This window comes from Streptococcus sp. 1559, from assembly GCF_013276735.1.
GTDB lineage: Bacteria > Bacillota > Bacilli > Lactobacillales > Streptococcaceae > Streptococcus > Streptococcus pseudopneumoniae.
The window spans coordinates 1-54,349 of the sequence record NZ_VMLO01000034.1 but is presented as its reverse complement, the minus strand read 5'-3'; the positions used below and the strand labels follow the sequence as shown (position 1 = coordinate 54,349).

Sequence of the window (54,349 nt, the reverse complement as noted above, 5' to 3'; positions counted from 1 at the left end):
TAAGACTGACGAAGTCAGTTACCTATACCTACGGCAAGGTGACGTTGACGTGGTTTAAATTTGACTTTCGAAGAGTATTACTCTCTCTTGTCACTGCTTTCTATTCTACCATAAAGTCCAGCCTTTGAAGAACTTTTACTAGAATACAAGGCTTCTGTCTCTATTTACCATCTTAAGCATCAAAAAAGAGGGAAGCTCCCTCTTTTACAAATTCAATGCTGCTAGGGTATCCAAATACTGGTTGTTGATGACCGCCAAAATATAGGTATCTGCCTTCAAGAGGTCATCTGGTCCAAATTCAACATCCAATGGGGAATTTTCCTGCTCTCGGAAGCCCAAAATATTCAGATTATATTTGTCACGGAGGTCTAATTTACTCAGACTTTGACCTGCCCAAGACTGAGGAATTTTCATCTCCACAATAGAGACATTTTTATCCAACTGAAAGACACCAACACTATTATGGAAAAGAATGGTATGTGCTAGAGACTGCCCCATTTCATACTCTGGCGAGACAACCGAGTCAGCTCCAATCTTTTCTAGCACTTTCTTAGCAGTCTGACTTTTGACCTTAGCAATAACAGTCGGTACCCCCAAACTCTTACAGTGCATAACCGCAAGCACACTCGACTCCAGATTTCCACCTGTCGCGACGACAACGGTATCGCAGGTATCAATCCCTGCTGATCTCAATAATTCTTCATCTGTGATGTCACCAATCACTCCACGCGCCAAAACTGGCTCAAACTGATTGATGCGCTCTGCGTGGTCATCAATAGCGATAATATTCATATCCTGCTTGGCTAGGGCAGCTAGGACACTGCTCCCAAAAATTCCCAATCCTAAAATTCCAATCGTACGATCTGACATTCTCTTTCCTTTCTTAACCAATACTAATATCTGCTTTCATATAGTGAATCATATCTTTCTTTTCTGGATGGTAATCTGCCAAGCTAACAAACAAGGTCAAGGGACCAATTCGTCCCATAAACATAAGTGGCATGATAACACTGAGAGCCAATTTCCCAAGATCAGAAGTCAAATTTGCCGTTACACCAACTGTACTAAGAGCTGAAATGGTTTCAAATATGAGGTGGATAAAGGGAGGATTGCCTTTGGCTGTCATCCCTAGCAGAATCAATCCTACCAAGAAGCTCATCAAAAAGATAATAAAGACACTAAAGGATTTTTGAACCGTTCGCGGCGCAATCGTTCGTCTCGCAACATTGGCATGAGGCAAGCCCAAAAGCTCACTTCGCGCAAAGACCAAGAGGACAAAAAATGTCGTAATCTTGAGCCCCCCAGCCGTTCCCCCAGGTGCCCCACCTAGAAACATCTGTAAGATATAAATCAAAAGAGTCACAGGATGAGCCTGAGTATAATCTATCGTAGAAAAGCCTGCTGTTCGCATCGTCACTGTTTGAAAAAAGCTAACTAAAACCTTATCGGCAACAGGGAGATTGCCAATCGTTCCAGCATTGTTCCACTCAAGAAAGAGAGTAGTTGCCGTTCCAAATAACAACAAACCTAGAGTCAATAATAGTACAAGCTTCGTATGAAAGTGCAGGCGCCCTTTTTTCTTTCTTCCTACATGACCAGCCAAATCAAACCAGACCATAAAGCCAAAACCACCTGTAATAATTAAGCCTGCAATCACCAGATTGACCAGTAAATCGGTCTGAAAAGCAAATAAACTGGTGCTCCCCAAATTATCAAAACCTGCATTACAGAAGGCGGATATAGCTAGAAAAATGGAACTAAAAAGACCGCGCCCCCAGCCAAGTTGTGGAACAAAACGAAAACTGAGGAATAGAGCTCCCAAACCCTCAACTAGAAAAGTTGTGAGAAAAATAGAATGGACAAACTTTCTCAAAGATCGAGTTTCTCCATAACTAAAACTATCCTGAATAGTTGCACGGCTACGAAGACTAAGCTTTTGCTTGCTCTGGATATAGAAAACTCCAATAAAGGTCATGAGTCCTAGACCACCGATCTGAATCAAGAGCAAACAGATTATTTGACCCCAGATATTATATGTGTGAGCTACTGGAAGGGTTGAAAGACCTGTCACACAGACTGCAGAGACAGCAGTGAAAAGATGATCAAAATAAGTCGCTCGTGAGCTTTCAACTTGGACAAAGGGCAAGCTCAAAAGAAGAGAGCCTAGTAAAATGACCAAGGCAAAACTCAAAAAAATACGACGGGCTGGCGATAAACGAGATAAGCCTAGCTCTATTTTTTCCTTAGATAATTTGAATAACATGTTTCCATTGTACCATAAAACAAAAGAAATATCTCAAATAGGAATGGACAAAACATCGCGTACGCTTATCCTAAAAAAGAGGTTATCCAAACTCGTCCATTTCTAGAAACGTCTAAAAACTACCGACTTCCTATTTTATTCGGCAAAAAATAATCATCAATCAAGCTTTTAAAGTTCTCCTTCACTAAGATAAGAAACTGCCGAGAAAAGCGACTAAAGTTGCACAACACTTGCTAAACTCAGTTCTAACGCCTTCTCAAAAGCTTCCGATCCCCAGTCACGACTATCGTACTGGTCCAAGTCTGCTAAGGAATCAGCTGTGAACAACAATTCTCCCCAGAGAACCCCTCGCAGTTGGGCTACTGCCACAAGCGCAGAACACTCCATCTCCACAACAGCACAGCCCTCTTCCTTACGATAAGCCACCTTTTCAGCCGTTTCTCGGTAAAAACCGTCTGTCGTCCAGGTCAGGACTTCTTCATAGGGAATCCCTCTGACTTCCAAAACTTGCTCAATGGCAGCAATAGCCTCTGGCTGCATTTCCATATAACGAGAAGGTGCCACATAGTGGTAACTGGCTCCTTCATCTCGCAGAGCGCGAACAGGGACTAGAAAGGCATTTTCCTCTATATCGGCTAGCACACCACAGGTACCTGTGGAAATAATCTGCTCCACACCATAGCCAATCAACCAATCCATAAACTGGGCTGCTGGAGCTGAACCAACAGGAGCCTGAGCCAGACAAATCTCCTCGCCTTTGTAGTTCACGACATAGACTGGATAGGTCTTGGTGGCTGAAACGAATTCGCCGACACAGTCCGCCCCTACTTCCCTCGCATAGCGGTCAATCTCTTCACCTAAAAATGCATAGACACATTTCTTGGGCAAGTGCAAGTCCAGCCCCTCGTGATTGGGCATGATAACCGCCTGAGGATTATCATCAAACTCTAAAATGGGAATCGCATGTTTCTGAATCATAACCCACCTCCTCTAATTTTGTACTATTGTATCAAAAACTGACAAAGTGTCAAGGAGGAAGCTGATGAACTGAGGAAAAGCTAATACTAGAATAAAAACCACTTTCTACAATTGATGCTCTGATTTTCATCACATCCTGTCTATCGAGCTAAGCAAATACGAGTCACAATTCCATCTGAGTCTGTGATTTCCAATTGGCTCGATGTCATCCATTTGATTGGTGCGTCAACTTCTTGTGCTCGTTGGGCAATCGTTAACAGTTCTTCTTTATGTGCGACTTCGATGACATAGTAGGCTAAACCTGGTAAGCCTTGCTTACGCGAATCCAGACCTTTTCCTCCCCATTCGTTAACTGCTAAATGATGATGGTAATCTCCAGCCGCAATCCAACTAGCGCTAGGCACACTGAATTTATCCTCTAGCCCTAACACCTTTTGATAAAACTGGCTGGACTTTCGACTATCCTTGACGGAAAGATGAATATGCCCCATTCTCGTACCTTCTGTCAAGATAAAGGGCTCTACTCTTTCCCCCAACTCATAAATGTCCTGCGCCGCAAGAGCCTCCGTCACTCCGATAATGCGTCCATCTTCTCGAATATCCCATGTGGAAACCGGCTTATCTCGATAGAGTTCAATGCCATTTCCCTCCAAATCTTCCAAGTAAATAGCTTCACTGTAACCATGGTCTGCACCGCCGACAAGAGGAATCTGTAAATCTGTCAGGTGTTTCAAGACATCAGCCAAAGCCTTGCGTGTGGGCAAGAGAATGGCCAAATGGTAAAGACCACAATGTTCCCTCACTTCTCCGCTCTCTTGTGCTTGAATCAGCTGTACCAAGACTTTTCCACCAAGGCCTAGAATGGACTCTGTCTCAGTTTGAGATAAGATTTCTAAACCAATAACTTGCTGATAAAAGGCTGTTTGACTGGCCAAATCCTTTACATTTAAAACTGTCTCTGCCAAATAAATGTGACTCTTGTATTCATAGGTCATAAATGGTCCTCTTTTCTCGTTGTAATTATTACAACTATTGTATAATTTCCATCAAGAAAGTCAAGCCAGATAACTCAAAAATAACACCATTTCAGGATAATATAAAGTAAATCATTTCATAATAAAACGCATATTATCAAACTTTTCATCACCTGACAATATGCGTTATTTTAATTTTAAAGACTTTTTGACCAGCTTTTTTATTTCACAACAAGTTCATAACGTGTCTTACTGGTGAAGGTTTGACCAGCTTTAAGAATGACTTGGTCTTTGAGGTCGCTGTGAATGGCATCTGGTAAAGCTTGCGCTTCAAGGGCAATCCCATTGTGCTGCACCATTGGCTGACCAGCCACAAGTACACTCTCATCCACAAAGTTTGCTGTGTAGACCACAAAGCAAGGAGTTTCTGTCTTGAAAAGCAGGAAGCGACCTGAATTTTGGTCATAAAGGAATCCAGCATTGTCATGGCCTACAGGAAGGGCAAATGGGTGATCCAAACCTGATGCCAGCTGGATTTGCTCATCTTCTTCTGCAAAGATATCCTTCAACAAGGCACCATTGTAGATGTGTTTGACCACATCACGGTTGGCTTCTGGAGTTTTGGCAGGAACACCATCGGGAGCGATTGGGTAAATACCCTCTGTATTTAGTTGGAAGACATGACGGTCAATCGTCTGCGTGAAATCACCAGACAAGTTGAAATAGCTGTGGTTGGTTGGATTGACCAGCGTATCCTGATCGGTCGTCACCTTGTAGCTGATTTTATAGGCACCAGTTTCTTCCAAGTGATAACTGATCCAAATCTTGAGATTTCCAGGGAACCCTCCTGTCCCATCTGTACGCTCTGTGTAGAGAGTCAAGCCATGATCGCTTACTTCTTCAACTTCAAACAAGCTGGAATCCCAACCAGTTGAACCACTGTGATTACAGTTGCTAGCATTATTAACCTCAAGGTCATAGGTCTTACCATTGAGCTCAAAGGTCGCACCTGCAATACGACCCGCTACAGGACCTACACTTGCTCCATGCTTGGGACTATTGCCTACATAACTATCAAAGTCATCAAATCCCAAGATAACATTGGCAAAATTTCCAGCCTTGTCAGGTGCGACATAGCGCAAGATGGTCGCACCATAAGTCATAACCTCAAGTTGGTAGCCACCGTCTGTCTCAAATCGATAGGCCAAGACATCCTCGCCCTCAACATTTCCAAATACACGCTCTGTGTATGCTTTCATTCTGTTCTCCTTTTACTATTTCTCTCAAGCAAACAAACCATAGAAAGCGTACTGACAATCTATGGTTTATCTGATAATTTACAAATCCTCTTGTCAAGAATTCATAAACACTGTCTTACTTTTGATATTCGTGAATTATGACACCTTGTACTACACGGTTTACTGTACCTGTAGGAGACGGTGTATCTGGTTTATTTTCTACCTTGAGTGAAGTCAATAGGGCAAAGAGTTGGGCATAAACGATGTAAGGGAAGACACGGTAAATATCATTCAAGACACCGCCACAACCAAGGGCCACTTCTTTGACATTTTCAAGACCAAAAGCTTGATCACTCAAAAGCACAACACGACGAGCAATCTGGTCACCAGCAACTTCACGAACCAAGTCCAAGTCGTACTTACGAGTGTAGTCTGTCGTTGTACCAAAGACCAAAACAACTGTATTTTCGTTGATAAGAGATTTTGGACCGTGACGGAAGCCAACTGGGCTTTCATACATGGTCGCAACTTGACCAGCAGTTAATTCCAAAATCTTGAGCTGAGCTTCATGAGCAAGTCCAAAGAAAGGACCAGCGCCTAGATAGATGACACGGTTAAAGTCTAAATCAACGAGCTCTTTGACATCTTCTGCCTTGTCTAAAACTTTACGGGCAAGACTAGATACAACTTCAAAACGTTCAGACTTAACAGCAAATTCTGTAGGATCAAAGACCAAGAGAGCTGTCAACATCATAGACGTAAAGCTAGAAGTCATGGCAAATCCAGCATCATTAGAGACAGCTGGTTGCAAGAGCAAGAGATTACGGTCATCACCGTGAGCTTGAAGAGCCAATTTACCATCTGCTGCACAAGTAATCGTCACTTGATAAAGCTCATCCACCAAGGATTTGGCCAAATCAACAGTCGCCACACTTTCAGGCGAGTTCCCACTACGAGCAAAAGACACAAGGACAGTTGCCACATCTTTTTTCAAATAGGTTGCTGGATTGGCAACGATATCTGTTGTCGCAATAGCATTGAAATTCCATTTGCGTTCGTCATAGACTTCCTTAAAGTAAGGTAGCAAGGTATCTCCCACATAAGCAGAAGTCCCAGCACCTGTCAAGATAACCTTAATATAGTCATGTTTATCAGCGATTTCTTGTAGGAAGGCTGCAATTTCTTCACGTTTTGCTTGGTAAAATTCAAAAGCTTCTCTCCATACATCAGGCTGTTGGTAGATTTCACGCGTAGTGATTTCTGCACCCAATTCGAGCAAGTCTTCTTTTGTATAATGTAGCATTGAGTTCCTCTTTTTCTATTAAATATGGGAATGGGAGTAAGCTCCATTCCCATGTATATTTTATATAAAATGCTCTAACGATTTTCACGTTGTCACATGAATTGAATCGAGTTCCAACTAAAATCTGTAGGAAACTAGCCGCAGGCTGCTCAAAGCACTGCTTTGAGGTTGCCGGATAAGACTGACGAAGTCAGTAACATATACCTACGGCAAGGCGACGTTGACGTAGTTTGAAGAGATTTTCGAAGAGTATTATTCATCTTCGTCATCATCGAAGCCCGCTAACAGGTCATTAACTTTCACAATACTTTCTGCAGCACGGCTCTTGTAGTCCGCATCTGCGCCTGTAAGGCTCGCATTGATAAATTCAATCACCATTGGAAGATTCATCCCTGCGTAAAGGTCAATATCACGACCTTCCATGATCAAGCGACTCACCACATTACAAGGTGTCCCACCGAGAAGATCCGCAAAGACTAGGAAATCATCCACCCCTTCAATAACAGCTTCAAATTTAGCAGTAAATTCTTCTGGGCCATCTTCTGGAAGAAGAGCTACTGTGTAAATGTTGTCTTGTGGGCCCATAATCATTTCTGTGCTACCTCTAAGCTCCTCACAGAAGCGACCATGGCTCACCAAAATTAATGATTTAGTCATAAGGAATTACATTCCAAGTGCAAAGTGACCAAGGGCAGAAAGAGTCAAAGCAAGTACGATAATAATACCGATAGCTTTAGTAGAGTTCATACCTTTCTTACCAAGCAACCAGAAGATAAAGGCAGTAAAGATTGCTGGAAGCAAACGTGGGAAGATTTGGTTCAAGATGTCTTGGAAATCAATCATCTTTTCACCGATTGGCAACTTGTAAGAAATTTCAAAGTTAATCACTGTTGCTACAAGAGCACCCATCATGAAGACACCAAGTACAGATGCAGCGTCAATCAAAGCTGTCAAGGTACTTTGCATGTTGTTGATAAGGTTAACCCCTTCTTTGTAAGCAAATTCCAACTGTTTCCAACGGAAGATGTCATACGCTACTGCAACTGCAATCCAAAGGAAGATCCCCCAAGGTTGGCCAGCGATAGCCATAGTTGCTGCGACTGACCCCATGATAGCAGGTACAAGTGAACCAAAGATTGTATCCCCAAGAGGAGCGAATGGTCCCATCAAACCTGTCTTGATACCGTTAACGGCGTCTTTTGAACCTACACCATCTTTTTCTTCCATGGCAAGGTCAAAACCAGCGATAATAGTATGGAAGAATGGTGAAGTATTGAAGAATTGAGTATGAACTTTCATCATTTCTTTCAATTCAGGAGTTCCATCCCCATACATTTTACGCAACTGAGGCAAGATCATGTAAAGGTAACCAGAAGCTTGCATACGTTCGTAGTTCCAACCTAATTGGAAAGTAAACAAGCTACGTTTGTTGATTTGATTAAAATCTTCTTTTGTTAGTTTGTAATTAGAATTCGTCATCTTCGATTTCCCCACTTTCTGATGGTGTAGAAGGTGCTGCTACAGCTACTTTTTGGCTATTTTTGAAGTGAAGCACTGCAAGGAAAATACCTACGATAGAGATACCAATCATAGACAATCCTTTGAAGTTGTTCACGAAACCAATTTTTTCAGCAACTTCAGCAGGAAGAGTACCTACGATACCAGCAACAGCGCCACCAAGACCTGTTACATATGAGTAAAGAACAGTCAACATAGCTGTCAAACCAAATCCCATAGCAAGGTAATGAAGGTTACGTTTAACTGGAAGGTAACGAAGCAAGATTGCAAATCCAAGACCTGGAAGCATACGTCCTGCGAGTGTCAAACCATCTGCAATCCATTGGTATTTTGTAACGAAGTCTACTACGCCTTGTACAAATTCACCACCAAAAGCAAGGGCAAAGAAGACTGGAAGGGCACGAGATAAAGCCCAAGGAATCGCACCAAGCAAGTAGTTGCGTTCAATACCTTTATAGTCAAAGCGTTCGATGGCAGCATCCACACGGTGAGCGAAGAAGGTAGTAGTCATACGACCAAGAACGTCGAAGTAAGTCAAGAGAGTTGCTACTGGTACAGCGATTGTAGTAATGGCAAGCGGTGCATCAATTCCTTGTGAAACAGAGAAGGCTGTCGCAAGAACCGCACCAGAAGTTGCGTCGATACGAGAAGCACCACCGAAGGTACCAACCCCAAGAACGAACAGTTGCAAGTTACCACCGATAAGCAAACCAGTAGTCACATCTCCCATGATTAAACCAGTAATGAAACCAGCAAATACAGGGGAACCTGCAGATGAAACGATCGTCAACTCATCACAGATTTGATAAGCTGAGTACAAAGTGAGAAGTAAAATTTGCCACCATTGTATCATAACAATGACCTCCTAAAAAATTTTTTCCTATTTTAATAAGCTCAAAAAGTCTGAAATTGGATCATTTGGAACCATTTGAGCAGTAAGTTTAACACCTTTTTCTGCCAATTTGTGGAAATCTTCCACATCCTTGTCTACTACGTTGATAGAACGTGTGATAGGGCGAGTTTCTGGTGTTTGAGACATATTCCCAACATTAAGGGTTTCAAGTGGTACACCTGCTTCTACCAAACCAAGGAAGCGGTCTGGTTTACGAGCAACGATAAAGAGACGTTGGCTATCGTATTTACCAGCAAGAATATTGGCTGCCGCTTTCTCAATTGGCAAAATACTCAATTTTACACCTGGTGGTGTCGCAAGTTTCAAACCACTCTTTTCAACATCGTTGTTGACAACTTCGTCATCTACAACCATAATACGTGAAACATTTAGTTTTCCAGCCCAAAGATTGGCTACTTGTCCGTGGATCAAACGTCCATCGATACGGCATCCTACAATTGTCATAAGTTTTCCCCCTTTATGTGTTTTAGTGTAGGTTTACGAGTTAAATGAATCTCTTCTTTATATTGGCTCTCTGTTTCAAAGATGATGATGCGGTTGGCACCTTCCTTGAGATAGCTATGAGGGATATAAAGTGAGAGGGTTGGGCCGACGTTCCAAAAACGTCCTAGATTCTGCCCATTGACAAAGGCAACTCCCTTACCAAACTCAGACAAGTCTAGGTAAGTATCTTTTGGCTCTTGGACTGTAAAGTCATAAGCGTAAAAGGCTGGTTGTCCTTGAGTCCATCCTTTTGAAAAATCAATTTTCTTAGGATTGTCTAGTGGGAGTGGATAGTGTTTCCAGTTCAGTAAGAAATGCAAATCCTTACAAACCCCTGTCCGAATTCCCTTACGTTGCGTATCTGCTAAGAACTTATGCCCATAGTTGACACGCCCCATATTTTCTATCAATATGTCAATCCTAGATAACGCTTTCTTTTCACCTTGATAAAAAATATCTTCCCCAATCTCTGTCTGATATTGGGTTTTAATCCACTGACCATCGACATACAGCTGGGCCCTATCTCGACCGTCAATGATACGAAGTCTTTCTTCTTCTGCATCCCAGTTTGTTTCTGTTCGATAGAGTAAGTAACCATAGCTTTGTCCCAGCTCCTCCATCTTTTTAGGATAGAGGCTTTCTACTGGACTTGACAAGCTATCCAAGGTTTCAAACAAGGAAACTTTTTCTACTATTGGTATAGCATCCAACTCCATACTCTCTTTGTAGAGTGGTTCTAACTGCGGATACTCTGGGAAATGTGTTGCCATCATCTTCTTGACTGCCAAGTATTTGGCAGTTGGATTTCCTTCTTCATCCAGAAGAGCATCGTAATCATAAGATGTAACTTGTGGCAGGTCCAAAGTCCCTCGAGCTGAGCAACCATTCATGAAGCCAAAGTTTGTACCACCGTGGAACATGTAAAGATTGATGGAGCCTTGTTCCAAAACCTCTCGAACTGCATCTGCCAATTCCTTAGGATCCCGTGTGATAATCGGTTCTTTCCAACGATTGAACCAGCCATCCCAGAACTCCATACACATGAGCGGCCATTTCTTGCCATGCTCATCAAAGAATTCCTGCATCTGTGAAAAGTTGTAAGGTGCCTTAGAACCAAAGTTCCCTGTTACAAAGAGGTCATCTTCGATTAAGGTTCCCGCTTTCAGAGTAGCTCTCCAAGGACCATCTGATGTAAAGAGAGGACAGGTTACGCCACGCTCTTCCATCAGCTGTCGAATGGCTCTCAGGTAAGCCTTATCTTCTCCATAAGAACCATACTCATTTTCAACCTGCATCATGAGGATATTGCCACCATTGTCCAACAGATGTGGAACCAGTCGTGGCAAGAGCTGATCATAATAGCGACCGACAGCCTCAATATAGGCAGGATCTGAAGAACGAATCCTCATGTCTTTGGTTAAGAGCCAGGCTGGTAAACCACCGAATTCCCACTCCGCACAGATGAAGGGTGACGGACGAACGATAGCGTAGAGACCCAAGTCTTGCGCTGTCTGTAGAAATCGCTCCAAATCCAGAGCTCCTTCAAAATGAAACTCACCCTCACGAGGCTCGTGTAAATTCCAAGCCACATAAGTCTCTACCGTATTAAAACCAAGAGCCTTCAAGTTATAGAGCGAATGATACCAATCCTCTGGAGGAATCCTAAAATAATGAATGGCGCCGGACAAAATCTTGAACGGTTTCCCATCTAAATAGAAATCGTCTCGTATCTCAAATCGTGTCATAAAACTACCTTTTGATTGCAAAGTTTGCGCTTTCACTCGTTGTTATAGTAATTATAAACCAATCTGTTTGAATTGTCAATAGAAATTGTCGGAATATTTACTGTAATTTTACTATTATACACACGTTCAATTAGTTTCAAACATTTTCAGACCCATTTCAAACGCTCTTTACATTCGGAATAGAGAACCTAAAATAATTTTGTATAAAATACATTTATAAAATATGAGCAATGCCTATGTAACTTAATTTTTTAATCTGTTATCTAATTTTTTATTCAAAAGACTACTATTTTTTTCGCTTTTATGGTAAAATTTTCTATGGAGAAGGAAAATAGAGGTAAAAATATGGCAATTCCCAAATATCAATACATAAAAGACGAATTAAAAAATAAAATCATCTCTGGGCAGTTTAGCAGTGGAGATAAATTTTACACTGAAGCAGAACTCATTTCAATGTACGATGTCAGCTCTATCACAGTTGTTCGCGCCTTAAACGACCTTGCCAAAGATGGCTATATTGTCCGCCAACAAGGAAAAGGAACCTTCGTTTCACGTGCACGCAAACACAAGCTTGTAGAGTTTTCAGATATTGAACTCTTCAATGCTAAAGATGATAAGGTAACTGTTCTTTCAATTGAACGCGGAAACAAGCTTGTTTACTTGGAAAAATTGGGTCTACGCGGCGATCAATTCTACTACAAGATTGAACGTATCCGCGAATCAAACGGTGTCGTTTATATCTACCATACATCCTACATCCCAGAACAATATATCAACGCAAATTATCCAAACCTTGAATACTATAGTTCTATCTATAATCGTTTCAAGTTAGACTACCACATTCACATGAATGATGAACACTTTGAAGAAATCAACGAAATAGTCTTTCCAACTCCAGAACATGCGGCTTCAGTCCTCGGAGTCGATGAACAATTCCCTACTGTCCTACAAACTAAAATCACCAAACTCGAATCAACTGGCCAAGTTTTAGAATACAGTGAAACTTACAAACGATCTGATTACTACAAGATTAAATTCATCTCATGTGACCGTGATCACTAAGAAGAAAGCCTGAGCCTAATCGCTCGGGCTTTTTCTATGCTTATTATACCACACCAAAAAGGTAGCGCTTACCTATTTTTGGAAGATTCTATAATTTGTGGAATATTTTATAGAAATAGAACCAAAAATTATACTAGATATATATACGTATTTTTTCCGACTAATCTGAAATCTTAAGCTTAAATTTTATATTTTTTTATACTTATTATAGTTTTTTGTCATCTCCTCTTGACTCTCGTTAATATAAGAAATAAAATAAAGGCGTTGATTTATATAATCGCTATCAATATAACAATGCAATCAGGAGGTTTTGCAATGAAACATGAAAAACAACAGCGTTTTTCTATTCGTAAATACGCTGTAGGAGCAGCTTCTGTTCTAATTGGATTTGCCTTCCAAGCACAGACTGTTGCAGCCGATGGAGTTACTCCTACTACTACAGAAAACCAACCGACCATCCATACGGTTTCTGATTCCCCTCAATCATCCGAAAATCGGACTGAGGAAACACCTAAAGCAGAGCTTCAACCAGAAGCTCCAAAAACTGTAGAAACAGAAACTCCAGCTACTGATAAGGTAGCTAGTCTTCCAAAAACAGAAGAAAAACCACAAGAGGAAGTTAGTTCAACTCCTAGTGATAAAGCAGAGGTGGTAACTCCAACTTCTGCTGAAAAAGAAACTGCTAATAAAAAGGCAGAAGAAGCTAAAGAGATTGATTCTAAAGAGTCAAATACAGACAAGACTGACAAGGATAAACCAGCTGAAAAAGATGCTAAAAAAAATGAAGCGAAAGCAGAGGCTGACAAACCGGCAACAGAGGCAGGAAAGGAACGTGCTGCAACTGTAAGTGAAAAACTAGCGAAAAAGAAAATTGTTTCTATTGATGCTGGACGTAAATATTTCTCACCAGAACAGCTCAAGGAAATCATCGATAAAGCGAAACATTATGGCTACACTGATTTACACCTATTAGTCGGAAATGATGGACTTCGTTTCATGTTGGACGATATGAGCATCACAGCTAACGGCAAGACCTATGCCAGTGACGATGTCAAACGCGCCATTGAAAAAGGTACAAATGATTATTACAACGATCCAAACGGCAATCACTTAACAGAAAGTCAAATGACAGATCTGATTAACTATGCAAAAGATAAAGGTATCGGTCTCATTCCGACAGTAAATAGTCCTGGTCACATGGATGCGATTCTCAATGCCATGAAAGAATTGGGAATCCAAAACCCTAACTTTAGCTATTTTGGGAAGGAATCAGCCCGTACTGTCGATCTTGACAACGAACAAGCTGTCGCTTTTACAAAAGCCCTTATCGACAAGTATGCTGCTTATTTCGCGAAAAAAACTGAAATCTTCAACATCGGACTTGATGAATATGCCAATGATGCGACAGATGCTAAAGGTTGGAGTGTGCTTCAAGCTGATAAATACTATCCAAACGAAGGCTACCCTGTAAAAGGCTATGAAAAATTTATTGCCTACGCCAATGACCTCGCTCGTATTGTAAAATCGCACGGTCTCAAACCAATGGCCTTTAACGACGGTATCTACTACAATAGCGACACAAGCTTTGGTAGTTTTGACAAAGACATCATCGTTTCTATGTGGACTGGTGGTTGGGGAGGCTACGATGTCGCTTCTTCTAAACTACTAGCTGAAAAAGGTCACCAAATCCTTAATACCAATGATGCTTGGTACTACGTTCTTGGACGAAACGCTGATGACCAAGGTTGGTACAATCTCGATCAGGGGCTCAATGGTATTAAAAACACACCAATCACTTCTGTACCAAAAACAGAAGGAGCTGATGTCCCAATCATCGGTGGTATGGTAGCTGCTTGGGCCGATACCCCATCTGCACGTTATTCTCCATCTCGCCTCTTCAAACTCATGCGTCATTTTGCAAATGCCAACGCTGAATACTTCGCAGCCAACTATCAACCTGCAGAAAAAGCACTAGAAACTATTCCAAAAGACTCTAACCGTTATACTGCTGAAAGTTTTGCTGCTGTCAAAGAAGCTGAAAAAGCCATCCGTTCACTCGATAGCAACCTCAGCCGTGCTCAACAGGATACGATTGATCAAGCAATCGCAAGCCTTCAAGATGCTATTAAAAACTTGGCTTTAACTCCAGAAGCACAAAAAGAAGAGGATGCTAAACGCGAACTTGAAAAACTGAATAAGAATAAAGTCATTTCCATCGATGCAGGTCGCAAATACTTTACTCTGAACCAGCTCAAACGCATCGTAGACAAGGCCAGTGAGCTCGGATATTCTGATGTTCATCTCCTTCTAGGAAATGACGGACTTCGCTTTCTACTCGATGATATGACCATTACTGCCAACGGAAAAACCTATGCTAGTGATGACGTTAAAAAAGCTATTATCGAAGGAACTAAAGCTTACTACGACGATCCAAACGGTACTGCACTAACACAGGCAGAAGTGACAGAGCTAATTGAATACGCTAAATCTAAGGACATCGGTCTCATCCCAGCTATTAACAGTCCAGGTCACATGGATGCTATGCTGGTTGCCATGGAAAAATTAGGTACTAAAAATCCTCAAGCAAACTTTGATAAAGTTTCAAAAACAACCATGGACCTTGAAAATCAAGAAGCCCTTAACTTTACCAAAGCCCTTATCGGTAAGTATATGGATTACTTTGCTGATAAATCAAAGATATTCAACTATGGTACAGATGAATATGCCAATGATGCGACCAACGCCCAAGGTTGGTACTACCTCAAATGGTATGGACTCTATAACAAGTTTGCAGACTATTCTAACAGTCTAGCTGCTATGGCTAAGGAAAGAGGGCTACAACCAATGGCCTTCAACGATGGCTTCTATTACGAAGACAAGGATGATGCTGAATTCGATAAAGATGTCTTGATTTCTTACTGGTCTAAAGGCTGGTGGGGCTACAACCTTGCGTCACCTCAGTATCTGGCAAACAAAGGTTATAAGTTCTTGAATACCAACGGTGACTGGTACTATGTTTTAGGAAATCACAAACAAGATGAAGCTTATCCTCTTTCAAAGGCAATTGAAAATTCTGGAAAAACACCATTCAATCAACTAGCTTCTACCAAATATCCTGAAGTAGATCTTCCAACAGTCGGAAGTATGCTTTCAATCTGGGCAGATAGACCAAGCGCTGAATACAAGGAAGAGGAAATCTTTGAACTCATGACTGCCTTTGCAGACCACAACAAAGACTACTTCCGTGCTAATTATAATGCTCTCCGCGAAGAATTAGCTAAAATTCCTACAAACTTAGAAGGATATAGTAAAGAAAGTCTTGAGGCCCTTGACGCAGCTAAAACAGCTCTAAATTACAACCTCAACCGTAATAAACAAGCTGAGCTTGACACACTTGTAGCCAACCTAAAAGCCGCTCTTCAAGGCCTCAAACCAGCTGCAACTCATTCAGGAAGCCTAGATGAAAATGAAGTGGCTGCCAATGTTGAAACCAGACCAGAACTCATCACAAGAACTGAAGAAATTCCATTTGAAGTTATCAAGAAAGAAAATCCTAACCTCCCAGCTGGTCAGGAAAATATTATCACAGCAGGAGTCAAAGGTGAACGAACTCATTACATCTCTGTACTCACTGAAAATGGAAAAACAACAGAAACAGTCCTTGATAGCCAGGTAACCAAAGAAGTTATAAACCAAGTGGTTGAAGTTGGCGCTCCTGTAACTCACAAGGGTGATGAAAGTGGTCTTGCACCAACTACTGAGGTAAAACCTAGACTGGATATCCAAAAAGAAGAAATTCCATTTACCACAGTGACTCGTGAAAATCCACTCTTACTCAAAGGAAAAACACAAGTCATTACTAAGGGCGTCAATGGACATCGTAGCAACTTCTACTCTGTGAGCACTTCTGCCGATGGTAAGGAAGTGAAAACACTTGTAAATAGTGTCGTAGCACAGGAAGCCGTTACTCAAATAGTCGAAGTCGGAACTATGGTAACACATGTAGGCGATGAAAACGGACAAGCCGCTATTGCTGAAGAAAAACCAAAACTAGAAATCCCAAGCCAACCAGCTCCATCAACTGCTCCTGCTGAGGAAAGCAAAGCTCTTCCTCAAGATCCAGCTCCTGTGGTAACAGAGAAAAAACTTCCTGAAACAGGAACTCACGATTCTGCAGGACTAGTAGTCGCAGGACTCATGTCCACACTAGCAGCCTATGGACTCACTAAAAGAAAAGAAGACTAAGTCTTTTCGATAAAAAATAAACAGCGAGATTGAAGCTCGCTGTTTATTTTTTAATTAATCACCTAGTCCAAGACGTTCAAAGATATCATCCACTCGTTTGGTGTAATAAACTGGGTTGAAGATTTCATCGATTTCTTCTTGAGTGAGACGTGATGTTACTTCTGAATCTGCCTCAAGAAGTGGTTTAAAGTCTACTTGGTTGTCCCAAGAGTAGGCTGTTTTTGGTTGCACCAAGTCATAGGCTTGCTCACGGGTCATGCCTTTTTCAATCAATGTCAACATAGCCCGTTGGCTAAAGATAAGACCAAAAGTCGAGTTCATGTTTCGGATCATATTTTCTGGGAAGACTGTCAAGTTCTTGACGATATTTCCAAAACGGTTGAGCATGTAGTCAATCAAAATGGTCGTATCTGGTGTGATGATACGCTCAGCTGATGAGTGAGAAATATCGCGTTCGTGCCAGAGAGCGACGTTTTCATAAGCCGTAATCATGTGACCACGAATGACACGCGCCAGACCAGTCATATTTTCAGAACCGATTGGGTTGCGTTTGTGAGGCATTGCTGAAGACCCTTTTTGCCCTTTAGCAAAGAACTCTTCTACTTCGCGTTGCTCAGATTTTTGTAGACCACGAATCTCAGTCGCCATACGTTCGATTGAAGTCGCAATGCTGGCAAGAACCGCAAAGTACTCAGCGTGAAGGTCACGAGGAAGGACTTGTGTAGAGATTTCTTGGGCACGGATGCCAAGTTTATCGCAGACATACTCCTCTACAAATGGTGGGATATTGGCAAAGTTCCCAACCGCACCAGAAATCTTACCAGCTTCTACACCAGCAGCTGCATGCTCGAAACGCTCGATATTGCGTTTCATTTCGCTGTACCAAGTTGCCAATTTAAGACCAAAGGTTGTCGGCTCAGCGTGCACACCATGAGTACGCCCCATCATGATGGTGAACTTGTGCTCCTTGGCCTTGTCAGCGATGATATTAGTGAAGTTTTCAAGGTCACGACGGATGATGTCGTTGGCCTGCTTGTAGAGGTAACCATAAGCAGTATCCACCACGTCGGTAGAAGTTAACCCATAGTGAACCCACTTGCGCTCTTCACCAAGAGTCTCAGAAACCGCACGCGTGAAAGCCACCACATCGTGGCGCGTCTCCTGCTCAATTTCCAAAATACGGTCGATGTCAAAGTCCGCCTTCTTGCGAATCAAAGCCACATCTTCCTTAGGGATTTCCCCCAACTCAGCCCATGCCTCGTCAGAGAGGATTTCCACCTCAAGCCAAGCACGGTATTTATTTTCTTCACTCCAAATATTCGCCATCTCAGGGCGAGAGTAACGGTTGATCATGTGTTAATTTTTCCTTTCTTCTTAAGCTGTTGGGAATAAGCTATCTAGGTAAACCAAGATTTCTACTCAAACTCCTCTTTTTCAATAAACACAGACGGGTAATGATCTAGTGTATTCAAATCCGTATCCAGCGGTACATCATAGATAGCTAAATAATTTTCGGGGTATTGTGCAGCTAGTTCTTCATATTTAGCTTGTACCTTATCTTGGTCAGCACTGGCATACAACACTTCAACAACTGCTCCAGTCTTATCCTTTTCAATAAATGTATTAACGATAATTTGTATCATAGACTTGTCCTAAAAATCAATCCCTTCCCCAAGCTCATCCACACTATCCGGTACATCACTAAACAAGGTCACATGTCCCATCTTGCGGTTGTGCTTCGCTTCTATTTTACCATACATGTGGAGGTGGGCGCTTGAATTTTCTGTCACATATTGCTCAGCAGCCTCGACATGCTGACCGAGGACATTAAGCATAACGGCTGGCGCATGGAGTTTGATGACTGGTAATGGTGCTCCGAGAACACCGAGAATATGGGTGTCAAACTGAGAGAAATCACAGGCTTCAATAGAATAGTGCCCAGAGTTATGTGGTCGTGGGGCGATTTCATTGACAATAACGTCATCATCAGTCGCAAACATTTCCACACAGAGAGTTCCAGACAAGTTGAGTTGTTCTGCGATTCGCACTGCCATAGCTTTAGCCTTGTCTACTAGACTTTCAGAAATGCGGGCTGGTACGATGGTCTTAGACAGGATATTGTTGCGGTGGATATTTTCCTGAACTGGGAAAAACGTCACCTCCTTGCCATTTCCTGACACGATGACAGAAATCTCAAGGTCAAAGTTGATAAATTCTTCCAAGACGCAGTCTGCTGAGTCTGCTAGCGCATAGGCTGCTTCCAAGTCTGCTTCTGAACGAATAACCTTTTGTCCATGACCATCGTAGCCACCAGTCGCAGTCTTGAGGACATAGTTTTTCGACAAGTCGATATCTGCCAAGTCTAGGCTAGAAGTCACGACCTTGTAGGGTACCACAGTGACTTGAGCCTTGTTTGACAAAAAATCCTTTTCAAAAATACGATTTTGCGAAATGCGGAGCAGATCTGTTCCTTGAGGGAGTTGTCCATCCTTGATAACGGCATCCAAACCGTCAGCGTCGACATTTTCAAACTCGTAAGTGAGGACATCGCAACGGTCTGCCAACTGACGGAGGGCGTCCACATCGTTATAAGGTGCCACAATGATTTCCGCCACGCGAGAGGCCGGGCAATCCGCCGCAGGATCCAGCGCGATAACCTTGTGCCCCATGTAGATAGCAGAAATGGCCATCATCTGACCCAGTTGACCGCCACCGATAATTCCGATTGTTTTAGATGAGCTCATTGGTAGACTCCTCTGCGATTTTTCCTTGTTCTTCTGCAAAATCTGCCAAAGCCGTCGCGATAGCTTGATCCTCTACTGAAAGAAGACGGAGGGCGAAGAGAGCCGCATTTGTCGCACCAGCTTCACCGATAGCCATTGTCGCAACAGGCACCCCACCCGGCATCTGAACGATAGAATAGAGTGAATCCACGCCACTAAGGGCACGAGATTTGACTGGCACGCCAATGACTGGAAGGGTTGTTTTGGCAGCTACCATTCCTGGCAAGTGGGCTGCGCCACCTGCACCTGCGATAATGACCTTGATGCCACGGCTACGAGCTTCTTCGGCATGTCTGAACATGAGGTCTGGTGTGCGGTGGGCAGAGACAACCTTCTTCTCGTAGGCTACACCGAAGCGGTCTAGGACTTCTGCTGTTTTTTGCATGGTTGCCCAGTCGGATTTTGAGCCCATGATGATGGAAATAATTGGTTTAGTCATAATTTTTCCTTTTTTCTTCTTTTTTGATAATGGTCTTAGGTGGTGGGGACGGAAGCAAACCTTCGGTTTCATTCCTAAACTTTGAGCCTAAGGTCTCAAAGTTTCCCCCTGACCAGAACATTCACTGTTCTGGTCTTTTCACCACGACGACCATTATCGTGTTTGGCGACTACGGCGCGTTATTCTTATATCTTTACTTAATTGCCTTGCTTCCGATATCTGTTCGGTAGAAGAGTCCTTCTATTTTTTGTTGGGATAGTTCTTGGTAGATGCTGGCTTGGGCTTCTTTGACGGTGGCTGCTGTGGTAACGAGCATATAAACTCGTCCGCCGTTTGAGATCAGTGCTCTGCTATTTTCCGCAAACTTAGCCCCTGCATAGTAGGTGATGACATCGCCTTCTGTCTTGGCTGGCAACTCAACGCCCCTTTCATAGTCTAGCGGGTAGCCCTTGGATGCGACAACCACACCCAGAGTCACACCCTTATCCGTCCAGGTGATGTTTGGCTCCTTGCTATCCAGAATATCTGTAATATTTTGTGCAAAGTCAGATGTCAAACGAGGCAAGATAATCTGTGTTTCAGGATCTCCAAAGCGAGCATTGAACTCGATGACTTTAGGATCTTCTGCTGTCAGGATAAGCCCTGCATAGAGGATGCCAAGATACGGACGGCCTTCTTTGATCATCCCTTCAAGGATTGGCTTGACAATAGTCTCAACCGCTGTATCAACTACACTCTGTGGTAAGTGTGGAACTGGCGCATAGGCACCCATCCCACCAGTGTTAGGCCCCTTATCGCCATCATAGGCACGTTTGTGGTCTTGCGCTGTTGGCATGATGTAGAACTTGTCCCCATTGACAAAGGCAAAGAGTGAAAATTCCTCTCCTTCAAGGAATTCCTCAATAACCACACGCGCACCTGAGTCACCAAATTTATTGTCCAAAAGCATCTCGTGAGCTGCTTCGACCGCTTGCTCAACCCTCTCCGCAACGACGACACCCTTCCCAAGCGCCAGGCCATCCGCCTTGACTACGATAGGCGCACCCTGCTTTTCGATATAGGCCTTGGCTTCCTCGAAATCTGAGAATGTGCCATAGGTTGCTGTCGGAACGCCGTATTTGACCATGATTTCCTTAGCAAAATCCTTGGACCACTCCAACTCTGCCGCCAATCTTGTCGGACCAAAGGCTTTGAGACCAGCTTGGTTAAAATCATCCACGATACCAGCTGCAAGGGCGTCATCTGGCCCTATAAAGGTCCAAGCAATATCGTTGGCTTTTGCAAACTCAATCAATTTAGAATGTTCGGAAATAGAGATATTTACCAATTTCAGACCATCCAGAGTCATACCGTCATTCCCAGGAGCTACAAAGACTCTTTCAACCCCTTTTGATTCAAGTAACTTTTTAGCAATCGCATGCTCACGACCACCCGAACCGACAACAAGCAGTTTCATTTCTCAACCTCTTTTGCGAATTATTTACCAACATTATATCAAAAAAGTTCGTTTTAATCTTGTTTCAGTTAGCATTTTAAGCCAAAAAAGGAAAGAAACTGTTTTCTTCCCTTTAACGTTCTTAATGTCTAAAATGTCTCACACCTGTAAAGACCATTGTCAAGCCATATTTGTCAGCAGCTTCGATAGACTCTTGGTCACGGACGGATCCACCCGGCTGGATGATAGCCCTGATCCCTGCTTTGGCGATTTCTTCCACATTATCCGCAAATGGGAAGAAGGCATCCGAAGCAAGAACAGCGCCGTCAAGACGGTCTTTAGCTTGATCAATAGCGATGCGAACAGAAGCCACACGGTTAGTTTGACCCGGACCGACACCAAGTGTCATGTGGTCATTGGTTACGATGATACCGTTTGATTTGACGTACTTGATAGCTTTCCAAGCAAACTCAAGAGCAGTCGCTTCTGTCTCAGTTGGCTGGCGTTTGGTCACCACTTGCCAGTCAGCTGGGCTTTCTTTGACCACGTCTTGGTTTTGTACCAGAAGTCCACCGACAACACCTGTGTATTCTGCTTCCACTTCGCTAGCCTCTTGAGCATCAAATGGCAAGGCAAGGATACGCAAGTTTTTCTTTTTATTAGTCAAAATAGCTAGCGCTTCATCCGTATAACTTGGTGCGATGATGATTTCAAGGAAAACACCATGCATCTTCTCAGCTGTCGCAACATCCAACTCACGGTTGAGAACGACGATTCCACCGAAAATTGAGACTGGGTCAGACTCATAAGCATAGTCCCAAGCAGTCTCGATGTCGTCAGCTTGACCAATTCCACATGGATTCATATGTTTGAGAGCCACAACGGTTGGACGATCTTTGAAGTCACGGATGATACGAATGGCAGCATCCGCATCACGGATATTGTTAAAAGACAATTCCTTACCGTTGAGCTGTTTAGCGGATGCAATCGAGTAATCTGTCGGCAAAGCTTTTTGATAGAAATCGGCATCTTGTTGAGGATTTTCACCGTAACGCATTGGTTGCTTGAGGTCATAAGTCAAAGTGAGTTTTTCAGGCTTGCTTTCACCCACTTGAGCTGTGAAGTATTCTGCAATCAAGGCGTCATAAGCCGCTGTGTGACGAAATACTTTGGCTGCTAAACGTTGGCGAGTTTCATAAGAGGTTTCGCCGTTTGCTGCCAATTCGTCCAAAACCACAGCGTAGTCAGCAGGATCTACCACAACTGTAACACTGGCATGATTTTTCGCTGCTGAACGAAGCATAGACGGCCCACCAATATCGATATTTTCAACTGCATCAGCATAAGTCACATCTGGTTTAAGGATAGTTTCCTTAAATGGGTAAAGGTTGACCACCACAAGGTCAATGAGCTCAATCTTGTTGTCCTTAGCCGCTTCCAAGTGGCTATCCAAGTCACGACGAGCGAGAAGCCCTCCGTGGATATTTGGGTGGAGGGTCTTCACACGACCGTCCATCATTTCTGGGAAACCAGTCACATCATCGATAGCAATGGTATCCACCCCAGCATTATCAAGGGCAACCTTAGTTCCACCTGTTGAGATAATCTCCCAACCAAGTTTTTTGAGTTCTTGGGCAAATTCAACAATGCCCGCTTTGTCTGAGACGCTGATTAAGACGCGTTTAGTCATTATATTCTCCTTTTCCAAAACCATATATTTAACTTCGTATAAAATATCTATTAGATACACTTCTTTTGAAGCTTTACCCCATATGGGGTATTTAATAATATTTTTTATTCCACTATCTATGAAATTAATCAACCATACTATTATAGCTACGATTAAAATTAAACCCAAAAATGTTTCAACAGAAATAGCTGTCTCATCTGCAACAAATAATTTATTTAAAGCCAAAGTGATAAAAGCCGTTACCAAAATTATACCAACTATGCCTACCGACTTTACTAAACTTTCATACTTCTTAATTTTATTATCCTGTTTATCTGTCAAATCAGCTATTAACAACTTCACAGCATAACTAGCTTTTTCTCCATACATAAGAATCAATTCATACTTTATTTCTCTACATAGCTCTTCAAATTTATTAGGTTTTCCATCTGAAATTTTATCAAATTTTCGACTGAGATAAATAAAGCCCCCCAAAGAAAGTACAGTAAAAATAAGAGAAACTATTTTAACACACAAATCACCAAAATTCCAGAACCAAAGTACATAACTTGTCAACATTAGAATAATAAATACAATTAAGCTAACTAGAAATAAATTTCTAATTTTTATTACTTTAGGGTAAAATTGTTTTTCATACTCATTAAAAAAATATTCAAATTCTTTAACTTTATCTAGTAAAGTCTTAATAACTTTATTATTCAAAATTTACTTTCTCCTTAATTTCAAACTATCCAACACTTCCGGATACAACTTGTACTCTGCCTCATGGATGCGAGCTTCAAAGCTTTCTATGGTATCATCAGCCAGCCGTGGCACACGCACTTGTTTGATAATCTTCCCTGTATCTACACCTGAGTCCACCCAGTGAATGGTCACGCCACTCTCAGCAACACCAGCATTCCAAGCGTCCTCAATCCCATGAGCTCCTGGAAATTCTGGCAGGTAGGCTGGATGAATGTTGATGATTCGGCCTTCATAGGCTGCCAATAAGGTTGGCCCAACAATTTTCATGTAGCCTGCTAGACAAACCAAGTCAATCTGGTGCTCTTCCAAGAGTTCGACAAGGGCCGCTTCGTAGTCTGCCTTGTTCTCAAACTCCTTGAGTTCAAAAGCGTAGGATAGGACACCAAGCTTGTCTGCACGTTCGAGCACATAGGCGTCACGATGGTCTGAAAAGACAAACTCTACTGGAAATTGTTCCGCTATCACCTGAAAATTTGAGCCATTACCAGAGGCAAAAACTGCTATTTTTTTCATTTGATGATGACACTTTCGTTTTCTTTCTTGACGATACGACCAATTTCATAGACTGGTTCATTCAACAATTCCTTGATACGAGTTACATTTTCAGGGCTAACTGCCAGTATGAGCCCTACCCCCATATTGAAGATTTCAAACATTTCTTCATGTTTGATTTCACCGTATTTTTCAAGGGCTTTGAAAATTGGAAGCACTGGAACCTTGTCTTCCTCAATCTCAGCTGCTAAATCAGCTGCAAACATACGAGGGACATTCTCAATAAAGCCACCACCTGTGATATGGGCAATGCCGTTGACCAACTCTTCCTTGATGAGTGGCAAAACAGACTTGACATAGATACGAGTCGGCTCAAGCAAAACTTCCTTGAGTTGCTTGCCTTCCAATTCTGGCAGGACTTCCTCACCTGTGTAGTCTGCAAAGACACGACGGACGAGAGAGTAACCATTTGAGTGAATCCCACTTGAAGCGAGTCCGAGAAGAACATCACCTTTTGCCACCTTTGAACCGTCAATGATTTGAGATTTTTCAGCCACACCAACCGCAAATCCAGCCAAGTCGTAGTCATCTTCGCCGTACATGCCCGGCATTTCAGCCGTTTCCCCACCGATGAGGGCAGCACCAGCCTGCACACAACCTTCTGCCACACCAGCAACGACTTGCTCTAGCTTAGCTGGTTCATTCTTACCTGTCGCCACATAGTCGAGAAAATAGAGGGGTTCCGCACCTGCAGCGATGATATCGTTGACACACATGGCCACACAGTCCTGACCGATAGTATCGTGCTTGTCGTACTTGATAGCCAGCATGAGCTTGGTTCCGACACCATCCGTCCCTGAGATCAATACGGGCTCTTTGACACCTGTTTTTGAAAGATCAAACATGCCACCAAAGCCACCAAGAGCTCCAATGACACCTGCACGCTCCGTACGAGCCACGTGCTTTTTAATCCGTTCAACAACTTCATAACCCGCTTCAACATCCACACCAGATTGAGCGTACGCATTTTTATTTGCCATTTCTTTATTCCTTTTCTTTTATGGAGAATCTCAGTAACTCACTTGTAAAAACTGGTCTTTTCTTCCAAACTTCTACGATAGTCTTCTTCGTAGTCATAGAGAGGTGTTGGGTAGTCACCGTCAAAGTAAGCGACACAGAGACCACCATTTGGCGCATCCGTTTCAATCCCAATCGAATCAATCAACCCCTCAACAGAGAGGTAAGTCAGGCTGTCAGCTCCAATGATTTTGCGAGTTTCTTCAATCGTATGATTAGCCGCAATCAGCTCCTGACGGGTCTGGATATCAATCCCGTAGAAGCATGGATAAGCTAGCGCTGGACTGCCAATAGCAACGTGAACTTCAGTCGCACCTGCTTCTTTCAAAAGCTGAACGATACGACGAGAAGTTGTTCCACGTACAATAGAGTCATCAATCATAACCACACGCTTGCCTTTGACAACACCAGAAACTGCAGACAATTTCATCCGCACCCCTTGCTCCCGCAATTCTTGAGTCGGTTGGATAAAGGTACGTTGGGTGTATTGGTTCTTGATGAGGCCCATTTCATTTGGCAAACCAGATTCTTCCGCAAATCCCATGGCTGCGCTGAGGGAAGAATTGGGCACACCGACCACTATATCCGCCTCATGCTTGAATTCACGCGCCAATTGAGCACCCATACGTTTACGTGCCGTATGAACATTGACACCATGAATGTTAGAATCAGGGCGGGCAAAATAGATATACTCCATAGAACAGATTGCTAACTGAGTATCATCCGTATAGCTATCATACTGGATGCCCTTGTCATCAATGATCACAATCTCACCTGGCTTCAAATCACGAATCCATTCAGCACCAATAACCTCAAAAGCACAGGTTTCAGAGGAAACCACCACCGCTCCGTTGGCCATTTTCCCGATAGAAAGCGGACGGAAACCATTGGGATCAAGAGCCGCAATCAACTTATCTTCAAATAGCAAGATATAGGCAAAACCACCTTTAACTAGGCTGAGCGCCTCCTTGATTTTGCCCATCAGACTAGGATTGTGACTGCGACGAATGAGGTGAGCCAAGATTTCAGAGTCCGAAGTCGCGCTGAAAATTGCTCCTCTTTGTTCCAGTTCTTTCTTGAGAGAGGCTGCATTGGTCAGATTTCCATTATGAGCCAAACCAAACTGCATATCGTGAAAACGGAAGAGGAAGGGTTGGATGTTATCAACAGAAGCTTCGCCAGCAGTCGCATAACGCACATGCCCAATCGCACCAGCTCCTGTCAATTTATCCAAATTGGCTGGATTTCTGAAAACTTCTGATAAAAGCCCCATGTCACGATGGCGCTTCAGTTGTCCTTGATCATTGGAGAGGATTCCTGCCCCCTCCTGACCACGGTGTTGAAGACTGTGGAGTCCAAAATAGGTCAACTTAGCAGCATCTGGATGTCCCCAAATACCGAAAACACCACATTCTTCATTAAGAGATTTTACTTCGTATGTCATTTTTTATACCTAATTTTCATTTGTAATCATCAAGAGCTAGATTTACATGACTTTTACATTACTGATACTATCTATTAGAAAATCTGTAAGTCTTATTTTCCAGTGAAATGTTTAACCGCTGATGCGAACAGGTGTTGGTCTTTATTGCCTGGGATATTTTGGAAAAGACCATCCTCATAACGTTCTGAGTGGCCCATCTTACCGATGATTTGACCATTCTTGCTGGTAATTCCTTCGATGGCATGGACAGAACCATTCGGATTGTACTTAGAATCCATACTTGGTTTACCGTTAAAGTCAACGTATTGGCTGAAAATTTGACCATTGTCACGGAGCTCTGCAAATTCCTCAGCCGTCACGACAAACTTCCCTTCACCATGCGATACTGGGATAGCATGAATATTACCCACTTGCACTCCAGCCAACCATGGCGAGTTGGTATTGGCAATCCGAGTTTCCACCATCTTGGCCACGTGCTGGTTGGCATCATTGTAGAAGAGGGTTGGGCTCGTACTGCTGGCATCCTCGAAGTTCCCGTATGGAAGAAGACCTGATTTGACGAGGGCCTGGAATCCATTACAGATACCGATAATCAAGCCACCACGGGCGATAAAGCTATCAATAGCCGCACGCACTTTTTCATTAAGCAGGATATTGACGATAAACTTAGCTGAACCATCTGGTTCATCCGCAGCCGAGAATCCACCGGCAAAGAAGAGAATATTAGTCTTGTCGATATTGTCAACCATAGTTTCAACTGACTTGACAATAGCTTCTTCATTCAAGGTCACGAATGGCACCAAATTGACCTCTGCACCTTCTTTTTCGAAGGCCTTAGCTGAATCATATTCTGAGTTGGTTCCTGGAAAGACTGGGATGTAAACCACAGGTTTTTCAACCTTTTCTTTGGCTTTAATCACAACATCTGATACCACAGCTGGTACTTCTTCTAGTTCTTTCGCTTGGGTAAATTCTGTTGGGTAAACTTCTTCCAATGTCCCTTGAAATGCACTGTCAAGCTTGTGTCCATCTAGCTTCACACCGTTGACAGTCAGTGTAAAGTCTGCTTTCGTTTGTCCAATCTTCTCTACTCCAGCAATTTCTTCAGGAGATGTGAAGACAAATCCGCCCAATTGTGCTGTCAAAGAACTTTCAAGTTCAGGCAAGATTACCTCTGCACCGATATGATTTCCAAAAGTAGCAAGAGCCAAACTTTCAACTACACCACCGTATTTGACAGCTGATGCAGATGTCACTTTATGGTCAGCTTGGATGGCTTCAAACTGAGTAAAATTTTTCTTAATCAAGTCAAAATCAATCTCTGCAGAGAGGGCTTGACCTGGGATGTAGTAGATATTTTCCCCAACAGCTTTAAATTCTGGAGAGAGCACCTTACGGCTATCTGCCGTCGTCACCCCAAAGGCAACCAAGGTTGGCGGAACGGTCAATTCTTCAAAGGTACCAGACATGGAGTCCTTACCACCGATAGATGGCAAGCCAAGCTGAATTTGTGCTTCAATAGAACCTAGAAGAGCAGCTACTGGCTGACCGAAACGCTCTGCTTGTTTATCCATACGCTCGAAATACTCTTGGTAAGAGAAACGAGCCTTGGACCAGTTGGCACCAGCAGCCACCAAACGAGCAGTTGCTTCGATAACCGCATAAGCAGCACCGTGGTATGGAGACCATTCAGCTACATATGGGTTGAAACCTTGAGCAATGACCGACGCAGTATGAGTCACACCGTGTTGAACTGGCAATTTCTGCACAGATGCCTCAGTTGGTGTGAGTTGGTAACGACCACCAAGTGGGTGATTAACCGTTGAGCGTCCAACAGAGCAGTCAAAGATAGTCTGTAATCCTTTTTGACTTGCATGGTTGAGGTCAGATAGAACCGTAAGGGTATCTGATTCCAGTGTTTCAGCAGATGTTTGACGCTCTTCTGGGAGTTTGACATCCTTGTCCACAACTTTGGCATCGACAACCACGCGCACACCATTGGTGTCAAGGAAACGGCGTTCCAAGTCAACGATTGTCTCACCATTCCAGTGCATGACAAGATTTGGTTTTTCAGTTACTGTCGCCACCACAACAGCATCAATATTTTCTTTGTTACATTCGGCAACGAAGGTATCCACATCTTCAGGACGAACCACGACCGCCATCCGTTCTTGTGATTCAGAGATGGCAATTTCTGTACCATTCAAGCCCTGGTATTTAAGAGGCACCTTGTTGAGGTCGATTTCAAGACCGTCTGCCAATTCACCGATAGCCACACAGACACCGCCTGCCCCAAAGTCATTGGACTTCTTGATCAGACGAGTGACATTGCCATTACGGAAGAGGCGCTGAATCTTGCGTTCTTCGATGGCATTTCCTTTTTGAACCTCAGCACCAGCAGTCTCTACAGACTCAACTGTTTGAACCTTAGAAGACCCTGTCGCACCACCGACACCATCACGTCCAGTCTTACCACCGAGCAGGATAATGACATCCCCCGCTTCCGGTTTTTCACGGACTACATTTTCCTTAGGAGCAGCACCGACAACGGCACCCAACTCCATACGCTTAGCAACGAAGCCTGGGTGGAAGTATTCACGAACATAGGTCGTCGCAAGCCCAATTTGGTTACCATATGAAGAATAACCATGAGCCGCTGTTTTAGAAATGACTTGTTGTGGCAGCTTACCAGCACGCGTTTCAGAGATTGGTGCTGTAATATCACCTGCACCCGAGATACGCATAGCTTGGTAAACGTATGAACGTCCTGACAATGGGTCACGAATGGCTCCACCAATACAGGTAGCAGCCCCACCAAATGGCTCAATCTCAGTTGGGTGATTGTGGGTTTCGTTCTTGAACATTAGGAGCCATGGCTCTTTCACACCATCAACATCCACTTCGATTTCTACTGAGCAAGCATTGATTTCATCTGACACTTCCATATCATCCAAACGTCCATTGGCACGCTCATAACGACCGAAAATAGTAGCCATATCCATCAAGGTTTGTGGTTTTGCCGTACGTCCCAACTCATCACGCATGGCAATATACTTGTCATAGGTCGCCTGCAATTGCTTTTGGAATTTAGAAGCTGAAAAGTCGATGTGTTTCAACTCTGTCTCAAAAGTCGTATGACGGCAGTGGTCAGACCAGTAAGTGTCCAAAACCTTGAGTTCGGTCTCAGTTGGCACGCGCCCCATTGACTTAAAGTAGTCTTGGATAAAGAGCAAATCATCCACTTCCATGGCCATCCCTTGCTCAGCCTTGTAGCGAGCAAAGTCTTCTGCTGTATAGCTTTCAAAGAAAGTCAATTTGGGAATAGTCTTGTCTGACTCTGAAAATTCCTGCTTGGCAATCCCTACCGTGATGTCCTTGAAACGAGAATCAACTGGGTTGAGCAGATAGTTCTTGACCGCTTCCAACTCAGTCGCATCAATATCCTTATTGACTAAGTACAATTGTGCTGTATTAACCGTCACATCACTCGAACTTCCTAGTAAAAGCAAGGCTTCCTGTGAAGAAGCCGCACGCTGGTCAAACTGCCCTGGTAGGCTTTCAATCGCAAAGAAAGCATAGTTGGCAAGATCCGCCTGCACAGCCGCTTCATCCAAAACATGGTCTATCACCTGCTCAGAGAAAATGTGTTTCTCTGCAGGTGCAAACAGGTCCTCTGCCAAGTCAAATACATCATAAACTCGCACGATGCGAATACTTTTCAAAGTTGAAAGCCCCAAGTTGTGCTGGAGCTCTCTCACCAAACTCTCTGACTTGACCTGAAAATCAGCCTTTTTTTCAACAAAAATACGTTTATCCATCAATTCTTATTCCTTTATTTCAGCTCTTGCAATGTTTCCAAACAGCCTTGAGGTTGTTATTTCAATTCCTGCAACTTTTCCCAAACAATCTCGTAAACGTCTGTTAGTTCTCCCAATCCTCTACGGAAAACATCCTTATCCATGTGGTTGCCATCCGCATCCCACAAACGGCAGTTATCTGGTGAAAATTCATCTGCTAAGATAATCTTGCCATCCTTGTCAAAACCGAACTCTAGCTTAAAGTCAATCAACTTAAGCCCAATCTCAGCAAACCAGCCTTTCAAGAGTTCATTGATACGACGGGTTTCTTCCTTCAAGTAAGCAATCTGCTGGTCATCCGCAATCTTTAGGAATTTCACATGCTCGTCATTGATAAATGGATCATCCAAATCATCATTTTTATAGTAAAATTCAACAATCGGAGTATCCAAGGCGATACCTTCGTCTACGCCAAAACGTTTTGAAAAGGAACCAGCCGTGTAGTTGCGGAGCACGACTTCCAAAGGAATAATCTCAACCTTTTTATTGAGTTGTTCCGTGTCTGAAAGTTTCTCCACAAAGTGAGTCGCCACATCAGCCGCATTTAATTTCTCAAAAATAAAAGATGAAATCTGATTATTCAAGACTCCCTTACCTGCAATCTGCTCCTTCTTGACACCGTTGAAAGCAGTCGCCTGGTCCTTGTAAGTTGAAATAATAAGATTTTCATCTTCAGTTGTATAGATATCTTTAGCTTTTCCCGAATAGATCAACTGTTTTGACATTTTAAAGTTCGCCTTTCGTATTACTTGAGCACATTCTACCATAAAAAACCTAAAATTACAAGAATTTAACCGAATAAATAACATAGCACCCTCGAAAATCATAAAGAAAAAACTGCAAGAAGAATCTTTCTCACAGTTTTAAAATCATTTAACTCTGAAAATACGAACATTACTCTTTGTTCAAAAATTGATCTAAATAATAACGCAGGTAACTTTTCTTGCCCGTAATCATCTGTAGACGGCCTTCCACCCCGTACCGAAGTTTTTCAGCCTGCTCAGAAGTTAGATTAGTCTCCGCTTCAATTTTAAAGAAATTCCCTTTTTCAGTCTTGGTAGCTGTAGCATCTATGCTGGTAATAGTAGAATCTAGGAAAAGTTGATTCTTGGCATCATGAGTCGTAGTATAGCGAACAGAATCACCGACCTTGATTCTTGCTACATCTTTTGAACTTAGATAAGCTGTTAGCTTGGCTTTTCCTTCTTTTTCCAAGGATGGATAGAGTTGGGCTAGTAGGGTACCTTCTGCTACCATGGTAGAATCACTAGTCTCAGGATTAAGGTGAAGCACCCCATCCTCACTGGCCGTAATTTTCCCCTTGTCTAGAAGACTTCCCTGAACCTTCTTGCCTGACTCTGCTTCCAAGATTTTTTGGTCTAGAAGGGTCAATTCCTGACCAACCTTTGCCAAGTGTTGGGATTTGAGAGATTCCAATTGACTGCTTAAACCTGACGCATAGGCTTGCTGGGTACCTGAACCTGCATACTGGACACGGTAAGTAGCAAGACTAGATTCTAACTGAGAAAGCTGCGCTTCAACCTGCGCAACAGCCTGAGCCTTAGCTTGCGGATTTTCCTCGCCCTGAGACTTGTAGGACTGGTAGAGAGAGTAGGCTAGATTCTGACTGGCCAAGGAAGCACCTGTTTCCATAGCTGACTTAGCTGTCTGGTAATCGCGAATTTTAGCCTCTGTTTGACTGATGAGGTTGCCGATTTCGGCTTGGGTTTGGCTAGCTGCTGCATTCTGGGACGCGATGGTCTCATTTTGTTGCGATGTACTAGCCCTAAGACTGCCTGCTTGACTGATGTAGTCGCGAAAGGTGGCTTGGTAGCCAAACTTATCCTCCTCTGGAAAGTGGTTCTCCCCTTCTTGCAGGCTCTTTTGCAAATACTCCAATTGCTTTTTTTGATCCTTGAGCATATCCAACTGACTAGCATAGGCCTCCGCTTGGACACCCTCTGCCCCTTCCTGATATTGAACCAAGAGATCCCCCTTCTTAACCAGCTTATTTTCTTCCAAATGATTGACAAGAATACGATTGTTGCTAGTTGACTGGATATGTGCAAGGATACAACTAGGCTCGACAGTAGCTCTAGTAGACAAACTCATCTCCTTATCTGCAAATGTTGCAAATCCAAGTAAAAACACAAGCAGAAGGGACATGGGGACAATCACCCGACTGGAAAAATTATGGTAACGACGATTATAAAACTCCGCACTTTCTAAAAATTCTGGTTTCATCCTCTCCTCTTTCTAGCTATTGACCAAATGGGCGTAAAAGCCACCCTGTGCAAGCAAATCAGCATGCTTTCCTTCTTCAACAATCTTGCCCTGATCCAAGACAACAACCTTCTCTGTCCGCTCTGCAATGGTCAAGCGGTGGGCGATGAAAATCAAGGTCTTGTCTAAAGCCATGAGATTATCTACGATCCGCTTCTCTGTCAAAATATCCAAACTGCTGGTCGCCTCATCCAAAATCAAGACAGGTGCATCTGTCAAGAGAGCACGCGCCAGAGCGATTCTCTGCCGTTGACCACCTGAAATCCCTGCCCCATCCGAAGTCAATTCTGTCTGGTAATTCAGTGGCATGCGCTCGATATCCTCCCGAATCTCTGCCAATTCCACCGCCCGTAAGATATCCTCTTGAGTCGTCCCCTCCTTGGCTCCAAGGAGAAGATTCTCCAAAATCGTTCCGTTAAAGACATAGGGCTGTTGAGGCAGATAGTTGATGTACTGGCGCAGGGCTTTTTTATCAATCTGATTGAGATTGACACCACCCAGACTAATCTCTCCCTGACTTGGGTCGTAAAAATTAACCATCATCTTAGCCAAGGTCGTCTTACCTGACCCCGAAATCCCCACAAAAGCCACCTTAGAACCCTGCGGAATAGTCAAATTGATATCCGACAAGACATCTCGACCATAGCCATACTTATAGTAAACCTGCTTGAAAGTCATCTCTCCCTTCATCAAACTCAAATCCTCAACCGTTTTCTTCTCCTCAAACTCCGAGGCTACCAGATAGACCTCATTCAGACGGTTATTGGCAACCTGTGCTGTCTGAAGCTTGGTTTGCAGATTGATGATATTTTCCAAAGGATTGGTAAAGTAAACCAGCAAGGTATTATAGGTAATCAACTGCCCCAAACTCATCTTGCCATCCATGACCAGAACAGCCCCCATCCAGAGAATGCCGACATTGAGCAAGAGATGGCCAACTTTTTTCAGAGCCTTTTGCTGACTCTCTGCCCGACTATAGGTAAAGGATTTCTTCAGATAATCCACAAATTCCTTGTCAATCTTTTGATAACGTGAACTTTCACTAGTCAAGGACTTGATAGTCTCAATACCGTTGATGTCCTCAATGATAGAAGAAGACAGAACCGCATTGGCTTCCATGGTGTCCCGATTCATCTTTTCAAACGGCTTCATAAAGGCAAAGATAATCACTGTGTAGATAGGAAGTGCCAATAAAGTCATGAAAAAGAGATTGGTATTTTGTGAAAATAAAACAAGAGAAATAATGACAACTGTTGACACATCTAGGAAAATCGAAAGAATGGTCGAAGCCAGCGCATCGATGATACTATTAGCATCCGTGAAACGAGACACGATTTCCCCTGTCCGACGTGTCGCAAAAAAGGACATAGGCAGGTGAAAAACATGCTTGATATAGGACAAAATCACATCAATCGACAAGCGTTGCCCCAAAACAAGTAAGAGATACTCCTGAGCGTAAGACAAAATCTGCTGGAGAATATAGACGATAACCAGCCCAATAGAAATAATCCCAAGCGTCGAACGCATCTGATCTGGCACATAGGTATCAATGATAGACTGCATATAATAAGAACCCACAATGTTAATCAAGGTTACCAAGAGTGTTGCCAAAACGATATTGGCAATCAAGCCACGCTGCTTCACTAATATAGGGATAAAAGAGAGCAGACCATTCTTTTGTTCCTTATGAGGCTTGTAGTCTGGACTAGGTGCCATAAAAAGAGTCACTCCTGTCCATTCTTCCGCAAAACGCTCACGTGGCAGTTTGGTCAATTTCACCCCAGGATCTGGATCGGCAATATGAATGCTATCCTTATCCTGCCCAGTCACCACATAGTAGTGGAGCAATTTTCCTTCCTTAAGAACATGGGCAACAAAAGGAAAAGTCAAATCTGGCAAGTCAAAGAGCGTCATATCCGCCTTAATTGCTCGCGTCTCAAAACCAATTTCCTCTGCCACCTTGACCAAGCCCAAAGCCGTCGTCCCATCCATAGTCGTCTTAGCCAATTCTCGCAAGTGAGCCAAAGAATAATAACTACCATAGTAGCCAAAAACCATAGCTAATGAAGCTACACCGCAGTCCATCTGATCCACCTGCGGACGATAGTGACGTTTCCCAAATTTCATCTTCATCTCCTTTTTCCTAATACTCAATGAAAATCNNGTTTTGAGGTTGTAGATAGGACTGACGAAGTCAGTCACATATATACGGCAAGGCGACGTTGACGTGGTTTGAATTTGATTTTCGAAGAGTATAAACTCATCTGATAACAACTATCTTACCCCAATCCTCAAACAAAAACTGGACTTCCTCCCCAAATGCGCCTATCTCCCTCCCAACTGCACTTTTTGGATAAAGAAAATAGGCAGAACAAACGTTCTACCTAGAAAATATAAGAATTCCAAGTTAATAAAACCGAAATGATTTCGTGTCATTATTAAGTAAAGAAAAGAAATTTTAGTATTTCTAAAAACTATTTATAATAGACACTATAGCATTAAATAAAAATGGTACAGAAAATACTACTGTCAATCTTAAATTTTTAAATCTCGCATAATTTGTTATCCCAATTAGTAATACTGTCAATATGCTGAAATAAGCAAACTTTATATCCGATGGATTAAATAAGTAACAAAGTAAAATGCTAAAACTTAAGGTTATATTTTTAGATAAAAGAATATCTCCAAAGTTCCTCTTATCCTTATCAAAAAATAATGTAATCAGAAAGAGAGAAAATCCATATTCAATAAGAGTTGCTATAAATGTGAAAACAACAGAAATCACTGTCAATATTGTTTCTATTTTAATTGTAAAAAGATTAGATAGTTCAGATAATTTATCAATTTGTTCATCTAAAATTCCCGACTTCATCAGTAAATCAATAAACAAATATAAAAGAAAAAGATAAATAATCAGATTCATTAATTTGTATAAACTATTATTTGTTTGAAATTTCATAAACCCGTCCTTCCTCTATTAAAATCCTTTGAGATTTGCTAATCAATTCTTGATTCAATAAATTATGAGATACATATATAATAGTAGAGCTTTCTTTCATGGAAATTAAACGTTTAGCAATCATATCAATACTTCTTGCATCCACTGTTGATAAGGTCTCATCAATAAAAATATAATCCCAATTTTTAGCAAAAATTAAGGATAAGCCTAATTTGAATTTTGTTCCAGTAGATGCTGTCATATAGTTATCTCCGATTTTATTATCAAAAAAAGTATTAATTTGTTCTTTATCCTCAAATGATAGATGGATTTGAAAAGAATCACACAACAACTGCAAATTTTCTTCTATAGTAAATGGAATAACCCCAAGCTGATTGGTATCAAGGTATAGTACATCTTTGGAGACACAATTCTTTAAACCACTATCAAAAGTCTCTAGCCCAGCTAAAAGTTGTAGAAGGGTGCTCTTTCCTGAACCATTCTCTCCTTCAACTCTGTAAATTCCCTTATCAATCTCTAGTGATATATTTTTCAGTATACATTTATCATAACTTTTAGATTCATTTTCAATTTTCATAATTTAATTCCCTCTATCAACGCTGCTAAAATTAATAAAATATAAGAAATGATATACCATTTTAAATTACTTTTTATATAAATAAGTATATTTTCAATTCCCCTATCCTTCAATAATCGGTATAAAAGATACTGACTCATACCTTGATACCAAATAAAATTCGGTATTTCAATAAGACCATGAGGTAATATTCCTTTTATTGTAGCTACTATTCCAATCATCTGACCAGATATACCCAATTGTATTCCTAAAGATAGCAAATCAAAAAGTTGCAATAAGGGCGAAATCGGAAAACAGAATAGATATAGCAAAAAATTTGTAGAATTTGCCTGTAAAACTGTCAATGTAAATTGTAATTCCAGTTTCGGAGGTATAGTAGCAAAAGTCTCACTTTTTAATATAAAGCTTAAAAGTAAACCTAGTGAAAAACAGACCGTACAAAATAACACATAGTAAATCAGAAAACCACTTTTTCTCATCTAATGCCCCCTACTAAAGTTACAAATAATATCAGAAAACAATATAAAACCAGAAAACTCCATCTCAATAAACTAACTGTACCTTTAATTAAAAATAGAGCTTTCTTATAATAGACATAGGCTATAAAATAATTGAATGGAATCAATAACAAATTCAACAAAATACTTTTTATATCATTACTATAACTTGTCACCGGAATCAAACATAACAACAATGAAAATTGTAAGAAAGAGATTAAATGCGTCAACATCATTAGTTGTGCATTCTTAAAAAAGAAATTCATTTTAGAATGATTAAGAGCAGATAATTGAAGTAAAGCTAGATCTACCCCAATTGAGGATTTATGATTCCCTATTATTGCCTCCATTAATGTGATATATATTGAGGTATAAAGAAACAATATTGGTATTTTTGTACCATCAATTGATAACATCGTCATCATATACCAAAATAGATAGGAAAGAAGAATACTAATCAAAATAAAAGAAAAAGTTAACCCTTTATTTAACCAACAAAAACGAAGCAATATAAATAGACTGCTACGAAATCTTTTTTGGCTCATTCGACTGCTTTTAAAATAGAAATTACTCGCGTGATTATCTAATATCCCCATAACTAAAATAAAATAATTGAGTAGTATGACATAAATTACAACTTGTCCTTGTTCTATAGACAATAGTCCTATAGATAAAAATAAGAACAATTTACTTATAATTGAAAACAAACTAGGTAGAATTAAAGAAATAATTTGAATAACTATCAAACAAAGAGTAATGTATAAATAAAAATATCCAATAATATCTAGAAAATACAAAATAAATAAATAAATGAATGATTGTAAAATTTGGAAAGAATAATATTTCTTGACAATGGCAAGAAGATAGAGAAAAATATAGTTTTTCCTTATATAGAAAGTATTTATTTTTTTACTTTGGATAGGCAGTTTCATATTATAACGATTCAAAGTAGCGTAATCTACTACCAAAAAAAGTAAAAATAATTTCCCTTGAAAAGGAAGATAGCTTTTAAAATAGATTGACAAACTTATGATAACAAAAAACAAAAGGGTTATCCCAATAAAATTAAGATAACCTAAAATACTTTCACATTCTTTTTTAGAAAGTATTTTCATCTAGTTCTACCATAGAGCTGCTTTAGCAGCACCCTTCTTTTTCAATATATAAAGAACTGTTGCTGCAATACCCGAACCAATAGAACCTACTCCTGTGATTGCACCTACAATTGAAATTACTGCTGTAACTGTACTATAAGCACTAATCAAATTGACTACAGTAGCAGCAGCTTTTGTCGAAATTCCTAATGTCCCAGCCAACATAGGAAAAGAAACAACACCTAAGCTTAACCAACTAATGACTGCTAACATTGCTGAAACAATGAGAAATTTATTATGAAATTCCATTCTTTTAGATTTCATTTTAGTGTACTCCTTTTGTATATTATGTATGTTTTATTGAGAGTTAATTCGCACATGTTGTATTCCTAACTCTCTTCAAATGTTCGTCTATATTTTATACTACTTTTATTAACATATCTATAATAAATAAATTACTACTACATTTTCCTAGATTATCAAATTACTTTTATATCACTAAGACTCAATAAAAGATAATGTCTATTTAACTTTTATACGATTACTACCTCCTTTTTAGTTTACACTTCCTACATCATAAATAAACATACTCAACCCTCACAATCTCCAAATCACTCTTTTATATCATTGAAAATTGAGTTTCATCCTCTATACTAATGTAGGAAACCTATTAAAACATTCCTTTAATCCAATATAAGAATACTTTATTCCATTAATCTCTACCTGATATTATAGATAGAACCAAACTCTTATACTTAAAGGGACAAATAACGTTCCAACCATAATAAACCTCCTTTCTTTTTGAGAGCGTTTTCTTTATAGGTTTAATATAACAAAAACATGAAAAAAACAACATGACTTAGAAGTCAGGTTGTTGGGAAATCTATTTGTTTTTCTTCTAAGATTCTCTGAACTAATATCTGATCATCTAGCAATTCTGCTAGAGAAATTGCCTTTTCATAGAAACTTTCTGCCTCTAAAATATTCTTGTCTACAAATAAAGCATATTTTGCCTTTAGCAAAAATAGATGAGGTCGGTAAAAAACATGTCTTGTTTTAGCAATAATTTTCTCAAATGTTTGAATATATATCAGACTATCTTCTGTCTGAATTTGGATAAATAGGCTCAGAAGAACTTTTTCCATCTGAGCTAGGCTAGCCTTATCTTCATATTCTGAACATAGCAATACTTTTTGAGCTAACTCCTCAAAATGTTCTTTATCTTCTAATCCCATAGCACAACAAAAGAAATACAATTCAATAATCAACAAATCATTTACAGAAAAATATTTCTTTTTTAATAACTGCTGGAAATATTCTTCCACTAACCCTAAACCGTAGGTCACATCTGAACTACCATAAATATCAAAACGAGCTTGTGTCACATCCACAATTAACTGCTCTTCCTCAGGCAAATTCTCATAATAGTTTTCATATATTTCCTCAAGTATAGCTTCTTTTCGTTCGATTCTTCCCTTATCAGCGTAGGTTTGAGAATGAATCAGCTCATCTTTGAGTTTTAGGAATCCTTTTGGAATCTCTATAACCTTAACATCCACAATATTCTGTAATGATACTCCAAGTTTATCCGCAATCAATAATAATTTAGGAAGTGTTGCTAAAGCTTGCCCATTTTCAATACGTGCTAGCTGACGAATCGTCAACTCTGATTCATCACCACAAATATCTATCTGAGTTTTTCCACAAGATCGCCTAATAGTTTTGATTTTATAACCAATTTCACGTTTCAACTCATCCATAGTAATACTCCTTAAGTTGATTACAAAGATTTCTTTTTCTTCCTAATTCTTTTGTCAATCATGTACAAAACGATAATCGAAAACAGCGGTGGTACAATATAACTCTTTTCACTCATTGTCAGCTGAAATCCCAGAGTTGCTAGTATCTTAAAGATGAAAATATTCATCAAAAATAGAAAAACAAATACTAAAAAATATCTTAAAACCTTCTTCATTTCTTTTCTTCAACTCTCCTAATTTCTATACCTATTTTATCAAATTTTATCAAAAAATACATGTAAAACTCCAAATAAACAGCTCAAATACACTTTTTTGGCAAAAAATAGGCAGAACAAACGTCCTACCTACTAAAAATATGCTATTGAAAGGAAAATGATTTTTTTCTGACACCCTAGGCAAGCTTGGGACAAATAAATCATTGATAGTAACCTTTACGACATCCTATTTAAAGTTACTTCAATTTTTAATGTCCCTGCTATTTCTAAGCCACCTCTGGTATAATCTATTCCTAGTCAGAATAGATAACACCGTTCTAAATTACGATTCATAGTTACTCCTTTTTTTGATTCGTTACTATAAGACACCTATTCCCTATAGAGCGTCTACTACCTCAAATTTATCCATTCTTTTTTTCTTTACTTCTGTATAAAAGAATGAAGACCATCATAAATAATGCAATCGTTGGTATATTGAAACTATCAAACCAAGTAAGTAAAGATACTTTATTCATGTCAGCTACTAATCTGATGATGATATAAGACATTGAACTAAGTAATACCATAATTTCAGGCCAAACTTTCAGTATTGATTTAATAAATTTCATATTAAACTCCAATGTGATGCATTCCTAGATTCTAGCCTAGCCATTTTAGCGCAGACTAACAAGTCATTCTTAACTGTTTACTCTACTCGCTTTTTATTGACCTTATATCCTAGATAAAAGAGCCCAAATAAAACAGGGTAAATTTCTGGATAAAATAGGGTATTGATTGGATTTCTCAAAATCAAATACGTTGCGATGTAGATTATGAGCGATACGGTAAAATAACCCTCAGTAAAGCCTAATAAAAATGTTTTCATAGAAAGCTCCTATTTACCTGACAAGAATGGCGGAAAAACGCTACCATTCATATACACAAAATCCTTTTGATTCATGTTCTTCATTTATAGTTTGGATTATTTTTTGACAAATCTTTGCGAAAAATACCAAAATATGCTGAGAAAAGCAAACCAACCAAAGTCCATTGCCAATTAAAGTATACTAACGAACCTGTACGAATCACATGAAGCGCGACATTAAGAATTATTCCCAACAAAGGAAATATAGTGGCTAGTTTAGGTAACAATGTATTGAGATTAAGGTTGCGATTATTCATTATCTAACGCCCACGACGAGCCAAATCTGAACCAAATTTGTAACCAGCATTAAAAATTTGTACAGCAGCATTCAGTACTCCTGCAATCCCAACTGCTTCCGCAAGACCAAAACCACCTTTTGTTCCCACTAATTCATCGTCAGATAATTGATAAAATTGTTCTAAGTTCATATTCGTCATTACTCCTTTGTATTATATTTTATTGCTATGTAAATGATTAAAATGAGTATTGGATAAGTAAATACTTCTGAAATATCCATAAAATTTATACTATACTGTCCAGATAATATTTTATAATCAATTAAAATTTGAACGATAGTAAAAATAATACGTAGCGATAACAATACCCCTAATAATATCACTTCTTTTTTTAAAAACATAGAAATGCCTCTCTGACTACAATCAGATTATGGTCTATTCGCATAATACCCCAAAGCTGCTCCTCCAGCAAAAAGCGCTGCTGCTCCACCTGCTACTGCTGCACCTATCTTCCAGATAGACACTCCGGCGATTACAAGAGGCAATGCTCCCCCATCCACATCCATCAACTCTTCTTCTGTAAGAGCTACAAAGTTCTGTTCCATTTTGTCAAAATTTGTCATCTTTTTTCTCCTCTTGTTCTATTTTTTCTAAATCTTATCTTCTAAAAAATGGGGTTCCAATAAATATACCGCGTAACAATAGACCTGTAATTAGACCCCGTTGATAACTTTCCTTGCTACCACCCACCAGCAAAGCTAAGTCGCTCTCCTTTAATACTTCAATAGTATACTTATCATTCATTTCATTCATCTCTTATCCTCCTAAAAACCAAAACCTCTACGAAATCCAATGTACCAATCTGCAAGGGTCTTCACCCAACTTTCTCCACCTTGAATATCGGTCAATTCTTCCGAAGTTAGCTCAACAAATCCGTAATAATGTTCTTTCATTATTTTATTCCTTTCTTTTTCTTCTCACTTATCTATTCGAAAAAAATTTCAAAAATGTACAACTAAATTAAATTTTATTTAAAAAATAATTTAATGAACCATGAATAGAAAATTGGCAGATACATAAAGCAAACTCCTTTCTTTTTCCTCTTACTTATCTATTCGAAAAGGAAGTCAAAAAAATAAGAATATCAGAAAATTTTCCGACATTCTTATTGATAAATTTGTAAGTCTATTAAAACTATTCTACCTTGTAAAAAAATCCCTCGGTACTACCATTGATAAGTTGGTGTCCAAACCATAAGCGGTCTTGTGTAATATCAGACGAGTCAGTATAGCCATTATCTGAAGAAGAGGTGACAGACATGGTTATAGGGATTCCTGCTGGTAAAAAGGCAATAGCTGCACCAGCACCTCCATCTTTAGAAACAGAACTTGCCTTGAGATAGTGGTCAATTTCCTTAGCATGTTCAATTGAAATCTTGGAATGATCACTTACTAAACCATTTTTGTCAAAGGTGAATTCAATACCTGTACGATTCCTCCAAGTGCCTGCGACACTAGAAAAATCTCCATTTTGAATTGCAGTAATATCCATCCCTTTACTTTCTGACGGAAGGCTTGTTTCTCCATTTATGAGACTTGTGACAGATTTCCAAAAGAAAGATCTTATGTCAAGGGAAGGTGGTTTTGTCCCCAGTCCCTCTTCTGTATCTGATTCAATGACTAGTTCTAACAGTGTTCCATCCTGATTCAACTTGTATAGTTTAAGTTGGATTTGATTAGTAGATACTCGGGTAGATAATTGAAAATAACCATTTTCTAAAGGATTAAAATGTACTCGCTCTCCAATAAAGTCCAGATTGTTTTCTGCATTGGTCAGTCGAATAACTTCACCATTTTTAAGAGTTCGAATATCTAATAAATCGTAATAGTTAGAATCCATTTTTAGGGCAATCAAAAGTTCGTCCGTACCGTCTTGGTCTAAATCATACAAGCTATACTGTAATCCAGAATATTCTTTAGGATAAGTGTTTTTTAAGTTTGCTTTTGAATTGATCTCTGTATGTGAAGTTGACGAACCATCTAATACTTTGGCATATTCTTTAAGAACAGGATTATATAGGGTGTAATCAGGTTTCTTCTCTTCCGATGTAGAAAAAGTTGAACTAGTACTTGAAGCAATTGCTTCAGAACTTGTTGCAGAAGTGTTTTCACTCTGATGTTGGCAAGCCGTTAAAATAGAGATAGCTAATATACTAATACTGAATAGAAATAATTTTTTCATATGTTTAATCTTACAATTTGAAATTGTTTTTATACCCACTCACCGTTGTAACTGACACGATAACCGTCAGGTGTAGTTGTATTGATTGCGAGTGCACCAGAGCTATAGGCATAGTACCATTTGCCAGATACTTTCATCCAGCCTGTTTTCATAGCTCCTGAATCTTGAAGGTAGTACCAGCTACCGTTATCTTTGACCCAACCTGTCTTCATCGCACCTGAGCCGTCGAGATAGTACCACGTGCCGTTGTCTTTTACCCAGCCAGTTTGCATCCAACCAGAGTTATCAAAACGATACCAAACACCATTGATTTTTTCCCAGTCATTAGTTGTATAAGTGCCATCTTCGTGTTTATACCACCAGCGACCATTCGAATACATCCAAGTAGATTTAGACTGATGGGTCGTCATGGTTGTATCCGTGTTAGAATAGTTTCCAGATGACGAACTTGTAGAAGTTGACGAGCTAGATGAATTCGAACCTGATTGAGTTGTGGTGTTAGTATTTGAATTTGTTGAAGGATTTCCGATAGTCACCTCTTTTCTAACTTTAAAGACACGTTTTCTATTATCAACTGAGTGATCGTGCGGAGAGCCAGCTTCTCCAGACATCTCCAAGATGTATGTTCCGGCAGGAAACTGTCTGATATCGAAAACATCCCCTTTAAATTTATTACTATAAATTAAAGGCAAAAGAAATTGGTCGTTGACGTCATTAGTTAGACCACTAAAGATGACATCATTATTATGTTGGTACACAATCTTTCCGGTAGCCTTATCAATTAGAGTAACATTTCCTCTAGCTGCATTATCTCCTCCGTGTTGTAGTGGCTCTGAGAGTACACCTTCAAAATTAAATCCAAAATGATGAATTTCAACCTTTGTAATTGTTGCTTCTATTTGTTTTTCAGTACTCGTATTCGAGATAGTATTTGCTTGATTATTTGATAAGACTTCTAGTTTGGTTACATAAGTGTAAAAAGGACCTCCTTTTCCTAGATTTTCTCTGACATCAGCAGTTAACTTATAGAGAGTACCATTTAATTCAAACTTCATGGTATAGATACCATAGTCTGTTGCTTTAAAGACAATTGTTTTACCGTTGAATGTAGCAATGCCGTTGGATTCAAAACTTGCAAATTGCTTAGAGAATTCTTGTCTATAAGCATTATCTACCCAATCAACCGTTGTAAATTCACCATCAGAAAATGCTCCAAGTTGTGCTTTTCTTTTTTCTACAAGCGTCACATCTGTTGCGACTAAATCTGTATCACGATACCCAGGAGCAGGTTCTTCAACATAAGCATTAGCTGCAGGAGACCAGAACTTGACCATCGGGACGCCACTTGCTGCATTGACACTTGAAATTGTAGCTCCTGTTGCTAGGAGTGATAAAACTGCTGTAGTCGTTAAAACGATTTTTTTCATAATTTTTGTATTCCTTTTCTTTTTATCTATTTTTTATAATCTTATCCTATACCCATTCTCCATTGTAATTGACGCGATAGCCGTCTGGTGTAGTCGTATTGATTGCTAGGGCACCAGAGCTATAGGCATAGTACCATTTCCCAGATACCTTCATCCAGCCTGTTTTCATAGCACCTGAGCTATCAAGATAATACCAACTACCGTTATCCTTGAACCAACCAGTCTTCATAGCACCTGAACCGTCGAGATAGTACCACGTGCCGTTGTCTTTTATCCAGCCAGTTTGCATCCAACCTGAACTATCGAAGTGATACCAGATATTATCTAATTTTGCCCACTGATTGTAAGGGTAAGACCCATCAAGTTGCATAAACCACCAACGAGAACCAGATTGTCGCCAAAAACCCATACCCCTACCAATATCTTGCATTTGAAAAAAGAAACCTGGTTTATTAGTCCCGTTAGACTTACCTTGTTTTGTTTTCTTACTGGTATGAGTTCCGATTGCCTTCAAGTCTTTGTCAAAAAGATTCGCCTTAGTCGCAAATGTTTGAATCTGAGAAGAATTTGCTTCTGTATATTGAATGGCCTTTCCATAACCACCAGCTAATTCTTCAGAGCCACCAGATGATGTTCCGAAACTTTGTGCAACGGTAATCCATCCATTTTGAGTGACAGGGTTTTCAAAGGCTGCCAAACCCATATAGGTCAATTCTGAATTGATTAAGGATTCGTAGTGTCCAGTTTGACCAGATACACTTGCCCCACTACGAGATTTGACGTAATCTGCTTTTTCGTCATACCATTGATTAATAGCTGTCATAAATCCATCATAGTTCCAAGCTAAGTTTTCGGCTAGTGAAAAATTCCCTGAAGGCCAGGCACTCCAAATATCTTTATTAGATAAACGTTTATGATGCCTAGTTACAGAAGCTTCTGCTGCCCGAACGAAGGCTGTTTTTTCTAGTTCAGTTGACCATTTGATCGGAACATAGCTAGTAACTAGACCTTCATCTGCTGCCTCTTTTCGAATAGCATTGATACGATCTAAGATAGCCTGTTTATCTGGCGTTAAGAAAGTCCCTTCAATCCCAACTAGAGTAGTACCAGAAGAAGTACTAGTGACCTCAGAGTTTAAGATATTGTAGGATTGACCTTTGATTGCTTGAGTGGAAACCAGCCTATCATTAGCAACTACTGATTGTGATGTAACAATTCCTACCCCAAGAAGTGATAGAGCTGAAATCGTTGCAAGTGTGAACTTTTTAGCTTTGGTGTCCATTTCGTGTCCCCCTATTTTTATTTATTGTAAAATAATCAGTTTGTCCTAAAATCTAGACTTTTTTGGACAAACTTGATAAAATGGAAGTGTAATAATAATTGGTCAAAATGCTGGATTTTAGAACCTTTTTTCTAACGAAAACGCTTCTAAAATAGACTGTATTTTCTGTCCAAAAAATCCTAGGTTTTTTGACAAGAACTATGAATTTTTTATCCAATTGTGAAAGGTGCTTTTTGATACTCCTAAGATGTCTGCACCTTCTCGTAAGATTATTTCTTTTTTCTTATATTGAGCTATCACATCAGGGAGATTATTCGGAACAACCAATTTTGGTCTGCCGAATTTCTTCCCTTTTTTCTGTGCTTCCCGTATTCCTTCCATTTGTCTTTGTTTGATTTGTTCTCTTTCAAACTGTGCCACATAAGATAGGACTTGTAAAACGATATCGGAGATTAGTTTTCCTGTGATATTATCATTGCTATTCTTTGTATTTAATAAGGGGAAATCTAAAACAGTTATATTTACTTTCTTTTTCTTAGTAATTGCTTGCCATTGTTCTAAAATTTCATCATAGTTTCTTCCCAACCTATCAATTGATTTAATAACCAATTCATCATTTTCTTTCAAGGTAGTTAATAATTTTTGATATTCCATTCTGTCAAAATCTTTTCCTGAAACGTAATCAATAAAAATATTCTCTTTTGATAATTTGTTTTCTACCAATGCTGAAAATTGCCTATCAATATTTTGTTCTCTTGTAGATACTCGAACATAACCGTAACGCATAAAAACTCTCCTTTTACACTTATTGTAAAATATAAAAAAGGGCAAAATGCCCTCAAGGAGTAGTGTATTCAATTTCTAGCAATTATATATTAGTTCAAACTGGTTCATCAAGCCTTAAAAGTATGTAAAAAATCACAAACTAAGACCTCCTTCATTCCTTTTCTTCAACTTTCCTAATTTCTATACCTATTTTTTATCAAAAATACATGTAAAACTCCAAATGATGCAAATAGACACTTCAACTGCACTTTTTAGCAAAAAATAGGCAGAACAAACGTCCTACCTACTAAAAATATGCTATTTTGAAAGGAAATTGATTTTTTACTGACACCCTAGGCAAGCTTGGGACAAATAAATCATTGATAGCAACATTTACGACATCCTATTTAAAGTTACTTCAATTTCTAATGTCCCCGCTATTTATAAGCCACCTCTGGTATGATCTATTCATAGTCAGAATAGATAACACCGTTCTAAATTACGATTCATAGTTACTCCTTTTTTGATTCGCTACTGCAAGATTCCTATTTACCTGATAAGAGGAGAGATGGTCCTCTTTACATGTGCAAGATAATTTTGAATCAGATTCATCATTTATCGTTTTGATTATTTTTTGACAAATTTTTCTGTTTTCTTCTCCGAAGACTTTAAAAATTTTTTTCTAATTAGATCATCCATATAGGGACCAAATATACCAACTACTAAACCAATAATAAAACTTTTAAAATCCATAATTACCACCAACATGTCGCTGCATAGGCCACACCTCCAAATATAGCTCCTCCCGCAGCACCAGTTGCTGCACCTTGCCATGTTCCTGTTTTAATTCCTAGCTGAAGACCTCGTGCTGCTCCTCCTCCAACACCTGCTTTGGCAAAATCTCCCCAATTGCATCCGCCACCTTCAAGGCAAGCAAGTATCTCAGTATCCATAATTTCAAATTGTGACATCGTTTTTGTATTCATAACGAATGCCTCCTTTTTTATTTTAATGCTTGTCTTGTTGCAAACTTGACAAGTTTGGTATAGCAGTGTTTATTAAATTGTTTCATCCAAATCTTGAATTACTGAAATAATCATTCCCTGTATTCCTCTTATTTATCTATTCGAAAACGAATTCAAAAATATAATATATGATATTCATTTTAATAAACTATATTAATAAAATGCATTGTAAACATTTCGCCCAAATGATCTACCAGCATTATAGATACCACCGAAAAATCTTCCCGTACTATCAATCACTTTGTGGACATCGATGTTAATATTACCTCTCCATGACACTCGACCACCCTCTACTGTTGCCAAATCTTTTTCTGTAAGACTTGTAAATTTTTCTTCAATTTTTATCATATTCATTATGTCTGTTCCTCTTTATCTATAATTTTTTATTGAAACAAATAATTGTAAATTGTTTCGCCAAACTTCTGCCCCGCCCAATAAACCGGTCCTAAAAGTAATGTCCCTAAAGCATAAATCCCAACTACTCCAACTATGAAAATGAATACTTTCACAGGAATTGACTGCAAACTGTAAAAATTCTCTACCCTAGTAATCCAACTTTCTATTATGCGTTCCATCAGCGCTCTTCCTTCCCTGTTAACGTCCACGACGCTTAGCATGTGCTCCTGAAGCACCATCTACCGCACCCAATAAAAATGTTCCTGCAATTGCGACTCCTCCAACTACTACCAGACCAAATAGCAAGCCTCCTTCTACATCGGCCAATTCCTCATGACTCATTACATGAAAATTATTTTCCATATTTTTAATTTGTTCCATCTTATTCTCCTTTTTTGATTCTTAACAATTGAAAAAGGTAGTTATTTGTATTTCCTTTTTCATATATTCTGTTCATTGTTGTAGGTAAGCTTCACTCTCTAAATATTATCTTAGAATCCAAATAACGCACGACGTAAAATGAACCCCACCATTAAACCATGTTGGTAACTTGCCTCACTACCACCCACCAGCAAGGCTAAGTCGCTTTCCTTTAATACTTCAATAGTATACTTATCATTCATTTCATTCATCTCTTATCCTCCTAAAAACCAAAACCTCTACGAAATCCAATGTACCAATCTACAAGGGTCTTCGTCCAATTTTCTCCACCTTGAATATCGGTCAATTCTTCCGAAGTTAGCTCAACAAATCCGTAATAATGTTCTTTCATTATTTTATTCCTTTCGTTTTCCTCTTACTTATTTATTCGAAAAATAATTCGAAAATGTACAACTAAATTAAATTTTATTTAAAAAATAATTTAATGTACCATGAATAGAAAATCGGTAGATACATAAACCAGGCTCCTTTCTTTTTCCTCTTACTTATCTATTCGAAAAAGAAGTCGAAAGTGTACAACGAAATTAAATTTATTTGAAAAATAATTTAGTAAACCACGGATAAAAAATTGGTAGATACATGAACTAGGCTCCTCTCCTTTTCCTCTTACTTATCTATTCGAAAAACAATTCAAAAATAAACAACTAAATTAAATTTTATTTGAAAAATAATTTAATATACCATGAATAGAAAATCGGTAGATACATGAAGCAAACTCCTTTTCTTTTCCTCTTACTTATCTATTCGAAAAAGAAGTCAAAAAATAAGAATATCAGAAAATTTTCCGATATTCTTATTGATAAACTCATTCAAATCTAACAGATATTAGACATTAAGATATTTTTTAAGGGTTCTTCTGGCTGTTCGTGATACGGGGAAATGCAAGCCTTCTAACAAGGTCACTTCTGTGGCAGTCATCTCTTCAATAGCCTGTAAACTGACTAACGTATTGCGATTGGCATAGACAAAGTAATCTTTTTCAGCCTTGGCAGCGATATCCTTGAGACTGCCATAAATGGTCTTGATAGAATGATTGGCATAATAGACCTTGATACGATGGGATTCCACTGAAGTTTCAAAGGCTAAAATTTCATGGTAGGGCAGAGTGAAGCCCCGTCTTCCCTCAAAACTATAGGTAAAGAGACGCATATTTTCCCTCTTATCTACTGCCAGTACATAGTCCAGACAGCGCTCCAGCTGATGACAGTAGTCCGCCTCTGGCTGATCCTTGGAAATAAAATCCAAGGCAGACAAGTGGTAGCGAAAAGCTAGAGGTAAGGCCTCCGAGTGCGTGGACACAAAGACAATGCTTGTAAAAGGATCCCGCTCCCGAACCTGTTGAGCAACCTGAAAGCCCCGTTCACGCTCTCCATCAATCTCTAAATCTAATAAATAGAGCTGGTAATGGTCAAAATACTGAGAATACTTTTCAACATCCCCATAGTTTTTGGCAATATCAATTTCCAATCTTAAATTGCGAGAGCGACCGATATCTAGTAAAGTCTGCTCTATCCGTCCTTGCTGGACTCTATCGTCTTCCAAAACTAAAATTCTCATTCCTCTCCCCCTCGTTTCTCATCCTTAAATGGCAATTCTAAATCTTGTCTAAAAGTCGTCTCTCCTAGCTGGGTATCTAAGTTTAAATCATAATGAAAAACCATGTCCTCCAAGGTTGCCAAGCCCAGTCCACTGTGGTTATCCTTGGTAGAGTAACCCTTTTGACTGAGAATACTGGGATTCAGTTCTTCTTTCTTACGAGTGTTTTCAATGATAAAACGGACACTCCTATCACCTGCCAATAAAGCAACCCGAATCTGCGGATTTTCAGCCTCACTGGCTGCTTCTAAAGCATTTGTCGTGAGGATAGAGAGGATACGGATAGCCTCCAACATAGGCAATGCCAGCTCTTCGACAACCCCCACCGTCTCCAAACTAAAATGAATTCCCTGCTTATCTGCCACAATCATGGCTTTTGCCAAGGTATTGCGAATAGCTATATCATGGATATTGTGAAGATTAAAGACCGTGTAATCCGCCTTCCTCAGCTTTTCATTAGTCTTTAGAAAGACATCTTGATAAATGGTAGATACCTCAGCCATGTCTTGATTTGCTATGGCAGGCTCCATGCTGGCGACAATTCCCGCAAAATCATGACGGAAACCTCGAACCTCATCATAGAGATGTCCCAACTTATCCACCATTCCTTGCAAGGAACGATTTTCATCTTCCTGTCTCTGAATGGTCTGCTCATCACGATAAACCTGCTCCAAATGCTTGATGTAAAAGAGCCAAGAGAAAAAGAGAATGAAAATCAGGAGAGAAATGGTCGTATCAAAACGAACGTAGAACGAACTATTTCTATTGGTCATAAACGAAGAGAATATCCTAAATCCAGTCAGAGGTAGGATAATGAAAAAACTCTTATAATAGTGGGTTTTGAAAGCATCTGAAAAGAATAAATCCAAATCCAAAGAACAACGTTTCATAATTGTAGAACATAGAAATATTGATAATAAATCAAATACAGATCTATATAAAGTGGAAAACGAATCTACAAAACAACAAGGCTCACCAGATAATACACGAATCCAAATTGTCAAAAATAAATAACGAATACTTTGAAAGAAGAGAAAAAGATACAGAGAAAGAAAAAAAGCTTCCCCTTTTCCCTTGTGCAATACTAGTAAAAAAATACAGTAAAAGAAGAGAATGATTCCTATATGAAATAATTCTCCAAATGTTTGGCGAGCAGATAAACTAATTAAAAATACAAGGACCCAATAACGTTTTTTATAAAATTCTGGGGAAATTTGAGCACCCAAATAAATAGTAGGAACCATGGTTGAAACGACTACCAACAGTATATATAGCACAGAAACTAAGAATTCTAAAATAATCATAAATAAATCTAATCTCTAACGAATACTGTGAATTTAAGCAAAGTGTCTACCCGTACTAAATAATTTATCGCACCATTTTACGGTATCTTCAAAAATCCCTCCACCATTCACTTCTTCCAAAACCTCTGGAGTTAACTCTTCAAATTGTTCCAATTCTACAAATGTATTTTTCATTTCCATGACAGACTCCTTTTCATTATTTTATAGATAACTCTATCCCCTGCTCCATCTACAAAAGGCTTTAGTTTCCTTTTAAAATACAAGAAATCTAAAGCCTCCTGAAAATGGTATATTGGTTAGAGCGTTAACGATTAGTTGTGAAAATGTTATTTTTATTTAACCACAACCACTTTATAATATTCGTTTGAGTGTGGAGATTCAATTTTAATTTTTTCACCATATAAACCATCGATTTCTTTATCCAGATAATCTGAAACTCCTGATGGCAAGCGTTTCATCTTAAGAATTTCACCAGATTGATCCGCATAGGCTAGGATGTGATAGTGGGTTGTAGCCATACCATCATCAATCAATACAAAGTAACCTGTTTTGAGCTTACCTTGCTCATTTTCTAAATAGTATAGTTTATTGTTATTGATTGTAAAGTGGGTAGCTCCAAGACGAAGTCGTGCACCTGGATTTTCTAAATAGACATCATTGCCAACTTTTTTAATCTCTGAATAGGTTGTCATTGCTGGGATATTAATCACACGATGTCCATTTTCATCAAAGTAGTAGCGATTTGGTAAGTTTTGGAAGTTCTGTAAAACTGCCTTAGGATCAATTTCTTGTCCTTCTTCTTTATTATCCACTAAAGCTAAGGTAGTATTTGCAACCTCATCTCCATATTTATTAGAAAACTTCTTGAACTCTGGTCTGATATACCAAGCATTTTTTTCAATAATAACATCGTCACCTTTAGCATTTAGCAAATATTCTTGCCCATCTCCAAGTTTGACAATATCATGAATACTGTATCCAGCATCTTTTCTATTTGCTAGATAGCCATCCTTACCAATGACATAACTTTCCCCATCACTGGCTAGAACAGCTCTATCTGCAACCATAGCACCTGATTTTTCAAAGTAAGACCATTTACCATCTATGAACTCCCAACCTGTCATCATAGAACCACTAAAATGAAGATAGTACCATGTAGACCCTTCTTTGTACCAACCTGTACGCATGGCGCCACTATCTGCTAGTGAGTACCATGTGCTACCTTCCTTGTACCAGCCAGTACGCATGGCGCCACTATCTGCTAGTGAGTACCATGTGCTACCTTCCTTGTACCAGCCAGTACGCATAGCGCCACTATCTGCGAGCGAATACCAAGTGTTACCGTCTTTGAGCCAACCTGTCTGCATTTTACCAGTGATGTCGAAGTGATACCATGACCCAGCATTTTGTACCCATTTATCCTTAGCTAGACTGCCATCTTGTGAAAGATTCCAGTCAGCACCATTTTTAACCCAAGTATCTGCAGCCTGTGCTTGGTTGATAGACAAAAGTAGACCAGCACCTGCAAGCAAACCAAGTGTAAGTAGTTTAGATTTTTTCATAGCCATTTCCTCCTTTATTGAATAGCTATAAGAGGGCTTCCCCTCTTTATTTAGCTATATTCTAATACTTTTCATTGTCAAAGTCAATAATATTGTGAAAAATTAGACAATATTACCAATATCTACGAATTGTATTTTGAGTAATACCGTATTGATTCATATAAGAAACATATTGACCTGGATATGGAGCATGAACTACCTTTCCACCACCAACATAAATACCTACATGGTCATTTGTCTCTTCACTATTATACAAAATCAAATCTCCAGCTTGTTGAGAACCATTACTTATATAGCTTCCTCCTGTTGCTTGACCATAGGTTACTCTAGGAATACTAATATCAAACTTAGCATGAATAGCCATCGTAAATCCTGAGCAATCTACGCCACTATTCAAATCTGCCCCACCCCAAACATATGGGATTTTTCCTACAAATGTCTCTGCGTATTCACCAAGTGCCTGTCCACGATTTTCTACCCATACACCACTGGCTCTAAAGAAGTATGGTGTACCATTCACACGTTGATAACCAGTGACCATAGCACCACTAGCAGATAAGTAGTAATAATTACCATCAGGTTGAATCCAAGTATTTTCTTTCATCCATCCTTGGTCATCAAAATAGTACCACTTGCCATCTAATTGTTCCCAATTTTTAGCATACCCACCTGAACCGTATTTAAACCACCATTTACCATTGGTTTGCATCCATGTTCCTTTCGGATCACGATATTGATTGAAAGCTTTCTTCTCTTGATTTCCCTCTGCTTGGGTTTCTTTATCTTCAAAACCAATCAATTTTACTTGATCAGCTTCTTCAGCTTTTATCTTGCCTTGATTAACTAATTGAGCAATCGCTTCTTTCTCACTTGCTGATGGGGAATCAGCATAGGCTACCGTAGTATTTGCTAGGAGAACGCCTCCTGCAAGAACTAACAAACTAGAATAAAGATATTTTTTCATCATAAAAATCCTTTCTTTTCTCCTTTTTGGAGATTGATTTTTTCTGACTCCATTATATCCCTTATTTGTCCTCAGATTTCTACTGTCCCTAGAAAGACTAAATCTGTTCCTAAACGGTCACTTATACTCAATGAAAAT

At 39.9% G+C, this 54,349-nt stretch carries 59 protein-coding genes; 4 read left to right on the top strand and 55 right to left on the bottom strand.

From position 1 onward, the window contains the following. Positions 1 to 204 precede the first annotated feature (204 nt). From HT688_RS05950 to HT688_RS05900, 11 genes are all read right to left on the bottom strand, one after another. The gene (locus HT688_RS05950) at positions 205 to 870 is read right to left on the bottom strand and encodes a potassium channel family protein (protein ID WP_001283900.1); all 666 of its coding nucleotides are present in this window, start codon (positions 868 to 870) and stop codon (positions 205 to 207) included. A gap of 13 nt (positions 871 to 883) precedes the next feature. Beyond that, complete coding sequence (locus HT688_RS05945; RefSeq protein WP_000897723.1) at positions 884 to 2,263, bottom strand: TrkH family potassium uptake protein; 1,380 nt, start codon at positions 2,261 to 2,263, stop codon at positions 884 to 886. Positions 2,264 to 2,476: 213 nt separating this feature from the next. Beyond that, on the bottom strand, positions 2,477 to 3,241 hold the full coding sequence (locus tag HT688_RS05940) for a nucleoside phosphorylase (protein WP_000614982.1): 765 nt from the start codon (positions 3,239 to 3,241) through the stop codon (positions 2,477 to 2,479). Between the two features lie 140 nt (positions 3,242 to 3,381). After that, entirely contained in the window at positions 3,382 to 4,236 is an 855-nt protein-coding gene (locus HT688_RS05935; RefSeq protein ID WP_000220708.1) for a VOC family protein, read from the bottom strand. Between the two features lie 200 nt (positions 4,237 to 4,436). Next, positions 4,437 to 5,474: an aldose epimerase family protein gene (locus tag HT688_RS05930; protein WP_000649432.1), complete on the bottom strand. Its 1,038-nt coding sequence runs from the start codon at positions 5,472 to 5,474 to the stop codon at positions 4,437 to 4,439. Between the two features lie 115 nt (positions 5,475 to 5,589). Then, a complete protein-coding gene (locus HT688_RS05925; protein WP_000903556.1) occupies positions 5,590 to 6,756 on the bottom strand; it encodes an SIS domain-containing protein in 1,167 nt (388 codons plus the stop codon). A 252-nt stretch (positions 6,757 to 7,008) separates the two neighbouring features. Next, the gene (locus HT688_RS05920; RefSeq protein ID WP_007284837.1) at positions 7,009 to 7,413 is read right to left on the bottom strand and encodes a PTS sugar transporter subunit IIA; all 405 of its coding nucleotides are present in this window, start codon (positions 7,411 to 7,413) and stop codon (positions 7,009 to 7,011) included. A gap of 6 nt (positions 7,414 to 7,419) precedes the next feature. Then, on the bottom strand, positions 7,420 to 8,235 hold the full coding sequence (locus tag HT688_RS05915) for a PTS system mannose/fructose/sorbose family transporter subunit IID (protein WP_000185300.1): 816 nt from the start codon (positions 8,233 to 8,235) through the stop codon (positions 7,420 to 7,422). Then, complete coding sequence (locus HT688_RS05910) at positions 8,222 to 9,127, bottom strand: PTS mannose/fructose/sorbose/N-acetylgalactosamine transporter subunit IIC (RefSeq protein WP_000617007.1); 906 nt, start codon at positions 9,125 to 9,127, stop codon at positions 8,222 to 8,224. Before HT688_RS05910 ends, HT688_RS05915 begins: the two co-directional genes overlap by 14 nt. A gap of 27 nt (positions 9,128 to 9,154) precedes the next feature. Continuing rightward, entirely contained in the window at positions 9,155 to 9,631 is a 477-nt protein-coding gene (locus tag HT688_RS05905) for a PTS sugar transporter subunit IIB (RefSeq protein WP_000156972.1), read from the bottom strand. After that, positions 9,628 to 11,415 (bottom strand): glycoside hydrolase family 35 protein, encoded by a 1,788-nt coding sequence (locus HT688_RS05900; protein WP_172923640.1) that lies wholly within the window; start codon positions 11,413 to 11,415, stop codon positions 9,628 to 9,630. Before HT688_RS05900 ends, HT688_RS05905 begins: the two co-directional genes overlap by 4 nt. Before the next feature lie 345 nt (positions 11,416 to 11,760). Between HT688_RS05900 and agaR the strand changes: the two genes are divergently transcribed. Further along, a complete protein-coding gene (agaR, locus tag HT688_RS05895; protein ID WP_001007202.1) occupies positions 11,761 to 12,477 on the top strand; it encodes a transcriptional regulator AgaR in 717 nt (238 codons plus the stop codon). Between the two features lie 315 nt (positions 12,478 to 12,792). Beyond that, positions 12,793 to 16,722 carry an LPXTG-anchored beta-N-acetylhexosaminidase StrH gene (strH, locus tag HT688_RS05890; protein ID WP_000679916.1) on the top strand — a complete coding sequence of 1,310 codons (3,930 nt, stop codon included), beginning with the start codon at positions 12,793 to 12,795 and terminating at the stop codon, positions 16,720 to 16,722. A 54-nt stretch (positions 16,723 to 16,776) separates the two neighbouring features. On the opposite strand, the gene purB is transcribed toward strH, so the two are convergent. The 6 genes from purB to purH all read right to left on the bottom strand — a co-directional run bounded on the left by purB (position 16,777) and on the right by purH (position 23,069). Continuing rightward, the gene (purB, locus tag HT688_RS05885) at positions 16,777 to 18,075 is read right to left on the bottom strand and encodes an adenylosuccinate lyase (RefSeq protein WP_000610745.1); all 1,299 of its coding nucleotides are present in this window, start codon (positions 18,073 to 18,075) and stop codon (positions 16,777 to 16,779) included. A gap of 62 nt (positions 18,076 to 18,137) precedes the next feature. Next, positions 18,138 to 18,365 carry a hypothetical protein gene (locus HT688_RS05880; protein ID WP_000614701.1) on the bottom strand — a complete coding sequence of 76 codons (228 nt, stop codon included), beginning with the start codon at positions 18,363 to 18,365 and terminating at the stop codon, positions 18,138 to 18,140. A gap of 9 nt (positions 18,366 to 18,374) precedes the next feature. Next, positions 18,375 to 19,466 (bottom strand): 5-(carboxyamino)imidazole ribonucleotide synthase, encoded by a 1,092-nt coding sequence (gene purK / locus HT688_RS05875; RefSeq protein ID WP_172923639.1) that lies wholly within the window; start codon positions 19,464 to 19,466, stop codon positions 18,375 to 18,377. Further along, a complete protein-coding gene (gene purE, locus HT688_RS05870) occupies positions 19,453 to 19,944 on the bottom strand; it encodes a 5-(carboxyamino)imidazole ribonucleotide mutase (protein ID WP_000165491.1) in 492 nt (163 codons plus the stop codon). Before purE ends, purK begins: the two co-directional genes overlap by 14 nt. 193 nt (positions 19,945 to 20,137) lie before the next feature. Continuing rightward, entirely contained in the window at positions 20,138 to 21,400 is a 1,263-nt protein-coding gene (gene purD, locus HT688_RS05865) for a phosphoribosylamine--glycine ligase (RefSeq protein ID WP_050208255.1), read from the bottom strand. A gap of 121 nt (positions 21,401 to 21,521) precedes the next feature. Continuing rightward, positions 21,522 to 23,069, bottom strand: coding sequence for a bifunctional phosphoribosylaminoimidazolecarboxamide formyltransferase/IMP cyclohydrolase (gene purH, locus HT688_RS05860; RefSeq protein ID WP_031222471.1), 1,548 nt, complete (start codon positions 23,067 to 23,069; stop codon positions 21,522 to 21,524). Positions 23,070 to 23,187: 118 nt separating this feature from the next. Between purH and HT688_RS05855 the strand changes: the two genes are divergently transcribed. Next, positions 23,188 to 23,418: a hypothetical protein gene (locus HT688_RS05855; RefSeq protein ID WP_138703024.1), complete on the top strand. Its 231-nt coding sequence runs from the start codon at positions 23,188 to 23,190 to the stop codon at positions 23,416 to 23,418. A gap of 356 nt (positions 23,419 to 23,774) precedes the next feature. Here HT688_RS05855 and purN read toward each other — a convergent pair whose 3' ends face one another. The 35 genes from purN to HT688_RS11730 all read right to left on the bottom strand — a co-directional run bounded on the left by purN (position 23,775) and on the right by HT688_RS11730 (position 51,154). After that, positions 23,775 to 24,326: a phosphoribosylglycinamide formyltransferase gene (purN, locus tag HT688_RS05850; protein ID WP_023938635.1), complete on the bottom strand. Its 552-nt coding sequence runs from the start codon at positions 24,324 to 24,326 to the stop codon at positions 23,775 to 23,777. After that, a complete protein-coding gene (gene purM / locus HT688_RS05845) occupies positions 24,323 to 25,345 on the bottom strand; it encodes a phosphoribosylformylglycinamidine cyclo-ligase (RefSeq protein ID WP_023938637.1) in 1,023 nt (340 codons plus the stop codon). Before purM ends, purN begins: the two co-directional genes overlap by 4 nt. A gap of 38 nt (positions 25,346 to 25,383) precedes the next feature. Then, the gene (purF, locus tag HT688_RS05840; protein ID WP_023938639.1) at positions 25,384 to 26,826 is read right to left on the bottom strand and encodes an amidophosphoribosyltransferase; all 1,443 of its coding nucleotides are present in this window, start codon (positions 26,824 to 26,826) and stop codon (positions 25,384 to 25,386) included. Positions 26,827 to 26,918: 92 nt separating this feature from the next. Continuing rightward, positions 26,919 to 30,644: a phosphoribosylformylglycinamidine synthase gene (locus tag HT688_RS05835; RefSeq protein WP_023938642.1), complete on the bottom strand. Its 3,726-nt coding sequence runs from the start codon at positions 30,642 to 30,644 to the stop codon at positions 26,919 to 26,921. Between the two features lie 56 nt (positions 30,645 to 30,700). Further along, complete coding sequence (purC, locus tag HT688_RS05830; protein ID WP_050222965.1) at positions 30,701 to 31,408, bottom strand: phosphoribosylaminoimidazolesuccinocarboxamide synthase; 708 nt, start codon at positions 31,406 to 31,408, stop codon at positions 30,701 to 30,703. A 169-nt stretch (positions 31,409 to 31,577) separates the two neighbouring features. After that, the gene (gene comB / locus HT688_RS05825; protein WP_023938644.1) at positions 31,578 to 32,927 is read right to left on the bottom strand and encodes a competence pheromone export protein ComB; all 1,350 of its coding nucleotides are present in this window, start codon (positions 32,925 to 32,927) and stop codon (positions 31,578 to 31,580) included. Positions 32,928 to 32,939: 12 nt separating this feature from the next. Further along, positions 32,940 to 35,093 carry a peptide cleavage/export ABC transporter ComA gene (gene comA / locus HT688_RS05820; protein WP_023938645.1) on the bottom strand — a complete coding sequence of 718 codons (2,154 nt, stop codon included), beginning with the start codon at positions 35,091 to 35,093 and terminating at the stop codon, positions 32,940 to 32,942. Positions 35,094 to 35,433: 340 nt separating this feature from the next. After that, a complete protein-coding gene (locus HT688_RS05815) occupies positions 35,434 to 35,925 on the bottom strand; it encodes a hypothetical protein (RefSeq protein ID WP_000671988.1) in 492 nt (163 codons plus the stop codon). Beyond that, positions 35,906 to 36,502, bottom strand: a complete 597-nt coding sequence (locus HT688_RS05810) for an ATP-binding cassette domain-containing protein (protein WP_000687786.1) — start codon at positions 36,500 to 36,502, stop codon at positions 35,906 to 35,908. The genes HT688_RS05815 and HT688_RS05810 overlap by 20 nt, the downstream gene beginning before the upstream one ends. Further along, positions 36,499 to 36,981, bottom strand: a complete 483-nt coding sequence (locus HT688_RS05805; protein ID WP_001232096.1) for a stage II sporulation protein M — start codon at positions 36,979 to 36,981, stop codon at positions 36,499 to 36,501. Before HT688_RS05805 ends, HT688_RS05810 begins: the two co-directional genes overlap by 4 nt. Then, positions 36,978 to 38,114, bottom strand: coding sequence for a hypothetical protein (locus HT688_RS05800; RefSeq protein WP_000698831.1), 1,137 nt, complete (start codon positions 38,112 to 38,114; stop codon positions 36,978 to 36,980). Before HT688_RS05800 ends, HT688_RS05805 begins: the two co-directional genes overlap by 4 nt. Before the next feature lie 6 nt (positions 38,115 to 38,120). Further along, positions 38,121 to 38,417, bottom strand: a complete 297-nt coding sequence (locus HT688_RS05795) for an uberolysin/carnocyclin family circular bacteriocin (protein WP_000837726.1) — start codon at positions 38,415 to 38,417, stop codon at positions 38,121 to 38,123. Positions 38,418 to 38,959: 542 nt separating this feature from the next. Next, positions 38,960 to 39,853 (bottom strand): helix-turn-helix domain-containing protein, encoded by an 894-nt coding sequence (locus tag HT688_RS05790; protein ID WP_000343887.1) that lies wholly within the window; start codon positions 39,851 to 39,853, stop codon positions 38,960 to 38,962. Between the two features lie 20 nt (positions 39,854 to 39,873). Then, positions 39,874 to 40,068 carry a hypothetical protein gene (locus HT688_RS11750; protein WP_000757185.1) on the bottom strand — a complete coding sequence of 65 codons (195 nt, stop codon included), beginning with the start codon at positions 40,066 to 40,068 and terminating at the stop codon, positions 39,874 to 39,876. 401 nt (positions 40,069 to 40,469) lie between these two features. Then, positions 40,470 to 40,676, bottom strand: coding sequence for a hypothetical protein (locus HT688_RS05785; RefSeq protein WP_023938646.1), 207 nt, complete (start codon positions 40,674 to 40,676; stop codon positions 40,470 to 40,472). A gap of 77 nt (positions 40,677 to 40,753) precedes the next feature. Continuing rightward, a complete protein-coding gene (locus tag HT688_RS05780) occupies positions 40,754 to 40,933 on the bottom strand; it encodes a hypothetical protein (RefSeq protein ID WP_000846995.1) in 180 nt (59 codons plus the stop codon). An 80-nt stretch (positions 40,934 to 41,013) separates the two neighbouring features. Next, the gene (locus tag HT688_RS11745) at positions 41,014 to 41,229 is read right to left on the bottom strand and encodes a bacteriocin immunity protein (RefSeq protein ID WP_078149558.1); all 216 of its coding nucleotides are present in this window, start codon (positions 41,227 to 41,229) and stop codon (positions 41,014 to 41,016) included. 3 nt (positions 41,230 to 41,232) lie between these two features. After that, positions 41,233 to 41,400 (bottom strand): class IIb bacteriocin, lactobin A/cerein 7B family, encoded by a 168-nt coding sequence (locus HT688_RS05775; protein ID WP_001047583.1) that lies wholly within the window; start codon positions 41,398 to 41,400, stop codon positions 41,233 to 41,235. 8 nt (positions 41,401 to 41,408) lie between these two features. Further along, the gene (locus HT688_RS05770) at positions 41,409 to 41,609 is read right to left on the bottom strand and encodes a hypothetical protein (protein ID WP_000478865.1); all 201 of its coding nucleotides are present in this window, start codon (positions 41,607 to 41,609) and stop codon (positions 41,409 to 41,411) included. A gap of 27 nt (positions 41,610 to 41,636) precedes the next feature. Next, a complete protein-coding gene (locus tag HT688_RS05765; RefSeq protein ID WP_000180815.1) occupies positions 41,637 to 41,831 on the bottom strand; it encodes a class IIb bacteriocin, lactobin A/cerein 7B family in 195 nt (64 codons plus the stop codon). 34 nt (positions 41,832 to 41,865) lie between these two features. Beyond that, positions 41,866 to 42,021, bottom strand: a complete 156-nt coding sequence (locus HT688_RS05760; protein ID WP_001004584.1) for a hypothetical protein — start codon at positions 42,019 to 42,021, stop codon at positions 41,866 to 41,868. Between the two features lie 11 nt (positions 42,022 to 42,032). After that, positions 42,033 to 42,161 (bottom strand): smi_0059.1 family bacteriocin-like peptide, encoded by a 129-nt coding sequence (locus HT688_RS05755; protein WP_000658224.1) that lies wholly within the window; start codon positions 42,159 to 42,161, stop codon positions 42,033 to 42,035. A gap of 241 nt (positions 42,162 to 42,402) precedes the next feature. Further along, a complete protein-coding gene (locus HT688_RS05750; RefSeq protein WP_000732623.1) occupies positions 42,403 to 43,449 on the bottom strand; it encodes a DUF6287 domain-containing protein in 1,047 nt (348 codons plus the stop codon). 29 nt (positions 43,450 to 43,478) lie between these two features. Beyond that, the gene (locus HT688_RS05745) at positions 43,479 to 44,876 is read right to left on the bottom strand and encodes an N-acetylmuramoyl-L-alanine amidase family protein (RefSeq protein ID WP_000725077.1); all 1,398 of its coding nucleotides are present in this window, start codon (positions 44,874 to 44,876) and stop codon (positions 43,479 to 43,481) included. A gap of 46 nt (positions 44,877 to 44,922) precedes the next feature. Next, entirely contained in the window at positions 44,923 to 46,158 is a 1,236-nt protein-coding gene (locus HT688_RS12010) for an N-acetylmuramoyl-L-alanine amidase family protein (RefSeq protein ID WP_023935473.1), read from the bottom strand. A 198-nt stretch (positions 46,159 to 46,356) separates the two neighbouring features. Continuing rightward, positions 46,357 to 46,944 carry a recombinase family protein gene (locus HT688_RS05735; RefSeq protein WP_023932901.1) on the bottom strand — a complete coding sequence of 196 codons (588 nt, stop codon included), beginning with the start codon at positions 46,942 to 46,944 and terminating at the stop codon, positions 46,357 to 46,359. Between the two features lie 606 nt (positions 46,945 to 47,550). Continuing rightward, positions 47,551 to 47,676 (bottom strand): PncF family bacteriocin immunity protein, encoded by a 126-nt coding sequence (locus tag HT688_RS12150; protein WP_007284823.1) that lies wholly within the window; start codon positions 47,674 to 47,676, stop codon positions 47,551 to 47,553. A gap of 2 nt (positions 47,677 to 47,678) precedes the next feature. Further along, a complete protein-coding gene (blpU, locus tag HT688_RS05730) occupies positions 47,679 to 47,909 on the bottom strand; it encodes a bacteriocin-like peptide BlpU (RefSeq protein ID WP_001093485.1) in 231 nt (76 codons plus the stop codon). Positions 47,910 to 48,101: 192 nt separating this feature from the next. Then, positions 48,102 to 48,302, bottom strand: a complete 201-nt coding sequence (locus tag HT688_RS05725) for an SPPN_00645 family bacteriocin-like peptide (RefSeq protein ID WP_001055966.1) — start codon at positions 48,300 to 48,302, stop codon at positions 48,102 to 48,104. A gap of 29 nt (positions 48,303 to 48,331) precedes the next feature. Then, positions 48,332 to 48,523, bottom strand: a complete 192-nt coding sequence (locus HT688_RS05720; RefSeq protein WP_000439598.1) for a hypothetical protein — start codon at positions 48,521 to 48,523, stop codon at positions 48,332 to 48,334. A 19-nt stretch (positions 48,524 to 48,542) separates the two neighbouring features. After that, positions 48,543 to 48,725 (bottom strand): class IIb bacteriocin, lactobin A/cerein 7B family, encoded by a 183-nt coding sequence (locus HT688_RS05715; protein WP_000435077.1) that lies wholly within the window; start codon positions 48,723 to 48,725, stop codon positions 48,543 to 48,545. Positions 48,726 to 48,835: 110 nt separating this feature from the next. Then, complete coding sequence (locus tag HT688_RS05710) at positions 48,836 to 48,976, bottom strand: hypothetical protein (RefSeq protein WP_001004581.1); 141 nt, start codon at positions 48,974 to 48,976, stop codon at positions 48,836 to 48,838. Between the two features lie 11 nt (positions 48,977 to 48,987). Then, positions 48,988 to 49,116 carry a smi_0059.1 family bacteriocin-like peptide gene (locus tag HT688_RS05705; RefSeq protein ID WP_000658221.1) on the bottom strand — a complete coding sequence of 43 codons (129 nt, stop codon included), beginning with the start codon at positions 49,114 to 49,116 and terminating at the stop codon, positions 48,988 to 48,990. A gap of 494 nt (positions 49,117 to 49,610) precedes the next feature. After that, positions 49,611 to 50,342 (bottom strand): response regulator transcription factor, encoded by a 732-nt coding sequence (locus tag HT688_RS05700; RefSeq protein WP_001221866.1) that lies wholly within the window; start codon positions 50,340 to 50,342, stop codon positions 49,611 to 49,613. Beyond that, entirely contained in the window at positions 50,339 to 51,154 is an 816-nt protein-coding gene (locus tag HT688_RS11730; RefSeq protein ID WP_240148164.1) for a GHKL domain-containing protein, read from the bottom strand. Before HT688_RS11730 ends, HT688_RS05700 begins: the two co-directional genes overlap by 4 nt. 67 nt (positions 51,155 to 51,221) lie before the next feature. Between HT688_RS11730 and HT688_RS11725 the strand changes: the two genes are divergently transcribed. Beyond that, positions 51,222 to 51,395 (top strand): hypothetical protein, encoded by a 174-nt coding sequence (locus tag HT688_RS11725; protein ID WP_171042144.1) that lies wholly within the window; start codon positions 51,222 to 51,224, stop codon positions 51,393 to 51,395. A 323-nt stretch (positions 51,396 to 51,718) separates the two neighbouring features. Here the strand turns inward: HT688_RS11725 and HT688_RS05690 are convergent, their stop codons facing one another. From HT688_RS05690 to HT688_RS05680, 3 genes are all read right to left on the bottom strand, one after another. Continuing rightward, positions 51,719 to 51,865, bottom strand: a complete 147-nt coding sequence (locus tag HT688_RS05690) for a smi_0057.1 family bacteriocin-like peptide (RefSeq protein WP_000425303.1) — start codon at positions 51,863 to 51,865, stop codon at positions 51,719 to 51,721. A gap of 152 nt (positions 51,866 to 52,017) precedes the next feature. Then, entirely contained in the window at positions 52,018 to 53,247 is a 1,230-nt protein-coding gene (locus HT688_RS05685) for a PspC-like choline-binding domain-containing protein (RefSeq protein WP_031243362.1), read from the bottom strand. Positions 53,248 to 53,359: 112 nt separating this feature from the next. Continuing rightward, positions 53,360 to 54,214, bottom strand: a complete 855-nt coding sequence (locus HT688_RS05680) for a C40 family peptidase (protein WP_023935480.1) — start codon at positions 54,212 to 54,214, stop codon at positions 53,360 to 53,362. Positions 54,215 to 54,349: the final 135 nt, after the last annotated feature.

Coding starts and splice junctions, on each gene's coding strand:
- HT688_RS05950 (WP_001283900.1), bottom strand. CDS start 870: ATGTCAGATCGTACGATTGGAATTTTAGGATTGGGAATTTTTGGGAGC.
- HT688_RS05945 (WP_000897723.1), bottom strand. CDS start 2,263: ATGTTATTCAAATTATCTAAGGAAAAAATAGAGCTAGGCTTATCTCGT.
- HT688_RS05940 (WP_000614982.1), bottom strand. CDS start 3,241: ATGATTCAGAAACATGCGATTCCCATTTTAGAGTTTGATGATAATCCT.
- HT688_RS05935 (WP_000220708.1), bottom strand. CDS start 4,236: ATGACCTATGAATACAAGAGTCACATTTATTTGGCAGAGACAGTTTTA.
- HT688_RS05930 (WP_000649432.1), bottom strand. CDS start 5,474: ATGAAAGCATACACAGAGCGTGTATTTGGAAATGTTGAGGGCGAGGAT.
- HT688_RS05925 (WP_000903556.1), bottom strand. CDS start 6,756: ATGCTACATTATACAAAAGAAGACTTGCTCGAATTGGGTGCAGAAATC.
- HT688_RS05920 (WP_007284837.1), bottom strand. CDS start 7,413: ATGACTAAATCATTAATTTTGGTGAGCCATGGTCGCTTCTGTGAGGAG.
- HT688_RS05915 (WP_000185300.1), bottom strand. CDS start 8,235: ATGACGAATTCTAATTACAAACTAACAAAAGAAGATTTTAATCAAATC.
- HT688_RS05910 (WP_000617007.1), bottom strand. CDS start 9,127: ATGATACAATGGTGGCAAATTTTACTTCTCACTTTGTACTCAGCTTAT.
- HT688_RS05905 (WP_000156972.1), bottom strand. CDS start 9,631: ATGACAATTGTAGGATGCCGTATCGATGGACGTTTGATCCACGGACAA.
- HT688_RS05900 (WP_172923640.1), bottom strand. CDS start 11,415: ATGACACGATTTGAGATACGAGACGATTTCTATTTAGATGGGAAACCG.
- agaR (WP_001007202.1), top strand. CDS start 11,761: ATGGCAATTCCCAAATATCAATACATAAAAGACGAATTAAAAAATAAA.
- strH (WP_000679916.1), top strand. CDS start 12,793: ATGAAACATGAAAAACAACAGCGTTTTTCTATTCGTAAATACGCTGTA.
- purB (WP_000610745.1), bottom strand. CDS start 18,075: ATGATCAACCGTTACTCTCGCCCTGAGATGGCGAATATTTGGAGTGAA.
- HT688_RS05880 (WP_000614701.1), bottom strand. CDS start 18,365: ATGATACAAATTATCGTTAATACATTTATTGAAAAGGATAAGACTGGA.
- purK (WP_172923639.1), bottom strand. CDS start 19,466: ATGAGCTCATCTAAAACAATCGGAATTATCGGTGGCGGTCAACTGGGT.
- purE (WP_000165491.1), bottom strand. CDS start 19,944: ATGACTAAACCAATTATTTCCATCATCATGGGCTCAAAATCCGACTGG.
- purD (WP_050208255.1), bottom strand. CDS start 21,400: ATGAAACTGCTTGTTGTCGGTTCGGGTGGTCGTGAGCATGCGATTGCT.
- purH (WP_031222471.1), bottom strand. CDS start 23,069: ATGACTAAACGCGTCTTAATCAGCGTCTCAGACAAAGCGGGCATTGTT.
- HT688_RS05855 (WP_138703024.1), top strand. CDS start 23,188: ATGAAATTAATCAACCATACTATTATAGCTACGATTAAAATTAAACCC.
- purN (WP_023938635.1), bottom strand. CDS start 24,326: ATGAAAAAAATAGCAGTTTTTGCCTCTGGTAATGGCTCAAATTTTCAG.
- purM (WP_023938637.1), bottom strand. CDS start 25,345: ATGGCAAATAAAAATGCGTACGCTCAATCTGGTGTGGATGTTGAAGCG.
- purF (WP_023938639.1), bottom strand. CDS start 26,826: ATGACATACGAAGTAAAATCTCTTAATGAAGAATGTGGTGTTTTCGGT.
- HT688_RS05835 (WP_023938642.1), bottom strand. CDS start 30,644: ATGGATAAACGTATTTTTGTTGAAAAAAAGGCTGATTTTCAGGTCAAG.
- purC (WP_050222965.1), bottom strand. CDS start 31,408: ATGTCAAAACAGTTGATCTATTCGGGAAAAGCTAAAGATATCTATACA.
- comB (WP_023938644.1), bottom strand. CDS start 32,927: ATGAAACCAGAATTTTTAGAAAGTGCGGAGTTTTATAATCGTCGTTAC.
- comA (WP_023938645.1), bottom strand. CDS start 35,093: ATGAAATTTGGGAAACGTCACTATCGTCCGCAGGTGGATCAGATGGAC.
- HT688_RS05815 (WP_000671988.1), bottom strand. CDS start 35,925: ATGAAATTTCAAACAAATAATAGTTTATACAAATTAATGAATCTGATT.
- HT688_RS05810 (WP_000687786.1), bottom strand. CDS start 36,502: ATGAAAATTGAAAATGAATCTAAAAGTTATGATAAATGTATACTGAAA.
- HT688_RS05805 (WP_001232096.1), bottom strand. CDS start 36,981: ATGAGAAAAAGTGGTTTTCTGATTTACTATGTGTTATTTTGTACGGTC.
- HT688_RS05800 (WP_000698831.1), bottom strand. CDS start 38,114: ATGAAAATACTTTCTAAAAAAGAATGTGAAAGTATTTTAGGTTATCTT.
- HT688_RS05795 (WP_000837726.1), bottom strand. CDS start 38,417: ATGAAATCTAAAAGAATGGAATTTCATAATAAATTTCTCATTGTTTCA.
- HT688_RS05790 (WP_000343887.1), bottom strand. CDS start 39,853: ATGGATGAGTTGAAACGTGAAATTGGTTATAAAATCAAAACTATTAGG.
- HT688_RS11750 (WP_000757185.1), bottom strand. CDS start 40,068: ATGAAGAAGGTTTTAAGATATTTTTTAGTATTTGTTTTTCTATTTTTG.
- HT688_RS05785 (WP_023938646.1), bottom strand. CDS start 40,676: ATGAAATTTATTAAATCAATACTGAAAGTTTGGCCTGAAATTATGGTA.
- HT688_RS05780 (WP_000846995.1), bottom strand. CDS start 40,933: ATGAAAACATTTTTATTAGGCTTTACTGAGGGTTATTTTACCGTATCG.
- HT688_RS11745 (WP_078149558.1), bottom strand. CDS start 41,229: ATGAATAATCGCAACCTTAATCTCAATACATTGTTACCTAAACTAGCC.
- HT688_RS05775 (WP_001047583.1), bottom strand. CDS start 41,400: ATGAACTTAGAACAATTTTATCAATTATCTGACGATGAATTAGTGGGA.
- HT688_RS05770 (WP_000478865.1), bottom strand. CDS start 41,609: ATGTTTTTAAAAAAAGAAGTGATATTATTAGGGGTATTGTTATCGCTA.
- HT688_RS05765 (WP_000180815.1), bottom strand. CDS start 41,831: ATGACAAATTTTGACAAAATGGAACAGAACTTTGTAGCTCTTACAGAA.
- HT688_RS05760 (WP_001004584.1), bottom strand. CDS start 42,021: ATGAATGAAATGAATGATAAGTATACTATTGAAGTATTAAAGGAGAGC.
- HT688_RS05755 (WP_000658224.1), bottom strand. CDS start 42,161: ATGAAAGAACATTATTACGGATTTGTTGAGCTAACTTCGGAAGAATTG.
- HT688_RS05750 (WP_000732623.1), bottom strand. CDS start 43,449: ATGAAAAAATTATTTCTATTCAGTATTAGTATATTAGCTATCTCTATT.
- HT688_RS05745 (WP_000725077.1), bottom strand. CDS start 44,876: ATGAAAAAAATCGTTTTAACGACTACAGCAGTTTTATCACTCCTAGCA.
- HT688_RS12010 (WP_023935473.1), bottom strand. CDS start 46,158: ATGGACACCAAAGCTAAAAAGTTCACACTTGCAACGATTTCAGCTCTA.
- HT688_RS05735 (WP_023932901.1), bottom strand. CDS start 46,944: ATGCGTTACGGTTATGTTCGAGTATCTACAAGAGAACAAAATATTGAT.
- HT688_RS12150 (WP_007284823.1), bottom strand. CDS start 47,676: ATGGATTTTAAAAGTTTTATTATTGGTTTAGTAGTTGGTATATTTGGT.
- blpU (WP_001093485.1), bottom strand. CDS start 47,909: ATGAATACAAAAACGATGTCACAATTTGAAATTATGGATACTGAGATA.
- HT688_RS05725 (WP_001055966.1), bottom strand. CDS start 48,302: ATGAATATGATAAAAATTGAAGAAAAATTTACAAGTCTTACAGAAAAA.
- HT688_RS05720 (WP_000439598.1), bottom strand. CDS start 48,523: ATGGAACGCATAATAGAAAGTTGGATTACTAGGGTAGAGAATTTTTAC.
- HT688_RS05715 (WP_000435077.1), bottom strand. CDS start 48,725: ATGGAACAAATTAAAAATATGGAAAATAATTTTCATGTAATGAGTCAT.
- HT688_RS05710 (WP_001004581.1), bottom strand. CDS start 48,976: ATGAATGAAATGAATGATAAGTATACTATTGAAGTATTAAAGGAAAGC.
- HT688_RS05705 (WP_000658221.1), bottom strand. CDS start 49,116: ATGAAAGAACATTATTACGGATTTGTTGAGCTAACTTCGGAAGAATTG.
- HT688_RS05700 (WP_001221866.1), bottom strand. CDS start 50,342: ATGAGAATTTTAGTTTTGGAAGACGATAGAGTCCAGCAAGGACGGATA.
- HT688_RS11730 (WP_240148164.1), bottom strand. CDS start 51,154: ATGACCAATAGAAATAGTTCGTTCTACGTTCGTTTTGATACGACCATT.
- HT688_RS05690 (WP_000425303.1), bottom strand. CDS start 51,865: ATGGAAATGAAAAATACATTTGTAGAATTGGAACAATTTGAAGAGTTA.
- HT688_RS05685 (WP_031243362.1), bottom strand. CDS start 53,247: ATGAAAAAATCTAAACTACTTACACTTGGTTTGCTTGCAGGTGCTGGT.
- HT688_RS05680 (WP_023935480.1), bottom strand. CDS start 54,214: ATGATGAAAAAATATCTTTATTCTAGTTTGTTAGTTCTTGCAGGAGGC.